Source organism: Sphingomonas sp. Root241 (genome assembly GCF_001428865.1).
In the GTDB taxonomy this organism is placed as follows: domain Bacteria; phylum Pseudomonadota; class Alphaproteobacteria; order Sphingomonadales; family Sphingomonadaceae; genus Sphingomonas.
The window spans coordinates 1-56284 of the sequence record NZ_LMIV01000002.1 but is presented as its reverse complement, the minus strand read 5'-3'; the positions used below and the strand labels follow the sequence as shown (position 1 = coordinate 56284).

Annotated in this window: 55 protein-coding genes, 1 tRNA gene and 1 pseudogene (1 of these 57 cut by a window edge); 32 read left to right on the top strand and 25 right to left on the bottom strand. The window is 66.6% G+C overall.

Translation table 11 applies throughout. The annotated features are described in order from the left end of the window. Positions 1-169, bottom strand: the beginning of a protein-coding gene (locus tag ASE13_RS10795) for an MATE family efflux transporter (RefSeq protein ID WP_056615285.1). The gene continues 1190 nt to the left of window position 1, outside the view; only the first 169 of its 1359 coding nucleotides appear in the window; it begins with the start codon at positions 167-169; its stop codon lies beyond the left edge, outside the window. Positions 170-312: 143 nt separating this feature from the next. On the opposite strand from ASE13_RS10795, the gene ASE13_RS10790 reads away from it, so the two are divergent. From ASE13_RS10790 to ASE13_RS19840, 3 genes are all read left to right on the top strand, one after another. Beyond that, positions 313-399 (top strand) — tRNA-Leu (locus ASE13_RS10790). A gap of 138 nt (positions 400-537) precedes the next feature. Then, the gene (locus ASE13_RS10785; protein WP_156404857.1) at positions 538-3483 is read left to right on the top strand and encodes a TonB-dependent receptor; all 2946 of its coding nucleotides are present in this window, start codon (positions 538-540) and stop codon (positions 3481-3483) included. Positions 3484-3516: 33 nt separating this feature from the next. Beyond that, on the top strand, positions 3517-3954 hold the full coding sequence (locus tag ASE13_RS19840; protein WP_156404856.1) for a hypothetical protein: 438 nt from the start codon (positions 3517-3519) through the stop codon (positions 3952-3954). A 58-nt stretch (positions 3955-4012) separates the two neighbouring features. On the opposite strand, the gene ASE13_RS10780 is transcribed toward ASE13_RS19840, so the two are convergent. From ASE13_RS10780 to flgB, 13 genes are all read right to left on the bottom strand, one after another. Further along, entirely contained in the window at positions 4013-4939 is a 927-nt protein-coding gene (locus tag ASE13_RS10780) for a flagellar motor protein MotB (RefSeq protein ID WP_056615280.1), read from the bottom strand. Continuing rightward, the gene (gene motA, locus ASE13_RS10775) at positions 4940-5803 is read right to left on the bottom strand and encodes a flagellar motor stator protein MotA (protein ID WP_056615277.1); all 864 of its coding nucleotides are present in this window, start codon (positions 5801-5803) and stop codon (positions 4940-4942) included. It abuts the gene before it with no gap. Positions 5804-5924: 121 nt separating this feature from the next. Next, on the bottom strand, positions 5925-6821 hold the full coding sequence (gene flgL, locus ASE13_RS10770) for a flagellar hook-associated protein FlgL (RefSeq protein WP_056617652.1): 897 nt from the start codon (positions 6819-6821) through the stop codon (positions 5925-5927). A gap of 8 nt (positions 6822-6829) precedes the next feature. Further along, positions 6830-8170, bottom strand: coding sequence for a flagellar hook-associated protein FlgK (flgK, locus tag ASE13_RS10765; RefSeq protein WP_056615274.1), 1341 nt, complete (start codon positions 8168-8170; stop codon positions 6830-6832). Continuing rightward, the gene (locus ASE13_RS10760; RefSeq protein WP_056615271.1) at positions 8167-8502 is read right to left on the bottom strand and encodes a rod-binding protein; all 336 of its coding nucleotides are present in this window, start codon (positions 8500-8502) and stop codon (positions 8167-8169) included. Before ASE13_RS10760 ends, flgK begins: the two co-directional genes overlap by 4 nt. Continuing rightward, positions 8499-9704, bottom strand: coding sequence for a flagellar basal body P-ring protein FlgI (locus ASE13_RS10755; protein ID WP_082596690.1), 1206 nt, complete (start codon positions 9702-9704; stop codon positions 8499-8501). Before ASE13_RS10755 ends, ASE13_RS10760 begins: the two co-directional genes overlap by 4 nt. A 13-nt stretch (positions 9705-9717) precedes the next feature. Next, a complete protein-coding gene (locus ASE13_RS10750; RefSeq protein ID WP_156404855.1) occupies positions 9718-10413 on the bottom strand; it encodes a flagellar basal body L-ring protein FlgH in 696 nt (231 codons plus the stop codon). A 10-nt stretch (positions 10414-10423) separates the two neighbouring features. Continuing rightward, positions 10424-11212 (bottom strand): flagellar basal-body rod protein FlgG, encoded by a 789-nt coding sequence (gene flgG / locus ASE13_RS10745; RefSeq protein ID WP_056615268.1) that lies wholly within the window; start codon positions 11210-11212, stop codon positions 10424-10426. Between the two features lie 16 nt (positions 11213-11228). Then, positions 11229-11969, bottom strand: coding sequence for a flagellar basal body rod protein FlgF (locus ASE13_RS10740; RefSeq protein ID WP_056615265.1), 741 nt, complete (start codon positions 11967-11969; stop codon positions 11229-11231). Between the two features lie 23 nt (positions 11970-11992). Continuing rightward, positions 11993-13273 carry a flagellar hook protein FlgE gene (locus ASE13_RS10735; protein ID WP_056615261.1) on the bottom strand — a complete coding sequence of 427 codons (1281 nt, stop codon included), beginning with the start codon at positions 13271-13273 and terminating at the stop codon, positions 11993-11995. A gap of 24 nt (positions 13274-13297) precedes the next feature. Then, positions 13298-13987, bottom strand: coding sequence for a flagellar hook assembly protein FlgD (locus tag ASE13_RS10730; protein WP_056615257.1), 690 nt, complete (start codon positions 13985-13987; stop codon positions 13298-13300). Between the two features lie 2 nt (positions 13988-13989). Then, positions 13990-14400, bottom strand: a complete 411-nt coding sequence (flgC, locus tag ASE13_RS10725; protein WP_056615254.1) for a flagellar basal body rod protein FlgC — start codon at positions 14398-14400, stop codon at positions 13990-13992. 3 nt (positions 14401-14403) lie between these two features. Continuing rightward, positions 14404-14757 (bottom strand): flagellar basal body rod protein FlgB, encoded by a 354-nt coding sequence (flgB, locus tag ASE13_RS10720; protein WP_056615251.1) that lies wholly within the window; start codon positions 14755-14757, stop codon positions 14404-14406. Positions 14758-15176: 419 nt separating this feature from the next. Between flgB and ASE13_RS10715 the strand changes: the two genes are divergently transcribed. The 8 genes from ASE13_RS10715 (at position 15177) to ASE13_RS10680 (ending at position 21342) form a co-directional block, all read left to right on the top strand. After that, positions 15177-15821 (top strand): motility protein A, encoded by a 645-nt coding sequence (locus ASE13_RS10715; protein ID WP_056615249.1) that lies wholly within the window; start codon positions 15177-15179, stop codon positions 15819-15821. After that, entirely contained in the window at positions 15818-16312 is a 495-nt protein-coding gene (locus tag ASE13_RS10710; protein ID WP_200955688.1) for a flagellar motor protein MotB, read from the top strand. The genes ASE13_RS10715 and ASE13_RS10710 overlap by 4 nt, the downstream gene beginning before the upstream one ends. A gap of 47 nt (positions 16313-16359) precedes the next feature. Next, complete coding sequence (locus ASE13_RS10705; RefSeq protein WP_056615244.1) at positions 16360-16881, top strand: flagella basal body P-ring formation protein FlgA; 522 nt, start codon at positions 16360-16362, stop codon at positions 16879-16881. A gap of 70 nt (positions 16882-16951) precedes the next feature. Then, positions 16952-17245 carry a flagellar biosynthesis anti-sigma factor FlgM gene (gene flgM, locus ASE13_RS10700; RefSeq protein ID WP_056615241.1) on the top strand — a complete coding sequence of 98 codons (294 nt, stop codon included), beginning with the start codon at positions 16952-16954 and terminating at the stop codon, positions 17243-17245. Beyond that, positions 17232-17543, top strand: a complete 312-nt coding sequence (locus tag ASE13_RS10695; protein ID WP_056615238.1) for a hypothetical protein — start codon at positions 17232-17234, stop codon at positions 17541-17543. The genes flgM and ASE13_RS10695 overlap by 14 nt, the downstream gene beginning before the upstream one ends. A gap of 63 nt (positions 17544-17606) precedes the next feature. Continuing rightward, positions 17607-18494, top strand: coding sequence for a hypothetical protein (locus tag ASE13_RS10690; RefSeq protein WP_056615235.1), 888 nt, complete (start codon positions 17607-17609; stop codon positions 18492-18494). 35 nt (positions 18495-18529) lie between these two features. Then, positions 18530-20578, top strand: a complete 2049-nt coding sequence (gene flhA, locus ASE13_RS10685) for a flagellar biosynthesis protein FlhA (RefSeq protein WP_056617640.1) — start codon at positions 18530-18532, stop codon at positions 20576-20578. A gap of 29 nt (positions 20579-20607) precedes the next feature. Continuing rightward, on the top strand, positions 20608-21342 hold the full coding sequence (locus ASE13_RS10680) for a sigma-70 family RNA polymerase sigma factor (protein ID WP_156404854.1): 735 nt from the start codon (positions 20608-20610) through the stop codon (positions 21340-21342). Between the two features lie 69 nt (positions 21343-21411). Here ASE13_RS10680 and ASE13_RS10675 read toward each other — a convergent pair whose 3' ends face one another. The 3 genes from ASE13_RS10675 to ASE13_RS10665 all read right to left on the bottom strand — a co-directional run bounded on the left by ASE13_RS10675 (position 21412) and on the right by ASE13_RS10665 (position 28283). Further along, a complete protein-coding gene (locus ASE13_RS10675; protein ID WP_056615228.1) occupies positions 21412-24432 on the bottom strand; it encodes a TonB-dependent receptor in 3021 nt (1006 codons plus the stop codon). 203 nt (positions 24433-24635) lie between these two features. Beyond that, positions 24636-27278, bottom strand: a complete 2643-nt coding sequence (locus ASE13_RS10670) for a glycoside hydrolase family 3 protein (RefSeq protein WP_056615226.1) — start codon at positions 27276-27278, stop codon at positions 24636-24638. A 186-nt stretch (positions 27279-27464) separates the two neighbouring features. Then, the gene (locus ASE13_RS10665; RefSeq protein WP_056615219.1) at positions 27465-28283 is read right to left on the bottom strand and encodes a flagellin; all 819 of its coding nucleotides are present in this window, start codon (positions 28281-28283) and stop codon (positions 27465-27467) included. A gap of 218 nt (positions 28284-28501) precedes the next feature. On the opposite strand from ASE13_RS10665, the gene ASE13_RS10660 reads away from it, so the two are divergent. From ASE13_RS10660 to fliS, 18 genes are all read left to right on the top strand, one after another. After that, positions 28502-29749, top strand: a complete 1248-nt coding sequence (locus ASE13_RS10660) for a sigma-54 interaction domain-containing protein (protein WP_056615216.1) — start codon at positions 28502-28504, stop codon at positions 29747-29749. Continuing rightward, positions 29746-30096, top strand: a complete 351-nt coding sequence (fliE, locus tag ASE13_RS10655; protein ID WP_056615212.1) for a flagellar hook-basal body complex protein FliE — start codon at positions 29746-29748, stop codon at positions 30094-30096. Before ASE13_RS10660 ends, fliE begins: the two co-directional genes overlap by 4 nt. A 4-nt stretch (positions 30097-30100) precedes the next feature. Continuing rightward, positions 30101-31744 carry a flagellar basal-body MS-ring/collar protein FliF gene (gene fliF, locus ASE13_RS10650; RefSeq protein WP_056615207.1) on the top strand — a complete coding sequence of 548 codons (1644 nt, stop codon included), beginning with the start codon at positions 30101-30103 and terminating at the stop codon, positions 31742-31744. Further along, entirely contained in the window at positions 31741-32751 is a 1011-nt protein-coding gene (gene fliG, locus ASE13_RS10645) for a flagellar motor switch protein FliG (RefSeq protein ID WP_056615204.1), read from the top strand. The genes fliF and fliG overlap by 4 nt, the downstream gene beginning before the upstream one ends. Beyond that, the gene (locus tag ASE13_RS10640; protein ID WP_056615201.1) at positions 32744-33472 is read left to right on the top strand and encodes a FliH/SctL family protein; all 729 of its coding nucleotides are present in this window, start codon (positions 32744-32746) and stop codon (positions 33470-33472) included. Before fliG ends, ASE13_RS10640 begins: the two co-directional genes overlap by 8 nt. Next, positions 33466-34794 (top strand): FliI/YscN family ATPase, encoded by a 1329-nt coding sequence (locus ASE13_RS10635; protein WP_056615199.1) that lies wholly within the window; start codon positions 33466-33468, stop codon positions 34792-34794. Before ASE13_RS10640 ends, ASE13_RS10635 begins: the two co-directional genes overlap by 7 nt. Before the next feature lie 182 nt (positions 34795-34976). Beyond that, positions 34977-35411: a hypothetical protein gene (locus ASE13_RS10630; RefSeq protein WP_235536945.1), complete on the top strand. Its 435-nt coding sequence runs from the start codon at positions 34977-34979 to the stop codon at positions 35409-35411. Between the two features lie 36 nt (positions 35412-35447). Further along, entirely contained in the window at positions 35448-36560 is a 1113-nt protein-coding gene (locus tag ASE13_RS10625) for a flagellar hook-length control protein FliK (RefSeq protein ID WP_162254688.1), read from the top strand. Positions 36561-36577: 17 nt separating this feature from the next. Next, on the top strand, positions 36578-37195 hold the full coding sequence (gene fliL, locus ASE13_RS10620; protein ID WP_056615193.1) for a flagellar basal body-associated protein FliL: 618 nt from the start codon (positions 36578-36580) through the stop codon (positions 37193-37195). A 6-nt stretch (positions 37196-37201) separates the two neighbouring features. Then, positions 37202-38149: a FliM/FliN family flagellar motor switch protein gene (locus tag ASE13_RS10615; protein ID WP_056615190.1), complete on the top strand. Its 948-nt coding sequence runs from the start codon at positions 37202-37204 to the stop codon at positions 38147-38149. Beyond that, positions 38146-38445, top strand: coding sequence for a flagellar motor switch protein FliN (gene fliN, locus ASE13_RS10610; protein ID WP_056615188.1), 300 nt, complete (start codon positions 38146-38148; stop codon positions 38443-38445). The genes ASE13_RS10615 and fliN overlap by 4 nt, the downstream gene beginning before the upstream one ends. Further along, positions 38445-38696 carry a flagellar biosynthetic protein FliO gene (locus ASE13_RS10605; protein ID WP_235536944.1) on the top strand — a complete coding sequence of 84 codons (252 nt, stop codon included), beginning with the start codon at positions 38445-38447 and terminating at the stop codon, positions 38694-38696. Before fliN ends, ASE13_RS10605 begins: the two co-directional genes overlap by 1 nt. Continuing rightward, entirely contained in the window at positions 38696-39517 is an 822-nt protein-coding gene (gene fliP, locus ASE13_RS10600; protein WP_056615185.1) for a flagellar type III secretion system pore protein FliP, read from the top strand. Before ASE13_RS10605 ends, fliP begins: the two co-directional genes overlap by 1 nt. Positions 39518-39521: 4 nt before the next feature. Next, complete coding sequence (gene fliQ / locus ASE13_RS10595) at positions 39522-39791, top strand: flagellar biosynthesis protein FliQ (RefSeq protein ID WP_056615182.1); 270 nt, start codon at positions 39522-39524, stop codon at positions 39789-39791. Positions 39792-39794: 3 nt separating this feature from the next. After that, positions 39795-40565 (top strand): flagellar biosynthetic protein FliR, encoded by a 771-nt coding sequence (gene fliR, locus ASE13_RS10590; protein WP_056615177.1) that lies wholly within the window; start codon positions 39795-39797, stop codon positions 40563-40565. After that, positions 40565-41698 (top strand): flagellar type III secretion system protein FlhB, encoded by a 1134-nt coding sequence (flhB, locus tag ASE13_RS10585; RefSeq protein WP_056615173.1) that lies wholly within the window; start codon positions 40565-40567, stop codon positions 41696-41698. The genes fliR and flhB overlap by 1 nt, the downstream gene beginning before the upstream one ends. Before the next feature lie 42 nt (positions 41699-41740). Then, a complete protein-coding gene (gene fliD, locus ASE13_RS10580; protein ID WP_056615171.1) occupies positions 41741-43171 on the top strand; it encodes a flagellar filament capping protein FliD in 1431 nt (476 codons plus the stop codon). Between the two features lie 4 nt (positions 43172-43175). Beyond that, the gene (gene fliS / locus ASE13_RS10575) at positions 43176-43574 is read left to right on the top strand and encodes a flagellar export chaperone FliS (protein WP_056615168.1); all 399 of its coding nucleotides are present in this window, start codon (positions 43176-43178) and stop codon (positions 43572-43574) included. A 40-nt stretch (positions 43575-43614) separates the two neighbouring features. Here the strand turns inward: fliS and ASE13_RS10570 are convergent, their stop codons facing one another. Next, positions 43615-44538: a LysR substrate-binding domain-containing protein gene (locus tag ASE13_RS10570; RefSeq protein ID WP_235536943.1), complete on the bottom strand. Its 924-nt coding sequence runs from the start codon at positions 44536-44538 to the stop codon at positions 43615-43617. A 105-nt stretch (positions 44539-44643) separates the two neighbouring features. Between ASE13_RS10570 and ASE13_RS10565 the strand changes: the two genes are divergently transcribed. Beyond that, positions 44644-44961 carry a UrcA family protein gene (locus tag ASE13_RS10565; protein ID WP_056615164.1) on the top strand — a complete coding sequence of 106 codons (318 nt, stop codon included), beginning with the start codon at positions 44644-44646 and terminating at the stop codon, positions 44959-44961. 82 nt (positions 44962-45043) lie between these two features. On the opposite strand, the gene ASE13_RS10560 is transcribed toward ASE13_RS10565, so the two are convergent. From ASE13_RS10560 to ASE13_RS10530, 7 genes are all read right to left on the bottom strand, one after another. Then, positions 45044-45715: a glutathione S-transferase family protein gene (locus ASE13_RS10560; protein WP_056615160.1), complete on the bottom strand. Its 672-nt coding sequence runs from the start codon at positions 45713-45715 to the stop codon at positions 45044-45046. 45 nt (positions 45716-45760) lie between these two features. Further along, complete coding sequence (locus ASE13_RS10555; RefSeq protein ID WP_156404852.1) at positions 45761-46183, bottom strand: hypothetical protein; 423 nt, start codon at positions 46181-46183, stop codon at positions 45761-45763. 69 nt (positions 46184-46252) lie between these two features. Next, entirely contained in the window at positions 46253-50758 is a 4506-nt protein-coding gene (gene gltB, locus ASE13_RS10550; RefSeq protein ID WP_056615154.1) for a glutamate synthase large subunit, read from the bottom strand. Continuing rightward, the gene (locus ASE13_RS10545; RefSeq protein WP_156404851.1) at positions 50755-51411 is read right to left on the bottom strand and encodes a hypothetical protein; all 657 of its coding nucleotides are present in this window, start codon (positions 51409-51411) and stop codon (positions 50755-50757) included. The genes gltB and ASE13_RS10545 overlap by 4 nt, the downstream gene beginning before the upstream one ends. Then, the gene (locus tag ASE13_RS10540) at positions 51408-52841 is read right to left on the bottom strand and encodes an NAD(P)-dependent oxidoreductase (protein ID WP_056615149.1); all 1434 of its coding nucleotides are present in this window, start codon (positions 52839-52841) and stop codon (positions 51408-51410) included. Before ASE13_RS10540 ends, ASE13_RS10545 begins: the two co-directional genes overlap by 4 nt. A gap of 123 nt (positions 52842-52964) precedes the next feature. Further along, positions 52965-53765 (bottom strand): undecaprenyl-diphosphate phosphatase, encoded by an 801-nt coding sequence (locus tag ASE13_RS10535; RefSeq protein ID WP_056615148.1) that lies wholly within the window; start codon positions 53763-53765, stop codon positions 52965-52967. Between the two features lie 65 nt (positions 53766-53830). After that, complete coding sequence (locus ASE13_RS10530) at positions 53831-54769, bottom strand: complex I NDUFA9 subunit family protein (protein WP_056615146.1); 939 nt, start codon at positions 54767-54769, stop codon at positions 53831-53833. A 545-nt stretch (positions 54770-55314) separates the two neighbouring features. Between ASE13_RS10530 and ASE13_RS20415 the strand changes: the two are divergent. Both ASE13_RS20415 and ASE13_RS10525 read left to right on the top strand, forming a co-directional pair. After that, positions 55315-55416, top strand: a pseudogene (locus ASE13_RS20415) (hypothetical protein); the annotation flags it as partial. Between the two features lie 84 nt (positions 55417-55500). Further along, entirely contained in the window at positions 55501-55779 is a 279-nt protein-coding gene (locus ASE13_RS10525; RefSeq protein WP_321164352.1) for a hypothetical protein, read from the top strand. Positions 55780-56284 lie beyond the last annotated feature (505 nt).

Genomic DNA, 56284 nt, shown 5'->3' with positions numbered 1-56284 from the left:
TGAGCGATCGGCTCGCGCCCAGAGCCGCCGCCTCGCTCGTGCTCACCAGCCCGACCACCGCCACATCGGTGACGTGCAGGATCGTCCAGTTGAGGCTGGTCAGCACCACCGGCCAGGCAAGGGCGAGGATGCGGCGCATCTCGGCGGTGAGGGCGGGGGAGAGCAACATCGCGGGCCGCCGCCTTTACTGTGGTTTCGGCAAAGCGGAAACGGATTACGCGAAAGCGTGCGCGGGTGGCTTGCATGCCCCCGAACGCTTTGCTAGGGGCCGCGCCTTACCAGACGCCGGGGACCTCCCGGCGAGTTTCACGTGCGGTCGTGGCGGAACTGGTAGACGCGCAACGTTGAGGTCGTTGTGGCCGAAAGGCCGTGGAAGTTCGAGTCTTCTCGACCGCACCAGAAACCTGAGAGGCGCCGCTTCGGCGGCGCCGCACTTTTTCCCGATCCCTGGCACAATTCTGCGACAAGTCGCCTGTAGCGGACGATGAGATGCGCGTCCGCAATGCGGGAGCGCGCCGGTCAAGGGAGTGGACGGTAATGTTGAGATGGGGTTGCGCGGTTGCCGCGTTGATGGTCGGCGCGGCGCCGATGGCGCAGGCGCAGGATCAGGCAACGCCTCCGGCCAATCCGGCTGCCGCACCACAGACTCCGCAGCAAGCCCCGCCGGAAGAAGCCGAGGAGGCGGCAGGCGAGGACATCGTCGTGACCGGTCAGCTGCGCGGCGCCGTCCCGGGCGACGTCAAGCCCGAAGTCACGCTCAACCCCGCCGACATCCGCGCTTATGGCGCGTCGAACGTCACCGAACTGATGAACGCGCTTTCGGCGCAACTCGGCAGCGGTTCGGGCCGCGGTGACGAGCAACCTGTGATCCTGCTCAGCGGCCGCCGCTCCAGCCTGGCCGAAATTCGCAACCTGCCGACCGAAGCGATCGAGCGGATGGACATCCTGCCCGAGGAAGCGGCGCTCCAGTTCGGCTATGGCGCGAACCAGAAGGTGGTCAATTTCGTGCTGCGCCGCCGATTCATGGGGCTCACCTCGGTGCTCGAAGGGGCGATGCCCACCGCCGGCGGCAATTCGTGGCAGAGCGGCAACGTCAATCTCAACAAGATCCGGCGCGACGAACGGCTCGAACTCGACATCAAGTACAGCCAGAATTCGGGCATCCTCGAAAGCGAGCGCGGCGTGACGCGCGCTCCCCAGACGCTGTTCGATACCGTCGGCAATATCACAGGCTTCGGCGGCGCCGAGATCGATCCGGCGCTCAGTGCCCTCGCGGGAATCCCGGTCACGCTCGCCGGTGTGCCGGACAGTGCAGTCGGTGGCGCCCCCACGCTCGCCGGTTTCGCGGCCAATGCGAACCAGGCCAATGCGGCCGATCTCACGCCTTATCGCACCTTGTCCGGGGGTGGTGGCGGCAATGTGGGGTTCGGTGCGACCCCGCAGAAGAACCTTGCGATCAGCGGCACCTATACGCCGGCGATCTCGGACAAGGTCAGCGCCACCGCCACGGTCGGGTTCACGGCGAACCACAGCGATTCGCTGTTTGGCCTGCCGAGCGCGACGCTGCGGCTGCCCGCCGGCAATCCGTTTTCGCCGTTCTCGAACGACGTGCAGCTGTTCCGCTACTACGACAATCTCGCGCCGCTCTCGCGCTCGAGCGACAACCGCACGATCAGCGGGGGTCTGAGCTTCAACGGCACTACCACGCCGTGGCTCGCCAGCTGGAGTTGGTCGCTTCAGGCCGGCTACGATTATGGCGAGTCCAAATCGGTCACCCCCACCGGCGTGGATGCCGCGCTGGCGCAAACATTGCTCGATGCGCGCGATCCGGATTTCAATCCGTTCGGGCCGATCTCGCCCTCGCTGGTCAGCCTGCGACCGGATCAGATCGCCAAGTCGAACAGCGGCGACGCAAAAATCGATTTCGCGACCTTCGGGTCGCTGTTCAAAATGCCCGCCGGCGATGTCCGCGCAACTCTGCGTGTGGCCGGGCGGAGCCAGGACCAGCACAGCGCATCCTGGATCGCCAACCGATTTCAGGGAGGAGATGTCTCGCGCGACACCGCCAGCATACGCGGCAACATCTCGCTGCCGCTGACCAGCCGGCGGCTGGGCGTGCTCGACGCGATCGGGGATCTGTCGATCACCGGCAATCTCGAAGTCGAGCAACTCTCGGACTTCGGCCAGCTCACCAGCACCACCTATGGGCTCAACTGGTCGCCGATCCCGCAAATTCGCGCGAACATTAGCATCAACGACGATCGCAACGCGCCAGACCCGGGCAGATTGGGCGATCCGGTGCTGGTGACGCCGAACCGGCGCATATTCGATTTCGTCCGCAACGAGAGCGTCGACATCATCGCGATCACCGGGGGCAATCCGGTGCTGCTGGCGGACAGTCGCCACACATTCAATGCTCGCGTCAACATCAAGCCGTTTACCCAAACTGACCTGAACATCAGAGCGAGCTACAGCAACCAGCATTATCGCAACCCCACCAAGGGCTTTCCCGGCGCTACTGCGGAGATCGAGGCCGCCTTCCCCGATCGCTTCGTTCGGGGCCCGGACGGGCGATTGATCAGCATCGACTACCGGCCGGTCAATTACACGAGCACCGCTCACTCCGAACTCCGCTGGGGCATCGATTTCTCGATCCCGCTCGCGTCGCCGCAGGCGAAGCGCATGCAGGAGCGCCGTACCGCGCTTCAGGCGGCGATGGCCGAATCACGCCGGACTGGCCAACCACTACCCCCGGAGTTCACCGCACAGCTCGAACAGTTCCGGCGCCTCGGCCAACAACAGAGCCTGTTCGGCGGCAACCAGCGCCGCCAGGGTCAGGGTCAGGGTCAGGTGCAAGGCCAAGGTCAAGCGCAGGGACAACCTCAGGATCAGGCGGCACAAGATCGTGGTCGCGAGCGTGAGGGCCAAGGTGGTGGATTCCGCGGTGCGCCGGGCGGCGGCGGGCGCGGCTTCGGCGGTGGTCGCGGCGGCTTCGGTGGCGGTGGCAATCGCATCCGCTTTACACTCGATCATCGTTGGATTCTCAATGACGAAGCCGTGATTCGACCCGGTCTACCGGTCATCGACCAACTCGACGGCTCCTCCGGTCAGAGCATCGCCGCGCACCAGATCGATGCTTTGGCCGCAGTGAAGCGCGACGCGTGGCTGCTCCAAGCCACTGCCAATTGGCAAAGCGGATCGCAGCGGATGACCGGCTCGCTTGGCAGCCAGACGAGGCTCAACTTCGGCAGCTTGGCGAGGATCGGTTTGCTGACGGAATTCAATCCGGGTCAGGATATCGATTTCCTGCTCAAGAACCCGTGGCTGCGCGGATCGCGCATTCAGCTTCGCGTGGACAATCTGTTGGACGCCAGACAGCGCGTGACTGATTCGAATGGTGCGGTCCCTGGGGCTTATGCACCTAATCTGTTGGATCCTCTGGGGCGCGTAATTCGGCTTTCGTTTCGAAAGCAAATTTTCTAGATAAGATCCCATTCGATCGTCAATGTAGTTATAATGAAACTTGGCCAGTACGGCTCGGGTAAGTATTGTAGTTATGTTGTAGAGATAGGGGGTGCTGGCATGATTATGAAAGTCTTTATTTCAGCGATATGCTTATTTGCTTTTTCAAGTCCGGCTTTAGCTCAGGATGAATGTTCTGAACTTAGTGGGTGGGAGTTTTATTACAAAGATGCGTACGACTATGCCCAAGAGCAATACGAATCTTTCGACTATGCAAATAAGTGGGATGAAATTCAAAATTATAGAAATTGGGCTATTGGCCAATGTCAAAATGATGCGATATGTATTGGCGACGTAATTCGTGAGGTCGACACGAGATCGGCGCAACTGAGTCAAGAATTTACTGACTTATCTTGGGCAGTCGGCGAGGCTTATGGGATGTGGTGGTCCGCTAGGAGTGCGCGGATAGAGGCGGGATGCTCCGAACTTTAGCAACATCTCGCGATCAATATTGTCTATCGTCCTACTGAAGTTCGACGGCCCATTCTAGTTATCGACGCCAGCGCTCGTTCTTGTCCTGGTCCATGATCCGGCGGAACAGCAGGGTGATCGAGACGCGGCGGTTGCGCGGGTCGGTGGGGGTGTCGACGATCAAAGGTTCGCGATCGGCGACGCCTTCGATCCGCTCGAAGCGCATCTCGGGCACGCCGCCGCCCGACAGACGCCGGCGCGTCGCCTCGGCGCGCCCGCTCGACAGCATCCAGTTGTTCATGTTGCGCGGATCGCCATAACCGAGGCTGTCGGTATGGCCGCGGATCATGATCGGGTTCTCCATGTCCGCGATCGTCTCGGCGATCGTGCCGATCAGCGCGCCGGCATCGGGCACCAGAGCCGTCGTGCCCAGATCGAACATCGAATAATTGGCGTCGTCGAGCAGGTCGATGCGCATGCCGTCGCGCGTCGCGACGAAGCGGATATGGTTGGCGAGTTTCGCCAGGCCGGGGCGCGAGCGCATCTTGGCCTGTATCTTCTTGGCGGTCTCGCTGAAGTTCTTCTGGTCCTGCTGGGTGAGCGCGCGCTGCTCCTTGAGCGTGCCCTTCTCGCCGGTGCCGACATCGTTGCCGCCGATCGCGCCGGCGGGGATCGTCATCGATCGCGTGCCGGTCTGCGCGGCCTTGCTCGGGTAATTGTCGCGCGAATTGATCGCGTCGCCGCCCAGCAGCCCGTTCGAGCCGGCACTGTTCTGCTTGAAGTCGATCAGCGTCGGCGCGAAATAATCGGCGAGCGCCTTGCGCTGCTTCTCGGTGGTCGCGCCGAGCAGCCAGAGCAACAGGAAGAACGCCATCATCGCCGTCACGAAATCGGCATAGGCCACCTTCCAGGCGCCGCCGTGATGCCCGCCATGGCCTTCGACGAAGATCTTCTTGACGATGATCTTCGGCGGCTGATTGCTCCCATGCGGAGCCCGCGCAGCCATTTACCGTCCCCGCAGCCCGTCGAAGACCTCGCCGAAGCCCGGCTGGTTCGAATGCGCGATGCCCGAGCGCGCGGCTTCGATCACCAAGGGCTGCGGGTGGCCGTGGAGCGAGGCGATGATGATCTGCTTGACCGTGTGGTAGATCGCCGCGTCGGCGTCGATCACCTGCTGGAGCCGGGTCGCGAGCGGACCGACGATGCCGTAAGCGAGCAGCACGCCGAGAAAGGTGCCGACCAGCGCCGATCCGATCATCGCGCCGAGGATCGTCGGCGGCTTGTCGATCGAGCCCATCGTCTTCACCACGCCGAGCACGGCGGCGACGATCCCCAGAGCGGGCAGCGCGTCGGCAAGGCTCTGGAGCGTGGTCTGCGGGCCCTGGACATGGTGGTGGTGCGTCCGAATCGCATTATCCATCACGTCTTCCACTGCGTGCACGTCGAGCGTCCCCGACGAGACGACGACCAGCCGCAAAGTATCGGTGATCAGGTTGATCAGCGTGTGATCGGCCAGCAACCGGGGATATTCGGCGAAGATTGCGGAGGACCGGGGATCCTCGACATGCGGCTCAAGCGCGATCGGGCCTTCGGTCCGCAGTATCTTCATCAGCTTGGAAACGAGGAAGATCGTGTCGAGATAATCCTGCTTCTTGTATTTCGGGCCCTTCACGACCCTCATGAAGCCGCCGCCCAGCGCCTTCAGCTCCTTCGTCGAATTGCCGATGATGAGCGCGCCCAGAGCCGCGCCGCCGATGATCAGCATCTCGTGCGGGAGCGCGTGCATCACGGGGCCCAGCGCGCCGCCGGTGATGGCGAATCCGCCGAACACCATCGCGATGAGGACGACAAAGCCGATCAACACAAACATGCGACTAAACTTCCCCCTGTGACGGTGCGCGTGTCGGTGCGCCGGCACTCGCTGTGGTAAACGACCGCTTCGCCGTAACTTTCAGCGGAAATTCGCGGAAAAATGCGGATGCCGTGCGGGATCAGCGCAGATAATCGAACAGCGACAGGCTGGTGAGCTTGGTGAAGCTCGCCTGCGTCGCCTGCAGGATCGTCAGCGTCTTCTGCAGCTGGGTCACCGCGGTGGTGATGTCGGTGTCTTCCAACGCCGTGCGCGCAGATTCGCGCGCCTCGCCCGCGTCGACCAGCCGCCCGGCATCGAGATCGAGCCGCGCCGCACGTGCACCGGCTGATGCGCGGGCGAGATTGACGCTTTCCAGCGCGCCGTTGAGCCCGGTCATCGCCGCATCGGCTGCCGCCTTGACGTCGCCCCCGGCTTCCAGTGCGGCAGTGAAACTCGCGAGCACCGCGAACATGTCGCTGCTCCCGCTTGCAAAGGCGCGCGTGCCGGTCACCGTTCCCTGGATGCTCGTGCCTTCGCCGATCGGGATCGCGGAGGGTTCGCCGGTTCCCGCGAAGCTGATCGTGCCGTCGGCGGCCTGGACGTAGGCGACGTCGCCGGTCGCGCCGCCGAACAGCGGCTGGCCGCGCACGTCCCGGGTGTTCGAAAGCCCGAACAAGGCGTCGCGGATCGCATTCAGCTCCTCTGCGATGGCGTCGCGATTGGCGTCGGATAGCGTGCCGTTCGCAGCCTGGGTGGCGAGCTCGAGCGCGCGCTGGAGCTGCGATTCGACGCTGTCGAGCGTGGTGTCGGTCTGCGCGAGCAGCCCCTGCGCCGTGCCGATATTCGCGGACCAGGCGCCGTCGTCGGCGGTCTGCTGCTTCATGCCCTGCAGGCGCAGGAACGCGGCCGGATCGTCCGACGCGGTCTGGATCCGCTTGCCGGTCGCGATCTGGGTCTGGATCCGGTCGGCCTCGGCGCTCAGCTGGGTCATCAGCGACGCGGGGCGGTTGTAGAGCTGCGAAGTTGCGATGCGCATGGCCTGGATCACCGGATATCGAGGATGGATTGCAGCGTCTCGCGCGCGACCTGGATCACGCGGGTCGATGCCTGATACGCCTGCTGGAACCGGATCAGGTCGACCGCTTCCTCGTCGATGTTGACGCCCGTCGCGGCGGTGCGTTCGGCGATCGCCGAATCGCGCATTGCGGACTGCGCCTCGGCGACGGTGGTGCGCGCCGAGAGCGCGGCGGCATTGGCGGTGGCGAGGCTCGACACACCGTCCTCGAACCTGCCCGTGCTGCGCAGCGTCTCGAAACCGGTGAGGTTGCTATTGTCGCGCACCCCGGCACCAGTCGCTGCGGCGGCGATGCCGCGCGGATCGTCGAGCACGAGCGTGAGCTGCGATGCCGGGTCGCCGATCGCGAACATTGGCGCGCCATTGTTGCCCTGCAGATCGTCGCCTGCGGCCTGTACGGCGTTGACGCCGTTGGCGAACGCGGTCGCCAGCCGGCCGATCTCGGCATGCGCATCGGCGATCCGCTGTGCGCCTTCGGTAAAGCCCGCCAGCGCGCCCCCGCTCGGGAACACCGCATTGCTCTGGCCCTGGAAATGCACGGCATAAGCGACCAGGCCCGCATCGCTGCGCGCATAGCTGACCGCGCCGGCGTTCTCGCCCTCGACCAGCACCGGTCCGGCCACGCCGCCGACCCGCACCAGCGCCCGGCCGGCCTCGTCGGTGGTCACCGACACATCGGTCAGTGCGCTCATCTCCTCGAGCAGCCGGTCGCGCTGGTCGAGCAGGGCCGCCTGGCCGCTAGTCCCCGGTGCCGAGCGCCCGAGCCCCGAATTGACCTTGCCGAGCGCCTGGGCGAGCCCGTTCAGCTGAGTCGCGGCGGCGCTCGCGCTGGCGTCGAGATCCGCCATCGCGCCGTCGAGTGCCTTGCCGGTGGCGGCGAAGGACGAAGCGACGCTGGAAGCGGCCTCGATCATCGTCGCGCGCGGCGCGAGCGACGCCGGATCGGCGGCGACGGCCCTGGCCGCGTTGAAGAACGCAGTCAGCCGGTCACCCAGCTGATTGCCGCTCAGCGAATCCTCGATCCGCTGGAGCCAGGTCGCCCCGGTCTCGGTCCGCGCCAGCTCGGCGGTCGCGGTGCGGACCTCGGCGGTCTTGTAGATGTCGGCCGCGCGGGCGATCCCGGTGACGACCACGCCCAAGCCCTGCGCCGAGCCGGTGATGATCCCGGCGGGCGCGACGACTTCGCGCACCGGCGCGGTGCGGCGCGAATAGCCCGCATTGCCGGCATTGGCGATGTTCTCGGACGTGGTGGTCAGCGCCGCCTGATAGGCCCGAAGGCTCGACGCGCCGATCGACAGCATGTCGCTCATGGCGTGCTCCCGTCAGTCTCGGGCGCGGCGGCTACCACCGGCGCGGCCTTGGCGAGGAATTCGGTCATCGCCTTGCCGATGCCGATGGGGGCGTGCGCAGCCATGCTCTGGGCGAGCTGCTGGTCCTGCATGTCGCGGAACTGCTGGCTCGCCTTGCTGTCGAACAGCCCTTCGCCGAGATTTGCGGTGCGCATCGACTTGAGCATCATGCCGACGAAGATCGCCTCGAAGCGCTTGCCGGCGGCATCGAGATTCTCCTTCGAAGCCAGCCGCGACGTGTCCATCGACACGCCGCCGCCATTGCTCGTTGCGGGCGCGTTGACCTGGGTCACAGGATGATCAGCTCGGCCTTGAGCGCGCCGGCTTCCTTGAGTGCCTCGAGGATCGCGACGAGGTCGGCTGGCGAGGCGCCGATGGCGTTGACCGCCTTGACCACGTCCGCGAGCTTCGGGCCGGGCTGCATCAGGAACATCGGGTGCTTCTCTTCCTCGACGTTCACGGCGCTGTGCTGCTCCATGACGGTTTCGCCCTTACTAAACGGCAGGGGCTGGCTGACATTTTGGGCCTCATCGATACGAACGGTGAGTTTACCATGCGTCACTGCCGCCGGGCTGACCCGGACCGCCGAGTTGATCACCACGGTTCCGGTGCGCGCGTTGACGATCACCTTGGCCGCGGCCTCGGCCGCTTCGACAGTGAGATTCTCGATCTCGGACATCAATTCGGCGCGGACATCCGCACCGGCCGGCGCTTGCACTGCGATCGACACGCCGTCGATCGCGCGGGCGCGCGCGCCGCCGAAGCGGCTGTTGATCGCTTCCTGTACCCTCTGGGCAGTGGTAAAGTCGGCGCGGGCGAGATTGAAGGTCAGCATCGGCGCCCGATCGAACCCGGTGTCGACGACACGCTCGACGGTCGCGCCCTCGGGGATGCGGCCGCTCGAAGGCGTGTTGACGACGATCTTCGAGCCGTCGGCGCCGTCCGCGCCCAGCCCGCCGACCGCGAGATTGCCCTGCGCCATCGCATAGATCTGGCCGTCGGCGCCCTGCAGCGGCGTGAGGATCAGCGTGCCGCCGCGCAAGGATTTGGCTTTGCCCATCGATGAGACGGTGATGTCGAGTTTCTGTCCGGGCTTGGCGAAGGGCGGCAGTTCGGCGGTGATCATCACCACCGCGGCATTCTTCAGGCTTGGGCTGGCGCCGGGCGGCAGCTGGAACCCGAAGCGCGAGGCGACGCCGCGCATCGACTGCACGGTATATTCCAGATTGTCGTCGCCGGTACCGGGAAGCCCGACGACGACGCCGTATCCGGTCAGCTGGTTGGTGCGGATGCCCTGGAAGCCGCCCAGATCCTTCACGCGCTGCGCCTGTGCGGGGGAGACCGCGGCGAAGAGCGCGAGCAGGGCCAGCACGACCCCACCGTTCGCCTTGTCGAAGGGCGAGAGCCGCAGGCGAGACGACGGTGGAGAGCCGTGCTTCGACAAGCTCAGCACGAACGGGGGGATGCGGAAGCGCTCCAGGAGGTGAAGGATCATGGTGCGGCTCCGCTCAGAAGGGGCTGAGGATCTGGAAGAACCGGCTCAGCCAGCCCTGGCGGCTGGCGCGGGCGACGTCGCCCTTGCCGGTATAAGCGATGCGGGCATCGGCGACGCGCGTGCTGGCGACGCGGTTATACGCGTCGATGTCCGCGGTGCGGACGATCCCCTTGATCTGGACGAACTCGTCGCCGCGGTTGAGCGTGACGCGCTTCTGGCCCTGCACCAGCATCGCACCGTTGCGATAGACTTCGGCCACGGTGACGCTGATCTCGCCCGACAGCGCATTCGCCTGATCGGCGGTGCCGGTGCCGTTGAAGTTGCGGCTGCCGCTCGCACTCGCATCGCTCTTGTTGAACAGGTTGAGCGCGCCGGTGCTCGGCGGCGTCAGCGAGAAGCCGCCGCCGCTGTCGAGCTTCGAGCTCGCCGACTTGGACGCGCTGGTCCGCTCGACCAGGACGATCGTCAACGGATCGCCCACCCGGCGCGCGCGCTGGCCCTCGTAGAGCGCGGCATAGCCGTCGTTCGCCTGGAAGATGCCGCCGTTTGCGGGCGCCGCCACGGGCTCGGCCGCAGGAAGCGTGGCGGAGAAATCCTCCTTCGCCTTCTTCTTGCCCAGCCCAAGGAACTGCGCCTTGGCCGGAGCGCTGGTGAATGCGATCGCGGCGACGACGAGCGCGCTGGTGGCGAGGCCGGTGAGGAATTTCATCGCAGCGGCCTCAGATGTTCTGATTGACATATTTGAGCATCTCGTCGGTCGCCGAGATCATCTTCGAATTGACCTCGTACGCACGCTGCGTCTCGATCATGTCGACCAGCTCCTCGACGACGTTGACGTTCGATGCCTCCAGCGTGCCCTGGCGGATCTTGGCGCGACCCGTATCGCCGGCCGCGCCGAGGCTCGCAGCGCCGCTCGCCGTGGTCTCGATCAGGAAATTGTCGCCGGTCGCCTGCAGCCCGCCCGGATTGGGGAAGGTCGCGACCTGGATCTGGCCGATCTGGCTCGCTTCGGTCTGCCCGGCGATCGTCGCCGAGACGGTGCCGTCGGCGCCGATCGTGATCCCGGTGGTACCCTCGGGAATCGTGATCCCCGGCTGGACCTGATAGCCGTCGCTCGTCACCATCAGCCCCTCGGCCGAGCGCGAGAAATTGCCCGCGCGGGTATAGCCGAGCTGGCCGCCCGGCATCTGCACCTGGAAATAGCCTTCGCCTTCCAGCGCCAGATCGAGCGACCCGCCGGTATTCTGGAAGCTGCCTTGCGTCTCCACCCGCGCGGTGCCCTGGATCCGCACGCCGGTGCCGAGGTTGAGCCCCGTCGCGTATTTCGTCTCCGCGGTGCTCGCCGCGCCCGGCGCCGTAACCACCTGATAGGCCAGCGTCTGGAACGAGGCGCGGTCGCGCTTGAATGCCGTCGTGTTGACGTTGGCGAGGTTGTTCGAGATCACCCGCATGCGCATATCCTGAGCGTCGAGCCCGGTGCGCGCGATGTGCATTGCCGAGGAACCCATCGTCTAAATCCTTTCGTTACGCGGGCATCCGCATCAAGGATGCGGCGCTCTCGTCCATGTTCCGGGCTTCCTTGAGGAGCCCGGCCTGCACTTCGTAGCTGCGCTGGTTCTCGATCATGTCGACCAGCGCCTGGGTGAGATTGACGTTCGATTGCTCGAGCGCGCCCGAAGCGAGCTTGCCGTCGAGATCCTCGGGCAAAACCCCGCCGCCCTTCACGTGGAGGAGGTTGTCGAGACCCTTGGCGGTCTGGCTGCCTTCCGGGCTCGCCAGCTTGATCTTGTCGATCATCTGCGGCTGGGTCGGATCGCCGCCCGCGGGCACGATCGAAACGGTGCCGTCCTCGGCGATGGCGATCGATTGATAGGGCGGCACGGTGATGGGGCCCCCCGACCCCATCACCGGGAAACCGTCTCCGGTTTCCAGCACGCCCGAGGCCGCGACCGAAAGGTCGCCGCGCCTCGTATAGGCTTCGCTGCCATCGGTCGCCTGGACCGCGATCCACGAATCGGAGGTCACCGCCACGTCGAGCGGCCGCGCGGTCTGGACGATCGTGCCGGCGCGGCGATCGAAGTCGTCGACTTCCTCCGCCGCCAGCTGGCGCGTCTCGAGCCCGCCGGTCAGCACCAGCCGATCGAAGCTGACGCGATCGGCGCGATAGCCCGTGGTCGATGCGTTCGCGATGTTGTTCGCGATCGTCGACTGCGCCGCCATCTGGCTGCGCAGCCCGGTGAGTGCGGTATAGACCAGCCGATCCATGCGGTTTCCCCCTCAGCCTTTCGTCAGCTGCGGATGTTGAAGATGGTCTGCGAGATCTGGCTCGCGGTATCGAGCGCCTTGGCGTTCGCCTGGAAGGCGCGCTGCGCGGCGATCAGCCCGACCAGTTCCTCGGTGATGTCGACGTTCGATCGCTCGATCGCGCCGGTCATCAGCCCGCCGAAACCCTGCGTGCCCGGCTCGCCGAGCCGCGGATCGCCCGACAGGCCCGATGCCGACCAGGTGCTGCTGCCGAGCTGGCGCAGGCCGGTGGGGTTCGAGAAGCCCGCGAGCACGACCTTGCCCAGCGCCTGGGTGTCGCCGTTCGAGAAGCTGGCGCGGACCAGCCCGTCCTCGCCGATCGCCACGCCTTCCAGCTGGCCGACGGGGGCGCCGTCCTGCGTGGCGACGTCCATGTTGAACGGCTTGTAGACCTGCGTCGTCGCATTGCCGAAATCCACGGTGAGCACCTGGTCCACGGTCGAGCCGGGGGGAAGGAAGCCCGCGAAGGTCGTGGTGCCGGTCGGCGACGTCATGGCGCCGCTCGCATCGAAGGTCATCGCGATTGGCGTGCCCGCATCGGGATCGGAATCCGCGCTGAGCTGCTTGTCGCCGACGAACGAATAGGCGCTCCAGCTGCTGGTCGGATCGCCGCTGCTCGGCGCGCTGTCGCGGACGAAATAGGTCGTCAGCGTCATCGCATTGCCGCCCGCGTCGAAGATCGTCGTCTGGCTCGAATGGTTGTAGGTTGACGGGTCGAAGCGGTCGAACGCCGCGGTCGGCACGGTCGAATTGGCATTGAGGTTGAGCGACAGGTTCACGTTCGCGGTCGCCACCGGAATACCGCTGGTCTGCGGCAGCTGGAGCGCCACGGTCGAGCCGAGGCCGGTGGCGACCACTGCGCCCGAACCGTCGACCGGATAGACCTGCAGTTTGTTGCCCTGCGCATCGACGACAAAGCGGTCCGAGCTGACGAGGAAGCTGCCGTTGCGCGTGAAGGCGACGCCGTTGCCGCTCGCATCGGGGCTCTTCACGACGAAGAAGCCCTCGCCCGCGACGGCGACGTCGAGCGCCGAGGTCGATTGGGTGAAGCCGCCCTGGCTGAACTGCTGGCGCACCGATTTCACCACCGTGCCCGAGCCGATCACGTTGGTCGGGTTCGAATTGGCGGTGGACGCGATCACGTCGGCGAACTGCGTCGTCGAGCGCTTGAAGCCGTTGGTCGAGACGTTCGCGAGATTGTGCGAGATCGTCGACATTTCGGTCTGGGCAGCCTGGAGCCCGCTGAGCGAAGTAAAGAAGGACATGAGGTTACTCCTTGGAATCCTGGATCAGCCGACTTGCCAGACGTCGGAGAGAGCGATCTGGCCGATGCCGGGAAGCGTGAGGACCGGCTGGCCGTCGCTGCCGAGCGACACGGTCGAGACCGGAGCCCAGACGAGCGGCGTGGCGCTGACCGCGCCATCGGCGTTGCGCGCAGTGACCTTCACCGTGAACGGGCCTTCGCCGGCGGGATCGCCGCTCTCGGTGACGCCGTCCCAGTCGAACGCGACCGCGCCCTTGTCCTGCGCGCCGAGCACTATGGTCTTGAGCGTCTTGCCGCTCGGATCGCTGATCGTGACGCTGACGTCGGTGGCGTTGTCGGCCAGGGCCACGGCGCCGGCGATGCCGCCCGTGGTGCGCGGATAGGCAGTCGAGCCTTCGGTCAGCACGGTCTTGCCGACATAGCCGAGCGCGTCGCCGAGCGAGGTGCCCGCCAATTTGTCCGAGATCGCCTTCAGCGTCGTGTTCATCTCGGTGATGCCCGAGAGCGACGAGAATTGCGCCATCTGCGCGACCATCTGGGTGTTGTCGACCGGTTCGAACGGGTCCTGGTTCTTCAGCTGCGCGGTCATCAGCGTCAGGAAGTCCGACTGGTCCATCTCGGTCTTGCCGAGGTTCGCCGTGTCGGTGTTGCCCGACGGGGACGAAGCGCCGTAGCGCTTGATGCCCAGGGTCTGCAGCGTGCTATCGAAATCCATGATCAGCGGCCCAGCTTGAGGGTGTCGACGATCAGCTGCTTGGCAGTCTGCATGACCTCGACATTGTTCTGGTAGGTGCGCGACGATTCGAGCATGTCGACGAGCTCTCGCGTTTCATCGACTGCGCTCTCCCAGACATTGCCGTCCTTGTCGGCCAACGGATTGCCGGGGTCGTAGCGCTTGGTCGGCTCGGATCCGGCAGTGACGACCTGCTCGACATCGACCGTGGACATGCCGCTCGCCTCGTCGAAGGCGGTGCGGAACACCGGCTTGATCGTGCGATATGCGGCCTCGGCGCTCGACGCGACGGTGCCGGCATTGGCGAGGTTCGATGCGGTCGTGTTCATCCGCACCAGCTGCGCGCTCATCGCGCGGCCGGAGACCTGGAAGATCGAGAGCGGCTGGTTGCCCATGTCTTATTCTCCCCTGAGCGCGCGCGTGATCGTCGAGATGCGGCCGTTCAGGAACGACAGGGTCGTCTGATAGGCGACGGCATTCTCGGCGAAGGCGGTCTGTTCGGTGGCGAGCTCGACGGTGTTGCCGTCCTGGCTCGGCTGGAGCGGCACGCGATAGAGTGTCGCGGCGTCCATCGCGGCATCGCTCGACCCGCCCGGCGCTTCGATCGAGGCGAGCGCGGCCTGGAAGTCGATGTCCTTCGCCTTGTACCCGGGGGTCGAGGCATTGGCGATGTTCGACGCGAGCACGCCCATGCGCTGCGAGCGCACGGTCAGCGCCGCGCCGTGTACGCCGAAAAGGCTGTCATTGGGCATTGCACGTCTCCCGCACAAAAGTTCGGGCGTGTCGCTGCAATGGCCGTGCCAGTTTTTCTCCGGAGCGTGCGATCTCCCCAAATCCACCCGTCACCCCGGGCTTGACCCGGGGTCCCGCTTCTTCTCGACCAAAGGCAGCGGGACCCCGGCGCAAGGCCGGGGTGACGAGGGAAGGATGTGAGTCCTACACCTAACCGGCAAAGTCTTGCCGGTCCGGCGGCAACCGACTGCCGGGACCTTGGTGAAGCGCCCGGATCGCGGTCTTGCATTCGTCGTCACCCCCGGCGAAGGCCGGGGCCCAGGGTCCCAGGCGATCCGCTCGCGGCTCTGGATCCCGGCTTTCGCCGGGATGACGATCAAGGAAACGACCAGCGTCAGCGACCGCGCCGAATTGGCCCGGCCCTTGCAGTCGGGAGCGCATGAACTTCGGCCCCTTCCTCGATCCGCTCGCGCTGGCCATCGTGTTCGGCGGTACGGTTCTCGCTGTCGTACTGCGCACCCCGCTCGGCGATCTGGGCCGCGGCATCGTGGCGCTCCGCACGCTGGCGCGCCGCCGTTTCGATGCCGGGCCGTTGCTCGCGCAGGTTGCCGCCTTCAGGCGTATCGTCCGTCGCCACGGCGTGATCGCGCTGGATCGCAACGTGATCGCCGATCCCGATACCGCCGCCGCGGTCGCCGCGATCGTCGACGGCGCCACGCCCGACCAGGTCGCCGAATTGCTCGAGCAGCGCCGCCTAGCCCGGTTCGAGCGCCACCGCGCCGCCGCCGAGATGTGGAGCGCCGCCGCCGATATCGCGCCGGCGATGGGCATGATCGGCACGCTGATCGGGCTGGTCCAGATGTTCACTGCGATGCGCGATCCCAAGACGATCGGCGCCGCGATGGCCGTCGCCTTGCTCACCACACTATACGGCGCCGTGATCGCCTGCCTGATCGCCACGCCCATTGCCGCGCGGCTCAAGCGTCAGTCGCGGCACGAGGCGCACGAGCGCGCCCGGCTCGCCGCGCCGCTTGCCGAGCTCGCCGCGGTCGAGCCTCGCCACGCGAAAGACATCGCGGCATGACGTTCGAGGACGATCTTCCCGCACGGCCGATCTGGCTGACCACGCTCGCCGATCTCGCGTTGCTGCTGGTCGGCTTCTTCGTGCTGCTCCAGGCCGACCAGGTAGATCCGAACACGCTCGCCGCGGGCTTCCGCGCCGGCTTCGGCATCAAGGAACAGGCGCCGGCGATGCCGGTCGATCTCGCCGCGGTGAACGGCTTTGCGCCCGGCTCGGCACAGCTTCCGGACGGCGCCGCAGCGCTCGCCTGGGCCGGCACTGCCGCCGCCGATCCGCGCACCCGCCTCAGGATCATCGGCGAGGTCGACGGCAGCGCCGCCGACGTCGATCCGGTTACCGGCAGCGGCCCGATCCTCGCCGCCGATCGCGCCCGCGCCGTCGCGGCGATGCTGGTCCGGGCACGCGCGGTCGCGCCCGAACGCATCGCCATCGTCACTGCCCGTGGCAAGCGCCGCGCAGTCCTCTCGCTCGGCTATGACGGAGGCCGGCAATGATCTGCCGCCCGGCAACGCGGTTTTGCCGCCCGCTCAAGGAGACTCTCATGCTGCTGTCCCTCGCTCTCGTCGCCGCCGCGCCGGCTGCCGCGCAGGACTTCCAGTCGACGCCGGTGCTCGACACGATCGTCGCCCAGTTCACCGGCGTGGGCGTGGGCGAGCAGGGCGGCGCCCGTGCGCCGGTCGACAAAAGGCTGAAGCTTCAGGCGTGTCCCGCCCCGCAGCTCGAATGGCGCAGCGAAGCGAAGGACGCGGTGGTCGTGCGCTGCATGGCGCCCGCCTGGCGCATCTATGTCCCGGTCAATGCCGTGCCCCAGCCCAAGGCGGCGCCCGTCGTCACCGCGCAGGCGCCGGCCGCTCCGGCCAGGCTCGCGCCGGTGATCCGCCGCGGCGATCCGATCACCGTCGAGGCCGGTTCGCCCGGCTTCTCGATCACGCGTGACGGCATCGCGATGGGCGATGCCGCGCCGGGCGCACGGCTGATGGTCAAGGTCGACGACAAGAAGCCGCCGATCCAGGCAGTGGCGCTCGAATCCGGCCGTGCCCGCCTGCCCGGATGGACCGAATGATTTTTTCCTAAAGCCGCCCCTGAAGCGGCCGTTCCTATCGCTGCAGGAACAGTTTCCCGAGGAAGCAGCAATGGTGGATCCCATCGGCAACAAGGCAGGCGCGGTCGCTGACCGCCGCATTGCGCCGGTCGCTCCCGCCGCTCCGGTGGAAGTGGCGAAGCCCGTCGCCAACGAAGTGAAAGCGGTCGAATCTACCGCCGCCGAACTGTCGAGCGCGATGGCCGCCAAGCCTCCGGTCGATGCCGAACGCGTCGCGAAGATCCGCAAGGCGATCGAGGACGGCAAATTCCCGATCTACCCCACGACGATCGCCGACCGGTTGCTCGCGCTGAAGCTCGAATGGAGCCCCAATGACGCGGCGTGATGCGCTCATCACCGTGATCGAATCGCTTCACGCCGAGATCGCGGCGCTGAAGGCGAGCGACGCTGCCGCGCTAGACGCGGCGACGCGCGCGAAGCTGTCCGGCATCGATACTGTCGCGCTCTACGATGGCGAGGCACCTTCGCCCGAGGTCAAGGAGCTCGCCGCCGAGGCGCACCGCCTCAACGAGACCTGCCGGATCTACGTCAATCTGATGGCGGCAAATGTTCGCCGCCGCCTGCAACTTCTTTCCGGCGAGACGGCACCAGCCTATCGACCGGGCGGGTACGCCATCGCCTGAGGGCGGACTGGCACGGTCCTTGCTGATCTGCACCCTATCAAGGGTTAATCGGATCACGGATCGATGAGCATCGTATCGGTCAATACCAAGGCAGGCATCCAGACGGCGATCGCCGCCGCCAGCCGCAAGACCGGAATCGACTTCAACTATCTGCTGGGTCAGGCGCAGGTCGAGAGCGGCATGCGCGCCGATGCGCGCGCCGCCACGTCGAGCGCGACCGGCCTCTATCAGTTCATCGAGCAGAGCTGGCTCGGGGTGGTCAAGGATCACGGCGCCGAGCACGGCCTTGGCTGGGCCGCGGACTCGATCCGCCAGACCGCCAGCGGTCGCTATGTGGTGAGCGATCCCGCCACGCGGCGCGCGATTCTCGACATGCGCAGCGATCCCGGCACCGCGGCGCTGATGGCGGCCGAGCATGCCTCGGACAACAAGGCCGTGCTCGAGGACAGGCTCGGCCGGCCTGCCACCGGCACCGATCTCTACATGGCGCATTTCCTGGGGCAGGGCGGCGCCGCGAAGTTCCTCGGGGCGATGGAGAACAGTCCCGATCGTGCCGGCGCGGCGCTGTTTCCAGCCGCCGCGCGCGCTAATCGCAGTGTCTTTTATGCCTCGAATGGCCACCCCCGCACGCTGGGCGAAATCTACACCCGCCTAACCGCCAAGCTCGACCACGGCGCTGCCGCGGTCGGCGCGACCGGTCGCGCGTCGGACGCGTTCGACGATCTCTCCAACGGTCTCGACGCGTTCGGCGCCGGTATTGGGGATGCCGAAGTGGTGCTCGGCAACGACGCGATCGGCGGCGACCGGCATTGGGTCGAGACCACGCTCGCCCAGCTCCAGTCTGCGCGCTCCGGCACCGACGTTGCCGGCGGCGAGCGGCTCAATCCGTTCCGGCCGACGCCGGAGACGGCGAAGCTCGCTTATCTCATGCTCGCGAAACTGGGGGCCTGATCCTCGTGAACGGACTTGCCCTGCCCGCCGGTTTGCTGCCGGCACTCCGGAGCTTCTCGCTTCCCGGCGCCATCCTGCTGCTCGTCGCCTTGCTGGTCGTGCCGATCCCGGCCGTCCTGCTCGATGCCTTCTTCATCATGAACATCATGATCAGCCTCGCGGTGCTGATGGTCGCGCTCAATGCGCAGAAGCCGCTCGATTTCTCCGCTTTCCCCACCGTTCTGCTGTTCGCGACCCTGTTCCGCCTCGGCCTCAACGTCGCCTCGACGCGTGTCGTTCTGGTCAACGGGCATGAGGGCGGCGCCGCGGCGGGCCATGTCATCGAAGCGTTCGGGACCTTCCTCATCGGCGGCGACTATGTCGTCGGTATCGTCGTGTTCGCGGTGTTGCTGATCATCAACATGATCGTCGTCACCAAGGGTGCGGGCCGCGTCTCCGAAGTCAGCGCGCGCTTCACCCTCGATGCCCTGCCCGGCAAGCAGATGGCGATCGACGCCGATCTCAACGCCGGGCTGATCACGCCCGACGAGGCGCGCGCGCGCCGGGTCGAGGTCTCGACCGAGGCCGATTTCTACGGCGCGATGGACGGTTCGTCCAAGTTCGTGAAGGGCGACGCGATCGCCGGGCTGCTGATCCTCGCGATCAACATCGTCGGCGGCCTGATCCTCGGCGTCGTCAGCCACCAGATGACGGTCGGCGATGCGGCGCAGAGCTATATCATGCTCGCGATCGGCGACGCATTGGTGGCGCAGCTGCCCGCGCTGATGCTCTCGATCGCCGCCGCCGCGATCGTCACCCGAGTCAATTCCACGCACGATCTCGCCGGCCAGATCGGCAGCCAGTTCGGCAGCCACAAGACCTGGACTCCGGTCGCAGTGATCCTCGGCCTGCTCGGGGTGATGCCCGGCATGCCGCATTTCGTGATCCTGCCGGCCGCCGCCGTTGCGGGTTTCGCGGCGTGGAAGCTACGGAAAATCGCCAATCGCCCACCGCCGCCCGCACCCGCCGCCGAGCCGGTCGATCTGTCGAAGATCGGCTGGGAGGAAGTCACCGACAATATGCAGGTGATGCTCGACATCGGCTACGGCCTCGTGCCCTTGGTCGACGAGCGCCGCGGCGGGCCGTTGATGGGCCGGATCACCGGGGTGCGCCGCCAGCTCTCCAAGGATCTCGGCTTCGTCGTCCCGCAGGTCCGCGTGCGCGACGATATCAACCTCGCGCCTTTCACCTATCGGATCATCCTGGGCGGCGTCGTCATCGGCGAAGACACTGTGTCGCCCGACGAGATGCTCGCGCTCGATACGGGACAAGCCGTCGGCAAGCTCCAGGGCAAGCCCGTTCGCGACCCCACTTTCGGGCTCGATGCAGTGTGGGTGGCAAACGGCGATGCCGATGCCGCCACCGGCGCAGGCTATCTCGTCGTCGATCCCGGCACCGTGATCGCGACGCACCTCAACCACGTCCTGATCCAGAACGCCGCCGACCTGCTCGGCCCCGACGAGGTCCAGGCGCTGCTCGACGGACTCAAGGAGCGCGCCGCCTCGCTGGTCGCCTCGCTCTCCCCGCAGCCGGTGCCGCTCACCACGCTCACCACGGTGCTGCGCGGGTTGCTCCAGGAGAATGTGCCGCTCAAGGAATTCCGCCGGATCGCCGCGGCGATCGCCGTCGCCGCGCAGAAGACGCTCGATGCCGAGGAGATCCTCGAGCTGATCCGCCCCGATCTCGGCCCGCTGATCATCCAGCGGCTGTGCGGGGTGCGCGAGCCCCTCAGGGTGATGACGCTCGAAGGCCAGCTCGAGGCGCTGCTGGGGCAGGCGGTCCGTTCGGACCCGTCGCGCCGCCACACGATCGAGCCGGATCTCGGCCGCCGCATCGCCGAGGCGCTCCAGCGCGCCGCGGGGCCGCTGATCGCCGAGGCCAAGCCCTTCGCATTGGTCGTCCAGCCGGCGATCCGCGTGGCGATCCGCAAACTGGTCAAGACCATCCTTCCCGACACGCCGGTGATGAGTTTCTTCGAAGTGCCCGAGGACAAGGCCGTCGAAGTCGTCGCCGTGATCGGTGCGCCGGAGGCGCTTGCAGCATGAACGCTTTCACACCGGGGAACCTGAAAGACATGGCTTCTCTCGCATCCGCGCCGCTCACCTATGAACGCGCGCCCTCGCCGCAACGCGATGCCGAGGCGATGGTGCGGAAACATCTGCCGCTGGTCCGGAAGATCGCGTGGCACGTGCACGGCTCGATGAGCTCGATCGTCGAGGTCGAGGACCTCATCCAGATCGGCATGGTCGCATTGATCGAGGCGGTGAGCGGCTTCGAGGATCGCGGGCAGGTTACCTTCGAGCAATATCTGATGACGCGGCTGCGCGGCGCGATGATCGACGAATTGCGCCGCCAGGCGACGCTCACGCGCGGCGCGATGCGCCGGCGCAAAGCCTATCAGGAGACGGTGTCCATGCTCGCCACCGCATTGGGCCACGCGCCGAACGACGCGCAGGTCGCGGAAAAGCTCGGCGTGAGCCCGGAGAAGCTGCGCATCGAATATGCCGGGGCGGAGGCGGTGCGCTTCGATTCGATCGACGACCTCTATTCGGACGAATCGCCATGGTTCATGTCCGACGAGCCGAACGCGTTCGACCAGCTTGCCGAAGGCGACCAGCGCGAGGCGCTGATCGCGGCGATCGGCGAATTGCCCGAGCGCGAGGCGCAGGTGGTCCAGCTTTATTATGTCGAGGAACTCAACCTCGAGGAGATCGGCCTGGTGCTCGGCGTGGGCGCCGCGCGGATCTGCCAGATCAAGGCCTCGGCGCACGCCCGGCTAAAACGCGCACTCCAGCGCCGGCTGGGCTGATTACATAGCAAGACGGCGGCCTCCCGAGGGAGACCGCCGTCCTGAGGCGCGAGGGAGCGCTCAGCTTTTTTAGAACTTGAACGAAGCGCCGGCCTTGAACGTCCGTCCGATGAGCCCGGCATAGTGCCAGGTCGTCAGGAAGTTCGGCGAGCTGGCATAGGATGCCGGCGCGATCGGTGCGCGCGCGTTCAGCACGTTGCCCACGTTCGCGAAGAACGTGAAGCTGTCGTTGACCTTGATCGAGCCGTTCAGGTCGACCGTGATGAAGCTCTTCACGTAGCAGAACTTGTTGAACCCCGGACCATCGTTCGGTGCCTTGTAGAGCGATGCCGAGCAATCGGTCGAGATATTGCCCTGGTCGGTAGCAACGGCCTTGATCTTGCCGACGTAATAGGCGGTCGCGCTCAGCGAGAAGTCATCCGTTTCGAGCGTGGTCTGCCAGTTACCGCGCCAGCTGGGCGTGCCGTTGCCGGACGACAGATCATACGGCCCAAGCGTACCCGCAAAACGCTGAACACCGTTCGCAGTATGGCGGTTGTACAGCATGACATGGGTCGCTTCGACACGGCTGGTTAGGCGCAGACCGTCGCTCAGCGGCGCACGAACCGTGGCCGAGAAGTCGAGACCGGTCGTCAGATCATTGTTCACGTTCACGAACGGAGCATTGATGATCAGCAGACGCGGCAGCGCATTCGGGAACAGCGGATCGACGGCGTCGATGGTGTTGACCGAGTAGCCCGGGCCAACCGCAGCAACCGCGGCAGTCGCGGCAGCCAGCGTGGTCTGGCCATAATAAGCGGCGATCGCGTCACCCGCACGCGGACCATTTGCAATCAGGTTCGACTTCTTCACGTTGTAATAGTCGACCGTCATGCTCAGCCACTTGAAAGGCTCGAAGATCGCGCCGGCGGTGAAGCTGCGCGACGTTTCCGGCTTCAGGTCCGGGTTGCCGACGAAGCCGCGGCCGACCGAATATTGGGCATTATACGGGTTGCCGGCCGCACAAGTGCCCGGCGGGTTAGGCGAATGCTGTGCACAGAAGAGGGTCGAAGGGGTGGTGGTCACGAAGCCGGCATATTGCGAGCGCGGACCCGATTCGGCGAAGGTCGGTGCACGAAAGCCCTGCGAATAGGTGCCGCGGACCGCGAATTGCTGGATCGGCGTGAACTTCGCGCCGATCTTCGGCGAGAAGCGGCCGAAGCCTTCCGAATAATGGTCGTAACGGCCCGATGCGTTGACTTCGAGCACGTCGAGGATCGGCGCCTGGATTTCGAAATATCCGGCCGAGACGGTGTGCTTGCCGAACGCCGACGAGGTGGTCAGGCTGTAGGTGTCGAGTGCGGCGTTCTGGTTGTTGTTCTCCAGTTCCTCGTGACGCACCTGGCCGCCGACCGCGACCATGAGCGGGCCGCCGGGCAGGTCGAACAGCTGCTTGGTGACCGATGCATCGAGCGAATACATTTCGGAGAAGGACGGCGTGATCTTGTCCGGCGCAATGAAGTTGCGCACCGCCGCGCTGTTGAGCGACGGGTTGACGAAGTTGTACGCGCCTGTGTTGATCGCGTTCAGCGTGTTGGCGATGTTCAGATAGCCGTGCTGGACGATCTCGAGGTTGTCGCGGGCATAGACGGCGTCGACCTTCCAGTTCCAGTCGCCTCCGAACGAGCCGTGCAGGCCGCCGGCGACGCGGTACACTTCGTTGGTACGATCGCTGCCGGCCTTGATGTCGCCGAACAGATAATAGATGCGCGCCGCGCCGATATTCGGAGTCAGGGCGTTGGCGGCCGCATAGGGATTGTTCGGGTTGAGCGTACGCCCGGCCGTGCCGACGGTCGCGCAATTGACGCCCGACGGGCAGATCCACACCGGAAGCACGATGCCCGGATTGCTGGAGGCGAGAGCCGGCGCGCCGCCATAAGGCTGCGTGTTACGCAGCGCGCGCGGGGCGTTCAGGATGCTGACATAGCTGTTCGAGTAGCTGCCGGTGATATAGGCTTCGATATCGTCCGACAGGCGGACGCTCACGCGGCCGTTGATGGACCATTTGCGCTGCAGCGGCGCTAGCTGGAAATATTCGTCTTCCAGATTGTGCCGGCAGCCGGTGCCGTTCACGGCCGAGCTGGTCTGCGTGTAGGTGCCGAAGCTGCAGTTCAGGTTGAGCGACTGGAATTGCGTGCTCAACGCCGTGGCCGAACCGGCCAGCGGGTTGTTGAGATTTGTCTGGTTGACGCGCACCACGACAGCATTCGGCGTCGCGGTGGTCAACGAGTTGTCCGTCAGGTTGTTGTCGTTGCCGCCGATCGAAGTGAGATCGCGGTTGTTGTACGGGAAACCGCGGCTGTGGTTGCTGACGCGACCGTCCTGCTGATATTCGCCGTTGAGATAGACGTTCCAGCCCTGCGTATCATAGTCGCCGAAGCCGGCGGTCAGGTTGGCGCGCTGGCGGCCGGCGTCGCCCTTTTCCGATACGCCGCCTTCGACCGTGCCGGCGATGCCGTTGAACTGCTTCTTGAGGATCAGATTGACCACGCCGCCGATCGCGTCTGCGCCATAAGTGGACGAGGCACCGTCCTTCAGGACTTCGACGCGATCGATCAGGCTGAACGGGATCGAGTTCAGGTCGACATAGGCGTTGTGGCCGTCGTCGCTGATCGGGAAGTTGGTCGAGCGCAAGCCGTCGACCAGCACCAGCGTCGACGAAACGCCGAGGCCGCGCAACGACACTGCCGAACCGCCGGCCGAGAAGCCGCTCTGGAAGCCGACGCCGATCGAGCCGGCGCCGTCCGCCGAGATCGAACGCACCGCTTCCGCCACGGTGGTGATACCGGCCTTCGCCAACGAATCGGACGTCAGCACCGTGACGGGCGAGGGAGTCTCGGTATCGGTGCGGCGGAACAGCGAGCCGGTGACGACGATGCTGTCCTCCTGACCTTCTGCTTCCGGAGCCGCAGCCTGCGAATCTGCGGCCTGCGGCGCGGCGGTCTGCGCGTCCTGCGCGAAGGCAGGGCTGGCGAGCAGCCCGAGCGCCAGCGCGAACGGCGCGGCACCACGCCGCAGCGATGCTGCGGTCGATCGATTGTGGAACAACATTGAAAAAATCTCCCTGAACGCCCGTCTCTCGGAAGGGTCGACTGGGCACATACGGTAAGCCCCCGCCCGCGTGCCAATGTTTCCGCAACTGCCCCGTCGGAAACAAATTGTAAATGTGGGTGCAACAAAAAGTCGCGTGTGTTGTATCTGTACAACACACGCCGCACTGCAGCATTTCTCGCAATTGTGGCGTCGAGCGGTCGCTATTTGGGGAGCACGGCGCTCCCCGCAACCTCCAGCTGCGCCGCAACGCCCGGGGCCGCCGGCAGGCCCGGCCGCGCCTCCGGCTGGCCGCCGCCGATCCACAATTGCACGCGCCCCGGGAACACCCGACGCACGCCGTCCTCGCCCACCACGCTCAGCGCCCGCGCATCTAGCGTGAAGGCCGTCTTGCGCGTTTCTCCGCGCTTGAGGTGCACGCGCTCGAACCGCTGCAGCGCGCGAACCGGTGCACCCGGCACGCCTGGATGCGAGACATAGAGCTGGACGACCTCGTCGCCGTCGCGAGGCCCCTGATTGGTGACGTCGACCGAGATGTCGACGGTGCCGTCCGCCTTCACGGTGGGCGTGCTCAGCCGCGCCGGCGCATAATGGAAGCGCGTGTAGCTCAGCCCATGGCCGAAGGGGTAAAGCGGATCGCCGGTGAAGTAGCGATAGGTCCGCCCTGCCATGTGATAGTCGGGAAAGGGCGGAAGCTGGTCGGTCGATTTGTAGAAGGTGACTGGCAGGCGCCCGGCGGGGCTGAAATCGCCTGCGATCAGCCCCGCCACCGCGTGCCCGCCTTCGCCGCCCGGATACCAGGCCTCGACGATCGCTGGGACATGCGCATCCGCCCAGTTCACGCTGAGCGCACTGCCGTTCATCAGCACCAGCACCACCGGCTTGCCGGTCGCGTGGACGCGCTCGAGCAATTTCTGCTGTGGGGCGGGCAGGTCGAGGCTGGTGCGGTCGCCGCCGGCGAAACCCGGGGCCGTCACCTTCATCTCCTCGCCTTCGATCCGCGCCGAAAGGCCGCCGACGAACAGCACCAGATCGGCCCGTTTCGCCGCTGCCACGGCATGGTCGCCGTCGCCGCTCGGCACGCTCCAGACGAGCTGCTGGCTGCTGCGCTGCCCGCGCTGGAAGCCTTCGACCCGCAGCGGGTATTTGCGCCCCTTCTCGAGCGTGATCGTGCCCGACAGGATCGAAGGCGCGTCGCCGACGCCCCATTCGTCGACGACGAGCTTGTCGCCGACCCAGACGCGATAGCCGTTCTCGCTCGCGAAGCGGAAGCCGAATTCGCCGCTCTCGGGTGCGACGAGCGTGCCGGTCCAGCGGGCGGATGTCGCACGATCACCGCGCCATTCGAAGCGGGCATTGGGGTCCACGCGCGTCTCGATCGCCGCACCCGCGAGCTCGACGCCCTTGAAGAACTCGGCCTTGAGCCCCGGCGTCCGGCAAGCGGCATCGACGCACAGCACATTGTCGGGCACCGGCAGCTCCGCCGGGCCGATCAGCCCCGTGCCTTGGACGTGGAGGATCTTCGCCTTGGGATAGCGGGCCCGGATGCCGTCGAGCACCGTCACCGGCTTCGAGGGGGTGCCGTAATAATTGCCGACCAGCGCATCGAAGCTGTCGGCGTTGGGCCCGATCACTGCGATCGTCCCCGGCTCGCCTCTGATCGGCAGCAGATCGCCTTGGTTCTTGAGCAATACCATCGACGCTTCGGCCATCTTGCGCGAAAGCGCGTGATGCTCGGGGGTATCGTAGTCCTTGGCGGTGACGTCCGCGAAGGGAAGCTGCGGATCGAACAGCCCCAGCCGGATCCGCGCCTCGAACAGCCGCTGGAGCGACCGGTCGACCACTGTCTCGGGCAATTGCCCCGATTTCACCGCCGCGACGATGTTCTCGGGCTCTGTGGTCATGTGGTTGCGATAGTCGCCGCAGATCAGGTCCATCCCCGCCTTGAACCCGACCGCGACACCCTCGGCGGCGGTTCTGGTGTAGTGGAGCGAATCGGGCCGGTAGATATTCGCCGCCGCGCCGCAATCGGACACGACATAGCCCTTGAAGCCCCAGCTCTTGCGGAGAATGTCCTCCATCAGGCGGCTGTTGGCACAGCCCGGCACGCCGTCGATGGCGTTGTACACGCACATGATCGATTCGACCTTGCCCTCAGTCACCGTCGCGCGGAACGCGGGGAGATAGGTGTCCTCCAGATCGTGCGGAGTCGGATGGACGTCCTCGCGGTGCCGGTTGCTCTCGGGACCGCTGTGGACGGCGAAATGCTTCGACGTCGCCACCGTCTTCAGGAACCTCGGATCGTTCCCCTGCAATCCGGCGATATAGGCGATGCCCAGCCGGCCGGAGAGAATGGGATCCTCGCCATAGGTCTCCTGCCCGCGGCCCCAGCGCGGATCGCGGAAGATGTTGATGTTAGGGGACCAGACGGTGAGCCCGCGATAGAAATCGCTGCCGCCGTCGGGATGCCGCCGCTCGATGAACTTGGCGCGGAACTCGGTCGACACCGCGTCGCCGACCTGCCGGAGCAAAGGTGCGTCCCACGATGCCGCCATGCCGATCGCTTGCGGAAACACCGTGGCGATGCCTGCGCGCGCAACGCCGTGCAGCCCTTCGTTCCACCAATTATATTGCGGAACGCCGAGACGCGGGATCGCTGGCGCGGTGTGGCCGAGCTGGTGCGCCTTTTCCTCCAGCGTCATCCGCGCGATCGTGTCGCGCGCGCGTTGTTCGGGGGTAGCGGAAGTATCGTTTAGAAGCCTTGGGGCGGCGGTCTGCGCGCTCGCCAGCGGCGCCCATGCGGCCGATCCCAGCAGGGCAAGCGCGGTCGTCAGCTTACGGATCACAGGCCTCTCCAATTCTGTTTGCGAAGAGGCTATCGCATTTCTGGTAGCGCTACCAGTCTCGACGAAGGGCAAAGGAAAACCCCGATGGTCACGCGGACCACCGGGGTTCCCCTTGCGCCCTCCCCCGAAGAAGAGGTGACCGGCCGCGGTGCCTGTCAGGGGGGTGACACCCCGACCGGCACGCGGTTAACGGAGCAGCGAAAGAACCGTCTGCTGGCTCTGGTTGGCCTGGGCGAGCATCGCGGTCGATGCCTGGCTCAGGATCTGCGCCTTGGCGAGCGCAGTGGTCTCGGCCGAGAAGTCGGCGTCCTGGATGCGGCTGCGCGCATCGCTCAGGTTGGCGACGTTCGAGGTCAGGTTGTTGACGACCGACTCGAGCTGGCTCTGGCCAGCGCCGAGACCGGCACGTGCGGTGTTGACCGTGCTCAGCGCGGTGTCGAGCGTCGCCAGCGCTGCCGAAGCGGCGGTGTCGGTCGAGATGTCGAGCGCGACGGCGGCGTCGAGATCGATGTCGCTGAAGGTCAAGTCCACCGTGTCGGCCGCGGTCGAACCGGTCTGGATGGTGACGACGCCCGACGTGCCGGCGCTGCCGTCGAACAGTTTGACGCCGTTGAACTCGGTATTGGTCAGGATGCTCGTGATCTGGGTGGCGAGCGCCGCGACTTCGGTCTGCAGGTTGGTGCGGTCGGTGTCCGAATAGGTACCCGAAGCCGACTGGACCGACAGTTCGCGGATACGCTGCAGCATGTTGGTGACTTCTTCGAGCGCGCCTTCTGCGGTCTGCGCCATCGAGATGCCGTCATTGGCGTTACGGATCGCCTGGTTCATGCCGCGGATCGACGCGGTCATGGTCGAGGCGATGGCGAGGCCGGCGGCGTCGTCCTTCGCGCTGTTGATGCGCTTGCCGGTCGACAGACGCTCCATTGCGGTGCCGAGCAGCTTGTTGGCGCTGTTCGACGCGTTCGAGGCGCGAAGCGCCGCGGTGTTGGTTCCGATAACAGTCATGATCAATCTCCATGCTTGTCGGCTTCCCGCGTCCCCCCTGAACGGGAGCCCGGAGCCGCCAAGCCAAGGAACGACAGCGCAATTCCGGGCTTAAGCGAAAAAATCGTCCATCACGCGCGCGCGTAGACGCGCCGGGACCGCAGAAGTGCGCCGTTACGTAGTTTTACGACACGTTAACCACCTTGCCGGCACATAGGTCGCAATCAGGGGGGTTATACATGCGCTCGATCGTTCCTTCGGCAGCAGTTCTCCGACAGAAATACGCTTTGGTCTCGGCGCTTCGTGCGCAGGGTTTCGCGATCGGAACTTGCGAGGACGGCAAGCCCGGCGCGCAGGATCTGTTTCTGATCGCCGACGGCGAAGTGCCGCCCGCACCGGCTCGTACGCTGATCCTCGGCGAGGGCGATCGCATCGCGGTGCCCTTCCTTAACGGCAACCCCGCCCGCCTTTCTTATGGCAGCGACGACGCCGCGATCGGGGCCGGTTTCGCCAGCGCCATGGCCCGTGGCCCGTGGGAGCCCGTCGCCGCCGATCCCGAGAGCCTCGCCTTGCTCGCGCTCGCCGAGCGTGTCGCGGCCTCCGACATCACCGTGCTGATCAACGGTCCCACCGGCACCGGCAAGGAAGTCCTCGCCAAGGCGATCCACATGGGCTCCAGCCGCCGCGACGGCGCGTTCGTCGCGATCAATTGCGCCGCGCTTCCCGAGACGATGCTCGAGGCGATGCTGTTCGGCCACCACAAGGGTTCGTTCACCGGCGCCTCGTCGGGCGGGCAGGGCTTCTTCCGCGCCGCCAATGGCGGGACCTTGCTGCTCGACGAGATCGCCGAAATGCCGCTCGGGCTCCAGGCCAAATTGCTCCGCGCGTTGCAGGAGCGCGAAGTCGTTCCGATCGGCGGCACGAGCCCGGAGAAGATCGACGTCCGCGTCATCGCCTGCGCCAATCGCGATCTGCAGGGCGAAGTCACTGCCGGCCGTTTCCGCGCCGACCTCTATTATCGTCTCGCTGTCTTCCCGCTCGCCACCAAGGCGCTTACCGAGCGCCCGGGCGACATCGCCGCGCTCACTGCGGCGATGGTGCTGCGGCATGCGGGTACGCGCTCGACGCTGCCCTGGGTCACTTGCGAAGCGCTCGAGATCCTCACCGATCACGACTGGCCGGGCAATGTCCGCGAACTCGAGAACGTCATCCAGCGTGCCTTGCTGCTCGCGCCCGGCGACGTCATCGACGCCGGGCATCTGATCTTCGATCGCCGGCCGGAGATGCGGCAGCAGGAGCGTCCCGAGACGCTCAGCAACATCGTCCAGATGCACGAGTTCCAGGCGATCCGCGAGACGCTCGCCGAGTGCAACGGCAGCCGGATCGAGACCGCGAAGCGCCTCGGCATCTCCGAGCGGACGCTGCGCTATCGCCTCGCCAAGGCACGCGAACAGGGTGAAGACATCGCCCAGGCTATCTCGGCATGAGCGGCGTGACCGGCCCGATGAGCGTCGATCGCGTCCTCGCGCTCCGCTCGCAGATCCTCGAGCGCAACGCCGCGCTCACCCGCGCCCAGCAGGCACCCACGCCCACCGCGCCCGCCGAGAGCAAGCCCGCGAGCTTCGTCGACACGTTCCAGGACGCGTTCAAGTCGGTCAATCAGGCCCAGGCCCAGGCCGGCGCACTCTCCGAAAGCTACGAACGCGGCGAGACGATCGACATCGCCAAGGTGATGCTCGCTCGCCAGCAGGCCTCGGTCGGCTTCGAGGCGACCCTGCAAGTCCGCAACAAACTCCTGTCCGCATACAAGGACATCATGAGCATGCCGGTCTGATCCGATGAGCAACGCACTCACACCCACCGACGCCGCCGGCACCCCGGCGCGCGCCCCGCTCCAGCAGCTCACCGGCCTGCTCGGCCAGCCTGCGGTCAGGCGCAGCCTGCCGTTCGTTTTCCTCGTCGGGCTCGTCCTCGCCGGCTTCCTCGCCTGGTCGATGGTCGCGACCTCGCCGCAGCGCATCCTGTTCGCCAATGTCAGCGATGCCGACAAGGCGGCGATCTCGTCTGCGCTCGAAGGCGCCAGCATCGCGAACAACATCGATGGGTCGGGATCGATCACCGTCGCAGAGGACGATTACCACAAGGCGCGGATGCTGCTCGCCAGCCAGGGCCTGCCCAAGGCGGCGCCCGGCGGCTACGCCATCCTCGACAACCTGCCGATGGGCGTCAGCCGCGCGGTGGAAGGCGAGCGCATGCGCCAAGCGCGCGAGACCGAGCTCGCCCGCTCGATCCAGGAGATCGACGCGATCGCCGAGGCGCGCGTCCATCTCGCCACGCCCGAGGCCTCCGCCTTCGTCCGCGATCGGGCCGCGCCCTCGGCCAGCGTCATCGTCAAGCTCCAGCCCGGCCGCGCGCTCGGCGAGCCGCAGATCCGCGCGATCGTCAACCTGGTCGCCTCGTCGGTGCCGGGCATGCAGCCCGATGCGGTGACGATCGTCGACCAGATGGGCGCATTGCTCTCCAAATCCGGGGGCAAGGACGGCACCGCCGGCGACACCCGCATCGATTTCCAGCGCCGCGTCGAAGACAAATATCGCGAGCAGCTGGCGCAATTGCTGACTCCGATGGTCGGCGCCGGCAACTTCACTGCCGAGGTCCAGGCCGATGTCGATCTCGACGAAAGCCAGGCCACGCGCGAAAGCTATGACAAGCAGGGCCAGGTGATGCGCGCCGAGCAGGGCGCATGGACCGGCACGTCGAAGGACGGCCAGACCCCCGGCGGCATCCCCGGCGCGCTCTCGAACACGCCGCCGCCGGTCAGCACTTTGGTCGCGCCCAATGCAGGCGGTGCCGCCGCCGCAACGGCAACCGCTACGCCTGCCACGCCGCCCCAGGGCAAGCAGAGCGACAGCTTCACCCGCACCTACGAGACCGGCAAGGAAATCTCGGTCACCCGCGCGGTGCCCGGCAATGTCCGCCGCCTCTCGGTCGCGGTGCTGCTCCGCGAGGAGCCGGGCAAGCCGCGCGGCATCGCCGAGATCAACCAGATCAACGAGCTGGTCCGCGCCACCGTCGGCTACAATGCCCAGCGCCAGGACCAGGTCACCGTGGTCAGCCGCAAGTTCAGCATCGCGGCCGATGCCGGCAAGACCGGTCCGGCCTGGTACGAGGCCGAATGGGTGCCGATGGCCGCGCGCAACGCGACCGCCCTGGTGATCGCCCTGCTGGTCCTCTTGCTCGGCGTGCGCCCGCTCGCCAAGGCCCTGCTCAAGAAGCGCGACGACGCCACGCAGCGCCCCGCGCTGCCGATCGGCAGCCCCGACAGCCAGGGCCCACCCGTCCCGAGCGTGTCGATCGACATGCTCGAGGATCGCGGCAACAGCTATGACGATCGCGTCGGGCTGGTCCGCGGCTTCACGCGGGAAAATCCGGCGCGTGCCGCGCTCGCCGTCCGCGACATGATCAAGGCGGACGCCCGATGAACGCGCTGCGCAGCTTCAACGGCGTCGAGCGCGCCGCGGTCCTGATGATGCTGGTCGGCGAAGAGGAGGCCGCGGCCATCCTCCAGAAGCTCGATCCCGACGAGGTCCGCGATCTCGGCCGGGCGATGTTCACCGTCGCCGATGTCAGCGAGGCCGAGGTCGAGCAGGTGCTCGACGATTTCGTGTTCAAGGCGCGCGGCCGTTCCTCGATCGTCTTCGATCCCCGGCCGCAGGTCGAGGGGATGATGACGCGTGCGCTCGGCGCCGATCGCGCCGAAGGCGTGCTCGCCCGGATCGTGCCCGTCGAGGCGACGGCCCGGCTCGAACAGCTCCAATGGTTCGAGCCCGAGGAGATCGCGTCGATGATCGCCGAGGAGCATCCGCAGATCGCCGCGGTATTGCTCGCGCAGCTCGATCCCGAAGTCGCAGCCCAGGTCTTCGAGCATCTGCCGCCGGACGCGCAGCCGCAGATACTGCGCCGCGTCGCCAAATTGGGGCCCGTACCCCCCGAGGCGATCGAGACCTTGAAGGCGATGCTCGCCAATCGTGCGAGCGGCGCGCGCAAATCGATCGGGCTCCAGCTCGGCGGCACGCGCGAGGCGGCGAAGATCCTGTCGGGCGCCCGGAAGATCACCGAGCAGCGCGTCATGCCCAAGCTCGCCAAGATCGACCGCGAAGTCGCCAAGGCGATCGAGGAGGCGATGTTCGTCTTCGACAATCTGCTCGAGCTCGACGACAAGAATCTCTCGACCCTCATCCGCAGCATCGATGCCGACGTGCTGGTCAAATCGCTCAAGGGCGTCGAGGAGGATGTCCGCAATCGCTTCCTCGGCTGCATGTCGAGCCGCGCCGCCGACGGTATTCGCGACGAGATGGAAGCGCGCGGGCCGATGAAGCTCGCCGACGTGCTCGACGCGCAGAAGGTGATGATCGCCATCGCGCGCGGCCTCGTGAAGGACGGCACGCTGCAGATGCCGGGCAAGGGCGGCGACGACGATTATGTCTGATTTCGCCCCGGGCTTTTCCGGCCGCATCCAGGCCGCCGCGAATGTGCTCCAGCGCGCGTTCGGCGAAGGCGCGGCGTTCGCCGCCGCCGATGTCGGCAGCATCGGCCGCCGCGGGTTCGAGGAACCGGCGCCGGTCTCGCCGCGCCATTTCTCGCCCGCCGATCCGGGGGTGAACCCCACCGAAGGCTGGGATCCGTTCACTGCCGAAGTGCCGCCCGCGCCCACCGCCTTCATCGATCCGATCGCCGCCGCGCACGAGGCGGGCTTCGCCGAGGGCCGCGCCGCCGCGCTCGCCGAAATCGAGGAGGCGCACGCCCGCGAGGCCGCCTTGCTCGACCAGGTCTCGACCGCGCTCGCCGCCGGAGCGCATTTCGATCGCGAGCGCATGGCGGGGCATCTCCGCCAGACCGTGCTCCATCTCGTCCAGCGGATGATCGGCGATGCCGGCATCGCGCCCGACATCCTCGCCGCGCGGATCACCGCTGCGGTCGACTTACTCGCCGACGGTGCCGAATCGGCGCTGCTGCGGCTGCATCCCGACGATGTGCCGCTCGTCCAGGGCAAGCTTCCGGCGACGATCTTCCCGGTCGGCGATCCGCACGTGACGCGCGGCAGCTTCGTGATCGAGAGCGCCTCGACGATCGTCGAGGATGGTCCCGACATCTGGATCGAGCAGCTCGCGCAGGCGATCGACCGCGTTCCGATCCCGCCCGCATGCTGAACAAGTTCACCGACGATTATCTGGACGGGCTGGGCTGCCGCGACTTCGCGCCGCGGCCCAAGGTCTCGGGACGGCTCTCCTCCTATGACGGGCTGCTGATGGAGGCGGTCGGCCTCTCGCTGCCCGTCGGCACCGTCTGCGCGGTCGGCGACGGGGCCAGCCGGATCGAAGCCGAAGTGATCGGCTTCCGGGCCGGCCGGACCTTGATGATGAATTTGGGCGGCCCCGCCGCCCTGCTTCCCAACGCACCCGTGCGTCCGATCGGCCCTCCGGGCGAGGCCGAAGTCGGCGCCGCCCTGCTCGGCCGCGTCGTCGACGGCGCCGGCAAGCCGATCGACGGGCTCGGACCCGTTCGGGGGCCAGGCAAATGGCCGCTTGCCGGCAAGCTCCAGTCGCCGCTCGATCGCGGCAGGGTTCTCGAACCGATGGACGTCGGCGTCCGCGCGATCAACGGGCTGCTCACCATCGGCCAGGGCCAGCGCGTCGGCATCATGGCGGGATCCGGCGTCGGCAAATCGGTGCTGCTCGGCATGATCGTCCGTGCGGCGCAGGCCGATGTCGTCGTGGTCGGACTGATCGGCGAGCGTTCGCGCGAAGTCGCCGATTTCCTCGAGACCAAGGTGTTCGGCACCGCCCGCGCGCGTTCGGTGGTGGTGGCGGTCCCCGCCAATCACTCGCCGGTGCTGCGCATCCGCGGCGCGCTGCGCGCCACTGCGATTGCCGAGAGCTTCCGCGCCGAGGGCAAGAAGGTCCTGTTGATCATGGATTCGCTCACGCGCGTGGCGCATGCCGGCCGCGAGATCGGTCTCGCGCTCGGCGAGCCGGCCAGCGCGCGCGGATACCCGCCGAGCGCCATCGCGATGCTGCCCAGCCTGATCGAACGCGCGGGCACCTGCGTCTCGTCGGGCGGATCGATCACGGCGATCTACACCGTGCTCGCCGACGGCGACGACGGCAACGACCCGGTGGTCGACAGCGCGCGCTCGATCCTCGACGGCCATATCGTGCTCAGCCGCGCATTGGCGGAACGCGGCGTCTATCCGGCGATCGATCTCGGTCCCTCGGTGAGCCGCGTGATGACCGACATCGCGGACAAGGATCACATCCACGCCGCGCGCGTACTGCGCCGGCATCTCGCCACCTATGAGGAGAACCGCGATCTCGTGCTGATGGGCGCCTATCGCCCCGGCGCGGATCCCGAGATCGACGCGGCGATCGCCTGCCATCCGGCGGTGATGGAATATATCCGCCAGGGCGCGGACGAAGTCGTGACCCTGCCCGACGCGATCGCCGAGCTGACCGGCGTGTTCGGCGATGCGTAGGCCGTATCGATATTCAACTCTTCCCCCTCCCTGCAAGGGAGGGGTCAGGGGTGGGTGGCACCGGCTGGGGCTCGATGCCCCGGCCGGTGTCCTTTGCTGTCACGCCAGAGATTCTTTGGGCGCGCAGACGCGCGCACCCACCCCCTGCCCCTCCCTAGGAGGGAGGGGAGCCAGTTTGCTGAATGTCGATGCCTAGGACGGCGAAGAAGCTCGAACGGCTTCTGCGTGTCCGCACGCTCCAGCTCGATCAGGTCCGCGCCGCCGAAGTGCATGCGCGCAGCAAGGTCGATCAGGAAGAGACGCTCCGCGAGCGCATCGCGGCGCTCGCCGCCAATGTCGCGCCCGTCGCGACGCCGGCTCCGACTTTCGCCACCTCGCTGATCGCCGCCGCGCATTATCGCGACCGGCTCCACCAATCGGCGCACGCCGCCGAGCGGCGCATCGTCGTCGCCCAGCAGGGGCTCGAAAATGCCCGTGCCGCTACCCGCGAGGCGCATCGCGATCAGAGCGCGATCGAGAAATTGATCGAGCGCGAAGACGTCAAGGCCGCGCTCAAGGCGCTGCGCGACCTCGAGGCGCTGCCGGCCAACTCCAGAAAACGGCACGATATTTGCTGAAGTGCCCGGTGAACGTTTCACCGGGGGTCTTTGCAGTTGATCCAGCTTTCGTCACTTCCCGCCGCGATCCCGCACGGGCCCGTGCGCGCGGCCGCGCCTGCACAAGGCGCAGCCGGCAGCTTCGCGCTGCCCGGTGGGGATGCGGCTGCCGCCGAAGCCGGCGAGATCCTCGTGCCCGGCCGGCAAATCCTTGCCGCCCCCGGCAAGACCCGGCCGGAACGCGATCCCGATCCCGGGGCCGAAGGCGAGGAAGCGGCACCCGACGCCGAGGATATCGCATTCGCGTGGTTCGCGCTTCCCATCGCGCCGCCGGCGGCGCCGGCCACGCCGCTCGGCATCGCTCCACCTCCTGTCGCTATCGGCCTGGACGGAGCGGCTGAGCAGGGCGAAGCGCTTCCGGCGCCATCGCTGCTCATCCCCGGAAACGGCACCGGCACCGAAACCGCCCAGCTCGAACTCGACGCAGCCCGGGCCCCCGAGCTTCGGCCCGAGCTCGCCCAGCCCGACACTGCCGAGCCCGTCAAGCTCCGGGTCGCCGTGCCGGTCGCGCAGCCGGCGCAGGTGGAAGCACCGGCCCTCACTTCGGCACCCCAGCTCGCGGCCGCGCTCTTCGCCGCCGCTGCTACCGGCGCCGCGCCGACCGAGACGCACCGGACGCTGATCCAGGATCTGCTGCCTGCCGGCGCACCGGTCGCGCTAGGCGATATCGTCCGGCCGCACGCGATCGCCGCTGCCGCCGATGTCCAGCAAAGCGCGCTCGACATGCGCCGCCAGGAATGGATGGGGCAGATGGTCGACCGGCTCGAGGCGATGCGCGATGCCTCGCCGTCGCGCGAAACGCGCCTCAGCCTGTCGCCCGAGGCGCTCGGCAAGGTCGACGTATCGATCCGCCAGGACGGCGATCGCATCCATGTCCATTTCGCCACCGAGACGCCGGCCGCGCGCCAGCTCCTCACCGAGGCGCAGCCGCGCCTCTCCGAACTGGCCGAGGCTCGCGGCGTCAAGCTCGGCCAGACCAGCGTCGACGGCGGCGGGGCGGGACAGGGCTCGGCCCGCCACGCCCAGCAAGTCCCGATGCCGCAATCGCCCGCGCCGCGCGCGGCGGAGGCGGCGGAAGCCACCGATCCCACCAATAAACGCATCGCCTGAGATCAACGGAGACCATCATGGCCGATACACCTGACGCAATTCCTGCGCCCAAGAAGAAGAGGGGCGGCAAGCTTCTCCTCCTCGTCGGCATCCCCATCGCGCTGCTCGGCACCGGCGGCGGTGCCGCTGTCTATGGCATGCAGGCCGGCTGGTTCAGCGTGAAGCCCGCCGACGCGCATGACGACGCGCCAAGGCTCGTTCCCAAGAGCGAGGAGAAGCGTGCGGGTGCCGGCGGCGAGGGCGGCCATGGCGAGAGCAATGAAGGCGGCTCCGCCGGCCACGGCAAGCCGACGCCCAAGGGCGAAGGCGGCGACAAATATGCCTCGACCTATTATCCGCTCGAAAAGGAGTTCACCTCGAACCTCCAGGACAGCGTCCATTTCGTCCAGGTCGGCATCGCCGTCTCGACGCCCTATGACGAGCGCGTCGTCGAGAACATCAAGACGCACGAGATCGCGATCCGCTCGCAGGTGCTGATGGCGCTGGGCGAGACCACCGAGGAAGAAGTCTTCACCGCGCAGGGCAAGCGCCAGATCCAGGACCGGCTGGCGAAGGCGATCAACGGCGTGCTGAAGGAAAAGGAAGGTTTCGGCGGCGTAAGTAACGTCTACTTTACCAATTTCATCGTTCAGTGAACGGGCATGGTTAACGCCCCTTCAGACATCGGCACGGCCGAACGGCGGGAACGCCCCCGGGCCAGCGCGGAGCACGCGCCGGTGCTGGGATCGTCGAACCTCAACCCGTTCGGCGATCTGGTCACGCTGCAGCATCTGTGCGCGCGGCTCGCCAAGTCGCTGAAGCCGGTGTTCGACGGGATGTGCCGTGCCGAGATGCGCGTCTGGGCCGAACCGCTCGCGGTGCAGCGCTGGGCGGACTATCGCACCGAGCGCGGCCATGGCCTCACTGCGTGGCAGCCGCTGGCGATGGGCAGTTCGCGCGCGCACGTGCATCTGGCGATCGACGCGAAGCAGTTGCTCGAGATGCTCGACGCGTTCTTCGGCGGGGACGGCGAAGCGCCCAATCCCTTGCCAGTCGAATTCACGCCGGCCGCCGAGACGCTGGCGGTGCGCCTCGCCGCTGCGGTCGCCGCGCCGCTCGAGGCCGCCTGGGAGCCGCTGACTCGCGTGGCCTTCCGCGCGGTCGAGGGCGGTAGCCTTGCCGCGCTCCCCGAATTCGCCGGCGACGATCCCGTCATCGTCACGCGCTTCGGCATGGCGCTGGGCGAGCGCAAGCCCGCCTTCGTCGATATCCTCTACCCCGTCGCGGCATTGAAGCCGCACGGCGCCGCGCTCGCGGTGAAGGTTCACGGCATCCCAGCCGAGGTCGAGCCCGAGTGGCGCAGCGGCCTCACCCGGGCGGTCATGGGCGTCAAATTCCCGATCCGCTCGGTGCTCGCCGAGCCGGTGGTCTCCTTGGGCCGCCTGCTCGAGCTGCAGGCCGGCGACGTGATCCCGATCGATTTCGGCGCCGAGGTCCCGGTGATGGTGGCGTCGCGCCGCCTCGGCACTGGTCTCGTCGGCACCGCCAACGGCCGCGCCGCGGTCCGGCTCACCCAATTCGAACCGCTCACCGAAGAGGACTTCCGATGAACGACATGACCGGCGGATTCGCAGTCGAAACCGCGCTCGCGACCAATTTCCGGCTGCTCCAGGACGTCGACGTCAAGCTGACCGTGGAGATCGGTTCGACTTCCCTGTCCCTGCGCGAACTGCTCGCGCTCGGCGAGGAGAGCGTGATCGAGCTCGACCGCGACGCCAACGAATTGCTCGACATCTTCGTCAACGGCACGCTGATCGGCCGCGGCGAAGTCGTCACCGTCGGCGAGAAGTTCGGCGTGCGGATGACCGAATTGGTCAGCCCCGAGAAGCGGACCGCCCGCGCATGATGTGGTCGTACATCCTCAAGCTGGTGATCCTGCTGCCGCTGGTCTGCGGTCTGCTGATCGGCTGCCTCTATGCGTGGCGCAAGCTCGAGGCGCGGCTGCCCAAGAACCAGGGCACGCGGATGGTGCAGGTCAAGGAGACGATGATGCTCGCGCCGGGCCTGCGCCTCGCGGTGGTGGAGTTCGAGGGGCAGAAGCTGCTCGTCTCGGTCAGCCGCAGCGGCGTCACGCTCGTGGACAAGGCGGCAAGCTGATGCTCGCACGGCTTTCGGCTCCCCGCTCGGTAGGCGGGCGCGCGGCGCTGTTCGTCGGGCTGCTCGCTTTCTTCATCCTCTTCACCGCGCCGGCGTTCGCCCAGGGCGTGCCGGCGCCGGCACCCGTCGCCACGCCCGGCGTGGGGGACGCAGTCGATCGCGCATTGGGCGATCTCGGCGGCGGCGGCGCGCCGCTCAGCCTGTCGCTGCAGGTCCTCATCATCATGGGCCTGCTCACGGTGCTGCCGGGCATCCTGCTGATGATGACCAGCTTCACCCGGATCATCATCGTGCTGTCGGTGCTGCGCCAGGCGCTCGGCCTCCAGCAGACGCCGCCCAACCAGGTGCTGATCGGCCTGTCGCTGTTCCTGAGCTTCTTCATCATGTCGCCGGTGATCAACCAGGCGAACACGACTGCGATCCAGCCTTATGCGCGCGGCGAGATCAGTGCGACGCAGATGATCGCCGGCACCGGCGACGCGCTCCACGGCTTCATGATCAAGCAGACCCGCAACCGCGACGTGAAGATGTTCGCCGACATGGCGAAGAGCGGCCCCTATGCCAAGCCGTCCGACGTGCCCTTCTCGGTGCTGCTCCCGGCGTTCGTCACCAGCGAGCTCAAGACGGCATTCCAGATCGGCTTCCTCATTTTCCTGCCCTTCATCGTCATCGACCTCGTCGTCGCCACGGTGCTGATGAGCCTCGGCATGATGATGATGTCGCCGACGATCATCTCCTTGCCGTTCAAGCTGCTGCTGTTCGTGCTGGTAGACGGCTGGGCGCTGACGATGGGCAGCCTCGCCGCCAGCTTCGGGACCTAGCCGCATGGACGCGGACTACTTCCTCACCGTCGCGCGCGAGGCGATGTGGGTCCTCGCGCTCGCCTCGGCGCCGATCCTGCTGCCGGCTTTGCTCTCGGGCCTGATCCTCGGCATGGTGCAGGCGGCGACCTCGATCCAGGAACAGACGCTCACCTTCGTCCCCAAGCTGATCGTCGTGGCGGTGAGCCTGGTGATCTTCGGCGGCATGATCCTCGGCCTGCTCGGTGACTTCACCACGAGCATCTTCGAGCGCATTCCCGATCTGGTGAAATAGGCAATGATGGGCTTCGGCCTCTCGATCGAGCCGCAGCTCTGGACCTTGCTGTTCGCGATGGTGCGGATCGGCGCGGCGTTCGTCGCCGCCCCCGTGTTCAGCGCGATCGCGATTCCGCTGCCGGCGCGCATCGCGCTGACCGGCGCGATCGGCATATTGGTGATCAACACCACCCACATCACGCCACCCGCCGAGATCTTCTCGCTCACCACGATGCTCGCGGTCGCCGCGGAGGCGCTGATCGGCCTCGCGATCGGCTTCGTGCTCCAGATCGCCTTCTCGGCGCCGCTGATCGCCAGCGAAGTGATCGGCATGTCGATGGGGCTCGGCTTCGCCAATGCCGTCGACCCGACCAGCGGCCATTCGACTCCGGCGCTCGGCCAGTTCCTCTCGCTGCTGCTGACCTTGCTCTTCCTCGCGGTCGACGGGCATCTAGTCCTGGTCGACCTCGTCGTGCGCAGCTATGAAGCGATGCCTCCCGGCGCATGGATCGCGCCCGAGCGGCTGCTGAGCATCGCCCTGTTCGGCGGCTACGCCTTTCTCGCCGGGCTGCTGCTCGCACTTCCCGTCGGCTTTCTTTTGCTGTGCCTCAACGTCGTCGTCGGGATGCTCAGCCGCGCCGCGCCCGCGCTCAACCTGTTCGCGGTCGGCCTGCCTGCCAGCCTTGCGATGGGCGTGGTAGCGATCCTTCTCGCCCTCCCTGCGATGGGCGATTACCTCCTCGTCATCGTCCGCGAGGCGCTCGACGCCGCGCCCCGGCTGGTGCTCGGCTGATGGAGAGCTTCGGCGAAAAGACGGAAGCCCCGACACCGAAGCGCAAGCGCAAGGCGGCAGAGGAAGGCCAGCTTCTCAAATCCAGGGATTTCGGCACTGCGATCGTGATCCTGGCCGGCTGCGCATGGATGGCGTTGCTCGGCCCCTCGCTGATCGGCGCATGCAAGGAAGTGATGACCGCGAGTTTCTCGTTCGGGCGCGGCGATGTCGAGAATTTCGAGCCGTGGCGGCCGCTGGCATCGGCGGGATGGAAGCTCGCCCCGTCGCTCGCGGGGCTGTTCGCGCTCACCGTGATCGCCGCGATCCTCAGCCAGGCCGGGCTCGGCTCGATCGGCTGGAACAACAAATTGTTCGCGCCCAAGGGTTCGCGGATCAATCCGGCCTCGGGGCTCAAGCGGATGTTCGGCCCGACCGGCTGGATCGAGATGGGCAAGTCCTTGCTCAAGGTCGGCCTGCTCGGCGCGATGGGCTATTGGATGCTGCGTTCGATCACGCATCGCTCGCTCGGGCTGGTCTCGTCGGACCTGCACGGTGCCGTCGGATCGCTGAGCGGCCAGTTCCTCACCTTGATGTTCGTCATGGCCGGTGGACTGCTGATCATCGCCGGCGTCGACCTGCCGATCCAGATGGTCCGCCACTTCCGCCAGCTCCGCATGACCAAGCAGGAGGTCAGGGAAGAGCATAAGGAAACCGAGGGCTCGCCCGAATTGAAGGCCCAGCAGCGCGCACGCCAGCGCGAGATCCTCAAGGGTGGCTACCGGAAAGCGGTCGCCACCGCGCATGTGGTGCTCACCAACCCGACGCACTTCTCGGTCGCCTTGCGCTATGATTCGGGCAAGGACCAGGTGCCGGTGGTCGTCGCCAAGGGCCGCGGCCAGACCGCGCTCGCGATCCGCGAACTCGCCGGCGAATTCGAAGTGCCGGTGCTCGAATATCCGCAGCTTGCCCGCGCCGTTTATTACACCAGCCGCGAAGGGCAGGAGGTTCGTGACGACCTCTATCTCGCCATCGCGACGGTTCTCGCCTTCGTGTTCGGGGTCAACCAGCGGGCGGGCGGCGGCCAGCCGCCGGTCACCGTGCCCGCCGGCGCCCTGTTCGACGAGAATGGCGAGAAAATGGAGCGTCCGGCCTAAAGCGCGCGCCTGCGCGGCCGCTTATTGGGACAGGGGGAAACGATGGCCATCGAATCGATTGCGAAGACTCTGGGCACCGGATCGGGCATCGACATCACGTCGCTGGTCGGCCAACTCGTCGATGCCTCCTTCGCCAACAAGAACGCTTCGCTGACCGCGAAAAGCGAGAAGCTGACCGCGCAGATATCGAAGGTCAGCGAAGTGCGGAGCGGGATCAGCGATTTCGCGAATGCGCTCTCGCAGCTTACCACGAGCGGCACGCTTGCCACCCAACCCAGCAGCGCGAACACCGGCATCGTCAGGGTGACCCGGCTTCCCGGCGCGACGCTCGCCGGGTTGAACGCCAGCATCGAAGTCCGCCAGCTCGCCCAGGGCCAGGTCGCCAGCACCGCCGCCTTCGCCGACGGTGCCGCTAGCGTGATCGGCACCGGCACGCTGACCCTCACCTTAGGCACCGCCACGGTCGCCGACGGCGCGATGACCGACTTCACCGCGGGGACCGGCGCTCCGATCACGATCACGATCGATGCCGCGCACGACACGCTTCAGGGCGTCGCCGACGCCATCAATGCCGCGAAGCCCGGCATCACCGCATCGGTGATCACCGACGGCAACGGCGCGCGGCTGGTGGTCAAGAGCGCCACCGGTGCCTCGCAGGCGTTCGAGCTTTCGGGCAGCGGCGCTCTGGCGAGCCTGGATATCGGCCGCGACGCGAGCGGTTCGACGATCAACGCGGCAGCCCAGAATGCGCTCGTCTCGCTCGACGGCGTCGACGTCACCTATCCGACCAACAACATCTCGAACCTGATCCCGGGCGTGCGGCTCGATCTCGTCGCCGCTTCGGTGGGCACCAAGGTGGCCATCGGCTCGACGCGGCCCACCACCGAGCTGGGCGAGGCGGTCGCCAATTTCGTCGAGACCTACAACCAGATATACAAGATGGTGAAGGCTGCTGTGGACCCGATTTCGGGCGAGCTGCGGGGCGATCCGGCGGCGAAGGAGCTGCTGCGCCAGCTCAAGGGACTGTCGCTCACCATCCTGCTGCCCGGCGCCACCGACGATGTCCCGGGCAAGCTCGCGGACATCGGTGTCGCCACGCAGCGCGACGGCACACTGCGAGTCGATTCGGCGCGGCTCTCGAAGGTGTTGAACACCTATCCCGATCAGCTCGAGGCGATGTTCGCCGGCGGCGCCGGCCTCACCACGGCGCTCTCCAAAATCGCCGAAACTGCCATCGGCAAGGCTTCGGACTCGCGTTTCGGCCGGCCCACCGGCCTCGCCGCAAGCCTGGCGCTCTATGACGACGCGCAAGAAGACGTCGCCGACGACAAAGCGGACGCACTCGCCGCGGCGGAGACCATGCGCGCGCGGATGACCCAGCAATTTGCGGCGATGGATTCGAAGGTGGCGGCGTACAAATCGACGCAGAGCTTCCTCACCCAGCAGATCGCGGCGTGGAATTCGGACGATTGATGCGATGACCCGCTACGCGACCGCGCTTGCCAATCCTGCCGCCACCTATCGCCAGATCGACCTGACCGGCCGCACGACGGGCGCGGACCCGCACCGTCTCGTCGGCCTGCTCTACGAGGAAGGCGTCGCCGCGCTGCGCGCCGCCGCCTGCGCTGCCGAGGGGCGGCAGGTCCAGATCAAGAGCGAGCGCGTCTCGCGCGCCACGGCCATCCTGTTCGCGCTGGAGGCGGGACTCGATTTCGACAAGGGCGGCGAAGTCTCGCGGACCCTGGCGACCTTCTATCACGGCATTCGCCAGCAGGTCATCCATGCCAGCCTCGGCAGCGATCCCGCTCCCTTCCGCGAAGCCGCGGCCAGCCTCGAGGAAATCGGCACCGCCTGGGCGAGCGTCCGCGCTTCCTAATGTAGGCGCATGAATCCCAAGCGTTCGAAAGGTTGGCAGCCTAAAGCGACGGTAACGGCGTCAATAGGGTCATATCGTCTCCAGCCGCCTCTCTGACAGCCGCGAGCAGCCAATCGCGCAGCGCCCGGATCTTCGCCAGCGACCGCTTATGCTCGGGATAAACCAGCCAATAGGCGTTCCTGTAGGTGGCGACATGCGGGAACGGCTGGACCAGCAGTCCTGCGTCGATCGCCGACCTGAACATGGGCGGGGAGAGGATCCCGACGCCGTGGCCGGCAATGGCGGCATGCCCGTCGAGCACTTGCGATTCGAACCGGATTGCCGGGCCGGATCGCTGCTGCGCTTCCGGCCCGGGAAGTGACTCAAACCACAGATCCCACCAATCGTCTTCCGGCGAGAGGCGCGGGACCGAGAACAGATCCTCCGGCGTCGACAGCTTGTGGGACGCGAGGAAGGATGGGCTGACCAGCGGCGTCACGGGCATCCGCATCAGAAAATGCGATACCAGACCCGGCGTGGGGCAGGGCATGCCCCGGATCGCCGCGTCGAACTCGCTCGAGGCGAGATCGATCAGCTGGTCGGATACATCCAGCCTGACGGTCAGGTCGGGCCGGGCGGCGTGAAAGGTGCCGAGCCGGCCGGCAAGCCAGTTGGTGGCGAACGTGCGCGGCGCGGTGATCGAGAGGATCGTGTCGCTCTCGGTGCGCGCGATCGCGAAAGCTTCCTGCAGCGTATGGAAGGCGGCGGTGACCTGCGGGGCGATCCTGCGGCCCAGCTCGGTGAGCGTCATCCCGCGGCCATGGCGAACGAACAACGTGGCGCCCAGCCGCTCCTCGAGCACCTTCATCTGATAGCTTACCGCCGCTTGCGTCATCGCGAGCTCGTCCGCCGCCCGGCTGAAATTCTCGTGACGTGCGGCGGCCTCGAAGACGCGAACGGCAGCGAGCGGAGGCAAGGTAGGCATGCGCATGATATAAGCACAATTTATATCTGTAGCCCAGCGATTTGCTGGTCCCGCTTACCGGAGCGGCGCATCTGGAAGCCCTCGGAACGAAGAGGAGCAATCGAGATGAAGATTTTCAAAATGGCCCTGACCGTGTTGGCGCTGTTGCCGGTCGCGGCGCATGCGCAGGAGGCGAAGCCGGTGGTTCGCGTCGTTCATGCCGACCTGAACCTGCAGACGAAGGCGGGCATCAAGACGCTCGATCGCCGTCTTGCAGGGGCGATCCGGTCGGTCTGTCTTGCGTCCGAGGCCACGGTCGACACGGGGCGTCAGTTCGCCGCGCGGCGCTGCGTCATCAAAAAGACCGCTGAAGTCGCGGCGCTGCGCAACCAGGCCGTCGCCGCGCAGGCCAGCCGCGCGCAAATGGCCGGAGGCGGCCGCTGACAGGTACGAGGCGCGTCGAGGGTGATGGGGATCTGCAAATGCAGTTTATATCGCAGATCGCCTCCTCTCGACGCGTTCGGGCCTACACGTCCAGCTTCTCGTAATCCGCGGGCGGCGGAATCCCCTCCATCCGTTCGGACAGCAGCGGCCGGAAGCTCGGGCGGCTCTTCATGCCGACATACCAGCGCTTGGCCTGATCGTGGCTCTTCCAGTCGATCCCGCCGAGATAGTCGGCGATCGAGATCTGCGCCGCGGCGGCGAGATCGGCGAGGCTCATCGTCGGGCCCGCGAGCCAGGTGCGATGGTCGAGCAGGTAATCGATATAATCGAGGTGCGCGACCGCCGCCTTCATCGCCTCGCGCAGCGCCTTGGCATCGGGGGCGGTTTTGTGGACCACGCGCTTGATCATCCGTTCGTGGAGCAAGGGCGCGGTGATGTCGCCGTAGAAATGGTCGTCGAACCAGATCACCAGCCGGCGGATCTCGGCACGATCGGTAGCGGTGCCGTTGATCATCGCGTTCTTGCTGACCGTCTCCTCGAAGAACTCGCAGATCACGGTCGAATCGATCAAGGTCACGCCGCGCTCGGTATCGACCATCACCGGCACCTGGCCGGTGGGATTCAGGTCGAGGAACTCGTCGCGCCGCAGCCAGGGCGATTCGCGCACCGGCTCATAGCCGATGCCCTTCTCGCCGAGCAGCAGCCGGACCTTGCGGGAAAACGGACAGAGCGGGAATTGCAGGAGTTGCCACATGCAACTCGTATCTAGCGTGGACGCGCGGCGCGTCCAGCGGATGCGTCAATTATCGTCGCTATAGGCCTCGGCCATGCTCGCGAGCGGCGCCAGCGCCGCGCGCAGCCGGTTGGCGGTGCGTGCCAGTTCGCCGCTCATCGCCAGCGCATCGCTGGACACCGCGCCCACGGTGCCGACCGCGCGGCGCGTCCGGTCGTGGAGCTTGGTTTCGAAATGCGGGTCCCTGCGGCGTTCGACGTCGCGCAGCGTATCCGAGGGCCGGATATCCTCGTCCGGATCGGCATAGCGCGCCAGCGGCCCGACCCTGGTGTCGAGCACGATGCCCGCCAGCGCGCTCATCGCCATCGCGACGCCTTCCTGCACCATCGGATCGTTCAGCCGGCGCACGGCATCGGTCTCGGCGCGCGATTGCGCGGCGGCGGGGACGGCAAGGGCGCACAGAATAGCGGCAACGGGGACGAGACGCATGACATTCTCCCGAGTCGTCAGGATGACCATCATATATGCGTTCCGATGCCTTAGCCTAGGCTGAACCGATCACTCGGCCGCCACGGCCTCCACTGCATCGTCGAGCGGGTGCGAAAGCCGGGTGAGCATTTCCTTCGGCACGACTTGCCAGAAAAGCCCGATCACGCGGTCCCAGTCCTCGAGGATACCCTGCGACCATTTGCTGTCGGTCGAGTCGGCATGTGCCTCCACGAGCCCGCGCAGCTTCGCTTCCCAATGCGCCGAGGCGAGGCGCTGCCAGACGATGCTTTCGGGATTGGCGCGGGCGGCGAAGCTGCCATCTGCGTCATAGACGAAGGCCATGCCGCCGGTCATGCCGGCGCCGAAGTTCATGCCGACCTTGCCGAGCACCACCGCGGTGCCGCCGGTCATGTATTCGCAGCCATTGGCGCCGCAGCCCTCGACCACCACTTCGGCGCCCGAATTGCGCACCGCGAAGCGCTCGCCGGCCTGTCCGGCGGCGAACAGACGGCCTGAAGTCGCGCCGTAGAGCACGGTGTTGCCGATGATCGTGTTGTCCTGGCTGGCGAGCGGCGAGCTCACCATCGGGCGCACCACGATGACGCCGCCCGACAGGCCCTTGCCGACATAGTCGTTGGCATCGCCGAACACTTCGAGCGTGATGCCCTTGCACAGGAACGCGCCGAGCGATTGGCCCGCCGAGCCGCGCAGCCGCACCTGGACGTGGTTGTCGGCGAGCGTCGACATGCCGAATTTGCGCGTGACCTCGGAGGAGAGCCGCGTGCCCACCGCGCGGTGCGTGTTGCGCACCGAATAGGTCAGCTGCATCTTCTCGCCGCGCGAGAACACTGCCGCTGCGTCGCGGATCATCTGCGCGTCGAGGCTGTCGGGAACCTCGTTGCGGAAGGTGGCGAGGCTGAAGCGCCGGTTGGAATCGTCGGCATCGACCTTGGCGAGGATCGGGTTGAGGTCGAGATCGTCGAGATGCTCGGCGCCGCGGCTGACCTGGCGGAGCAATTCGGTGCGCCCGATGATCTCGTCGAGGCTCTTGAAGCCCAATTTGGCGAGGATCTCACGCACTTCCTCGGCGATGAAGGTCATCAGATTGATGACCTTTTCGGGCGTGCCGACGAATTTCGCGCGCAGCCGTTCGTCCTGCGTGCAGACGCCGACCGGGCAGGTGTTCGAATGGCACTGGCGCACCATGATGCAGCCCATCGCCACGAGGCTCAGCGTGCCGATGCCGAATTCCTCGGCGCCGAGGATTGCGGCGATGACGATGTCGCGCCCCGTCTTGAGCCCGCCATCGGTGCGCAGCGTCACCCGGCCACGCAGGCCGTTGAGGGTGAGCGTCTGGTTGACTTCGGTCAGGCCCATTTCCCACGGCGTGCCGGCATACTTCACCGAAGTCTGCGGGCTGGCGCCGGTGCCGCCGACATGGCCGGCGACGAGGATCACGTCGGCATGCGCTTTGGCGACGCCCGCCGCGACGGTGCCGATGCCTGCCGAGCTGACCAGTTTGACGCAGACCCGCGCGCGCGGGTTGATCATCTTGAGGTCGTAGATGAGCTGCGCGAGGTCCTCGATCGAATAGATGTCGTGGTGCGGGGGCGGACTGATCAGCGTCACCCCCGGCGTCGCATGGCGCAGCTTGGCGATGAACTCGGTCACCTTGAAGCCGGGCAACTGGCCGCCCTCGCCGGGCTTGGCGCCCTGGGCCACCTTGATCTCGATCTCGTCGCAGGCGTTGAGATATTCGGCGGTGACCCCGAAGCGGCCCGAGGCGATCTGCTTGATCACCGAATTGGCGTTGTCGCCATTCTCATAGGGCTTGTAGCGCAGCCTGTCCTCGCCGCCCTCGCCCGACACCGCCTTGGCGCCGATCCGGTTCATCGCGATCGCCAGCGTCTCATGCGCCTCGGGGCTGAGTGCGCCGAGCGACATGCCCGGCGTCACGAAGCGCTTGCGGATTTCGGTGATCGCCTCGACCTGGTCGATCGCCACGCCTTCGTTCGGGAAATTGAACTCGAGCAGATCGCGCAGATAGACCGGCGGCATGTCGCGCACCCCGCGCGCGAATTGCAGATAGCTCGAATAGCTGTCGGTCGACACCGCGGTCTGCAGCAGGTGCATCAGCTGCGCCGAATAGGCATGCGTCTCGCCGCCGTGGCGCTGGCGATAGAAGCCGCCGATCGGCAATGCCGCAACCGCGCGGTCGAACGCCGCCTCGTGGCGCATGATCGCGCTGAGATGGAGCGAGGCATAGCCTTCGCCCGAGATCTTGGCCGGCATGCCGGGGAACAGATCGTTGACCAGCGCACGGCTGAGACCGACCGCTTCGAAATTATAGCCGCCGCGGTAGGACGAGATCACTGCGATGCCCATCTTCGACAGGATCTTGAGCAGCCCCTCGTCGATCGCCTTGCGGTGGCGCTCGAGGCATTCGGCGAGGCTGAGGTCGCCGAACAGACCGCGTGCCTGCCGATCGGCGATCGATGCCTCGGCCAGATAGGCGTTCACCGTCGTCGCGCCGACGCCGATCAGCACCGCATAATAATGCGTGTCGAGGCATTCGGCGGAGCGCACGTTGACCGACGCATAAGAGCGCAGTCCGCGACGCACGAGATGGGTGTGGACAGCGGCCGCAGCGAGCACGCCCGCGATCGCGACCTTGTCGACGCCGAGATGCTCGTCGGTCAGGAACAATTCGGTGCAGCCAGCGCGGACAGCCTGCTCGGCCTCGTAGCGGATGCGCTTGATCGCCTCGCGCAATGCCTCGGGACCGCCCTTGGCGTCGAAGGTGCAGTCGATCTCGGCGGACTGCGCCCCGAAATGCGCGCGCAGGCGATGCCAGTCGGCATTGGTCAGCACCGGGCTCTCGAGCACCAGCACGCGTCCGGGCGCGCCTTCGGGATCGAGGATGTTCGCCAGGTTCCCGAAGCGCGTGCGCAGCGTCATCACCTGGCGCTCGCGCAGCGAATCGATCGGCGGGTTGGTGACCTGGCTGAAATTCTGCCGGAAGAACTGGCTGATCAGCCGCGGCTTGTCCGAGATCACCGCGAGCGGCGTGTCGTCGCCCATCGACCCGATGGCTTCCTTGGCGGTTTCGACCATCGGGGCGAGGATCAGCTCCATGTCCTCGAGCGTCTGTCCTGCCGCGACCTGGCGGCGCGTCAGTTCGGCGCGATCGTAATGGCCGGGCTGGTCGGCGGGCGCGGGCAGGTCGTCGATGGTGATGAACTCGCCGATCATCGCGGCATAATTGGCTTCGCCGGCGATGCGGTCCTTGATCGCGGCGTCATCGAACAGCACGCCCTTGTCCAGATCGACCGCGATCATCTGCCCCGGACCCATCCGTCCCTTGGCGACGACGCTCGATTCGGAGATTTGGACCATGCCCGTCTCCGAGCCGACAATAAGGAGGCCGTCCGAAGTCTGGGTGTAGCGCAAGGGACGCAGCGCATTCCGGTCCACGCCCGCCACGGCCCAACGGCCGTCGGTCATCGCCAGCGCGGCAGGGCCATCCCACGGCTCCATCACGCTCGCCAGATATTTGTACATCGCCAGATGGCTCTCCGGCGTGTCGTCGTCCCACGCCTCGGGCACCAGCATCAGCTTGGCGGTGGGGGCGTCGCGGCCCGAACGGCAGATCGCCTCGAACACCGCGTCCAGCGCGGCGGTGTCCGATGCGCCCGCCGGGATCACCGGCTTGATGTCCTCGCTCTGCTCGCCGAACGCGATGCTCGCCATCTTGATCTCGTGGCTGAGCATCCAGTTCTTGTTGCCGCGGATCGTGTTGATCTCGCCATTGTGCGCGAGACAACGGAACGGCTGGGCCAGCCACCATTGCGGGAAGGTGTTGGTCGAATAACGCTGGTGGAAGATCGCAACCCGGCTGGTGAAGCGCTCGTCCTTGAGGTCGGGATAGAATTCGCTGAGGCTCTCGGCGAGGAACAGCCCCTTGTAGATGATCGAGCGCGTCGACAGCGAGCAGATGTAGAATCCGCTGATCTGCGCGGCGATCACGCGCTTCTCGATCCGGCGGCGGACCAGATAGAGGTTCTTCTCGAATTCGGCGGCGTCGACCGCATCGGGCATCGGACCCGCGATCATGATCTGCTCGATCTCGGGGCGCGTCGCCTGCGCCTTCATCCCGATGACCGAAACGTCGACCGGCACCTGGCGCCAGCCATAGATGGTGTAGCCGGCCTCGATGACTTCCGATTCGACGATCGTGCGGCAGCTTTCCTGCGCGCCCAGATCGGTGCGCGGCAGGAAGATCATGCCGACGGCGAGCCGGTTCGGCATCACCCGATGCCCGCCCGCTGCGATCGCGTCGTCGAAGAAGCGCACCGGCAGGTCGACATGGATACCGGCGCCATCACCGGTCTTGCCGTCGGCATCCACGGCGCCGCGGTGCCACACCGCCTTCAGCGCATCGATCGCCGACTGGACGACGCGGCGCGACGGCTGACCGTCGGTCGCGGCGACCATGCCCACGCCGCAGGCATCGCCTTCGAACTCGGGACGGTACATGCCCTCGCGGGCGAGGCGGGTGCGTTCGCTATCGGTCATTGGCTGGTCTCGGGCTTGGTCGGCGGCGGCAGGTGCGCGGTCTCTTTCTCGATGCGCTTCATGACGGCGGGCATCACGCGCATCATCTCGGGCGCGGCAGCGGACATTTCCTGCACCATCTCGGGATCCATGAAGGTCAGCAGATAGTCTTGCGCGAAGGCGGCGCCCGTCGGCGTCGCGAAGAACGCGTCCATTTCGCCGAGCTGCTGAAGCGTGAAGCGGCGCGCGAAGGATTTGCCCAGCGCGACGCGGACGCGCGGTTCGAGCTTGTCCATTACCTTGCCCATTTCGTCGCTGATCACGCGCGTCATGATCGTCATGCGCTCGCGAAAGGCGGGGTCGCGCTCGGCGGCGATCTGCTCGAGCGTCTTGCCCCTGGTGTCCTCCTCGCCGAGCTCGGTGGGGGTCAGCCCGCTCATCTGGCCGATCATCGCATCCATCATCTGCGGAAAGGCGTCGCGCATCATGCGCAAATAGACGCCCTGCGGCACCAGCTTCGCGACGACTTTCCCCGCTACTGCGAGCCGCGCCGGATCGGCCGGCGCCGTTTGCAGAGCAGCCGGCGGGACAGTCTGCCCCGCCGCAGCGCCGGGCAGCGCCAGCGCAAGCGCCAGAGCGATCGTCGATCCTTGTGCCCTCACGATGCCCGTCATGCGGCAACCCTCGCCTTCGCCCGCATCCACGCATGCATGTGCGCCGCCACGTCGCGGCCGTCGCGGATCGCCCAGACGACGAGGCTCGCGCCGCGCACGATGTCGCCCGCCGCGAACACGCCGTCGAGGCTGGTCATCATGGTCCTGCCGTCGGTGCGCAGCGTGCCCCAGCGCGTTACGCCCAGCCCTTCCGAACCGAACAGCCTGGGCAGATCCTCGGCTTCGAAGCCAAGTGCCTTGATCACGAGGTCTGCGTTGAGCTGGAACGCGCCGCCGGGATCGACTTCGGGCGCGCGCCGGCCGGACGCGTCGGGTGCACCCAGCCGCATCTTCGACGCGCGCACGCCGGTCACCTTGTCGGTGCCATCGAACGCCTCGGGCCCGGAGAGCCAGACGAACTCGACGCCTTCCTCCTCGGCATTGGCGACTTCGCGCTGCGAGCCGGGCATGTTGGCGCGATCGCGGCGATACAGGCACTTCACCGATGCCGCGCCCTGGCGGATCGCGGTGCGGACGCAGTCCATCGCGGTGTCGCCGCCGCCGATCACGACGACGTTCTTGCCCACGGCATTCAGGCTGCCATCGTCGAATGCGGGCACGACGTCGCCGAAGCCCTTGCGGTTCGAGGCAGTCAGATAATCGAGTGCCTCGACCACGCCCGCAGCGCCGACTCCGGGCGCCTTGATCGCGCGGGCCTTGTAGACGCCGGTGGCGATCAGCAGCGTGTCGTGGCGCGCCCGCAGTTCTTCGAGCGTGGCTTCGCGGCCGACCTCGAAGCCGGTGTGGAACGTGATTCCCGCCTCTTCGAGTCGGGCGACGCGGCGCATGACGATGTGCTTCTCGAGCTTGAAGCCGGGAATGCCATAGGTCAGCAGCCCGCCGGCGCGGTCGTGCCGGTCATAGACGTGCACGTCATAGCCCATCTCGCGCAGATATTCGGCGGCGCTGAGACCCGCCGGCCCTGCGCCGATGACTCCCACGGATTGGCCGCGTGCCGGGCCGACGCGGACGGGCTCGACCCATCCTTCGTCCCATGCCTTGTCGGTGATGAACTTCTCGACAGATCCGATCGTCACTGCGCCGTGGCCGGAGAATTCAATCACGCAATTGCCTTCGCACAACCGGTCCTGCGGACAGATGCGACCGCAGATCTCTGGCATGGTCGAAGTCGAATTGGAGAGCTCGTACGCCTCGCGCAGCCGCCCTTCCGCCGTCAGCCGCAGCCAATCGGGGATGTGATTGTGCAGGGGGCAATGCACCGAGCAATAAGGGACGCCGCATTGCGAGCAGCGCCCGGCCTGCGCCTTTGCGTCGGGCACGGCATAGCGATCCGCGATCTCCCGGAAATCCTCCGCGCGGAGTTCAGCCTCGCGCTTGGCCGGATACTCCTGCCCTCGCGCCACGAATTTGAGCATCGCATCGTCTGCCATGCGAGCCCCTTATTCCAAGGGCGCGTGACATAAAAGGCAGTAACACTGCCCTATTTATCGATTCATCTGGTGGAAAGCTCAATTTGCAACATTATTGCGCAGAAATAAAGGGCCGATGCGGTCCTACCGCATTCCCAGCCACACCAATGCTGCTGCCCCGGCGACGATTCGGTACCAGGCAAAAGGCGCAAAACCGTGCTTGGTGACGATCGCGAGGAACGCCTTCACCACCGCAAGCGCCACCACGAAGGAAACGACAAAGCCCACTGCGATCAGCCCCAGGCTGTCGGCGGTGATCGCATCCCGGTGCTTGTAGAGCTGCAATACCGTCGCTCCGGTCAAGGTCGGCAAGGCGAGGAAGAAACTGAAGTCGGCGGCGGTGCGGCGGTCGATGCCGAGTGCCATCGCCCCCATGATGGTCGCACCCGAACGGCTGACGCCGGGGATCATGGCGAGGCATTGCACGAGGCCGATCTTGATCGACTGCATGGTGGAGACTCCCGAGATGCCGAACACGTTCTCGGTCCGGGCGAGCTTTTCGATCACGAGAATTGCCACGCCTCCGGCAATCAGCGCCCAGGCGACGACCACGGCATTCTCGAGCAGCGCATCGATCTGATCGCCGAAAGCCAGGCCGAGGACCACCGCGGGAACGAAGGCGATGAGCAGGTTACGCACGAAGGCGACCGAGGCCGCCTCCCAGCGCAGCAGGCCCTTGAACACCGCAAGGAAGGTCCGCCAATAGAGCACTACGATCGCCAGGATCGCGCCGGGCTGGATGGCGATGTTGAACACCGCCCATTGCGCGGCATCATAGCCCATCAGCTCGCTCGCGAGGATCAGATGGCCGGTCGACGATACCGGCAGGAATTCGGTGACGCCCTCGACGATGCCGAGCAGGATCGCGACGAGAAGTTCGGTCATAAGGGAGAGGCCTCTCGTTCACGCGGCAGCCGGCCCCGTGCCGGCGGCCTTTATCGGGCAGGATTTCAGGCGGCTTCGCCCAACTGGCCGAATCGGCCATGGCGGCGGAAACGAACCAGCCAGTTCGGCGCGACGGCGGCCAAAGGCGTCGGCGTCAGGCCGAACTTCCCGAACCCGCCGGCGCCGGCCGAAACGACATTGTCACGCTGGAGCATGCGCCACTGATCCAGCGTGATCGGCGCGCCCGGCAGCGCACCGAACAAAGCGACGAGGCCACCCAATGCATCGGGCAACTCCATGAAATGCGCGTCGCGTCCGATCGCACCGGCGATCCAGCGATGGAGCTCGGCCATGGTCACTATGTCGGGACCGCCCAGTTCGTAGATATGACCGCCATGCGCGGCGGGATGTGCCAAAGCCTTCACCACCGCCTGCGCGACATCGGCGACATAGGCCGGCTGGAACTTCACCGTGGGTCGCAGCACCGGCACGACCGGCGCGTTCGCGATCAGCCCGGCAAAGCGGTTCACGAATGCGTCCTCGCGGCCGAACAGGAGCGACGGCCGCAGGATCGTCGCGGACGGAAACGCATCGCGCACCGCACGCTCGCCCTCGGCCTTGGTGCGGCCATAAGCGGAAGGCGATTCGGTGTCGGCACCCAGCGCGGAGAGTTGGACCAGCGCCTCGACCCCGCCGCGCCGCGCCGCTTCGGCGACATTACGGGCGCCGTCGACATGCACCGCGCGCATCTTCGCGCCGAATGTGCCCGCCAGATTGACGACGAAATCGGACCCCTCGATCGCGCGGGCGACCGAACCGGGCGCCGTAACGTCCGCCGCGGCGAACTGGGTCTGGCCGAGCCCGCCGAGCGGCTTCAGGAACCAGGCATCGCGCGGCCGCTTCTGCGCGACACGAACCCGCGCGCCGGCGCGATAAAGTTCCTGCGCGACATAGCGGCCCAGAAATCCGCCGCCGCCGATCAGCGTTACCAGCCTGTCCTTCATGCCTGCCTCTCGAGCCTCGTAGCGAGCTGCCCCCATGCCGCGTGACTACGAAAACGGCAACCCGCCTCAATTCAGGGCTCGTGCATCCGAAGTCGGTGCTCCGCCTGCGAAGGCAGAAGCGTGCCGCGGACGATTGCTGTCATTGCAAACGCGTATCGAGATCCCGTCGGCATTTTCTTGGACGAACGTTCGACGCTCGCGCATTCGATCCCGATTAGCGTCCGCCCGACTCATGCCGGGATTTCCCGCGGCAAGTCGGAAACAGCGCCCCGCGGGGTGCCGTTCGTGATGGAGACCAAGCTGCCATGTTCGCATTTCCCTCGCCGGCACGCGCCGATCCGACGTCGGAGTGCAACGACGGGCCCGCGCCCATGTGGGACGAATTCCTCTGCCACGGGGGACAGGAGCACTGCGACGGACAGGACAGCACGGCCAGCGGGGACAATAGCATCGCGATCGGGTAAAGCAGCGCCGCCGCCGTTTTCAGCCCCGCATTGGGAGCGCAATAGCACCGCGACGGGCCGGCGACCGAAGCGAGCGGTGAGAGCAGCACCGCAATCGGCCAGCAGGCGCGCGCCCTGCATGCAGGCAGCATCGCGCTGGGCCAAGGGTCGGTGACCAACCGCGACAACGGCGTTTCCCTTGGTAGCGGCGGCGCCGAGCGTCAGCTGATCAATGTTGCCGCCGGCACGGCGGCGGCCGATGCGGTCATTTTGAATCAGCTCGACGCGGTGTCGACCGCTGCCGGGGCGACCGCCAACACCGCACTGGCGAATGGGGCCTATTTCCGCGCCAACAACAGCGCGCCAGGCTCGCGGGCGACCGGCACCGATGCCGTTGCCATCGGCCCGTCCAATGTTGCCGGACGCAACCGTTCGGTCGCATTGGGTGCGGGTGCCCGGGCGATCAATGGCCAGGCCGTGTCGATCGGCGCGGGCAATGTCGCCTCCGGCAACGGCGCGGTTGCGATCGGCGATCCGAACATCCCATATGATTCTCAACCGCCGTAAAGCCCGCGATGCTCAGGGCGGAACCCCGGAGGCGCGGAGGGCGCGCGCGGCCGGCGACGCCGGACCGCGTGCGGTATTGTACCACAATCGGTGTCCGCTGGAATTCAGGAGTCGTGCCTTGCCGGGAATGGGCCTGATCAACCGAAGGGCTGGCGCGTACGCGAGAGAGCGGCTGCGGCGTCCTGAATCGACGGATCGAGTGATTTTACGTCCTTTTTTTGATTCGATGGGTTGACGGGTGGGGACGCCCCCCATAGATGAGCGCTCCCGGCACGATGCGAAAGCGTCGCCGGCTTTCACGGTGGTCTTCGGCCGACGCGAAAAAATCATACTCACTGGTTTCCTGGCGGACTGTTCTGCAGTCTGCCATGCGCCTTTGAGTAGCGCCTCACTTTCGGGTGCGGCGTCGCTCTTTGACATAGTGATTGAGATGAAGGGACATGTGGGCGGCGGCTCCGGTTTCTGGCGGCTTCAAGGCGTCGGAGGATCGGTTAAAGCTAAGCTG

Bases quoted from the DNA above. Each gene is read 5' to 3' on its own strand.
- ASE13_RS10785 (WP_156404857.1), top strand. From the start codon at position 538: ATGTTGAGATGGGGTTGCGCGGTTGCCGCGTTGATGGTCGGCGCGGCG.
- ASE13_RS19840 (WP_156404856.1), top strand. From the start codon at position 3,517: ATGAAACTTGGCCAGTACGGCTCGGGTAAGTATTGTAGTTATGTTGTA.
- ASE13_RS10780 (WP_056615280.1), bottom strand. From the start codon at position 4,939: ATGGCTGCGCGGGCTCCGCATGGGAGCAATCAGCCGCCGAAGATCATC.
- motA (WP_056615277.1), bottom strand. From the start codon at position 5,803: ATGTTTGTGTTGATCGGCTTTGTCGTCCTCATCGCGATGGTGTTCGGC.
- flgL (WP_056617652.1), bottom strand. From the start codon at position 6,821: ATGCGCATCGCAACTTCGCAGCTCTACAACCGCCCCGCGTCGCTGATG.
- flgK (WP_056615274.1), bottom strand. From the start codon at position 8,170: ATGAGCGACATGCTGTCGATCGGCGCGTCGAGCCTTCGGGCCTATCAG.
- ASE13_RS10755 (WP_082596690.1), bottom strand. From the start codon at position 9,704: ATGATCCTTCACCTCCTGGAGCGCTTCCGCATCCCCCCGTTCGTGCTG.
- ASE13_RS10750 (WP_156404855.1), bottom strand. From the start codon at position 10,413: ATGAAATTCCTCACCGGCCTCGCCACCAGCGCGCTCGTCGTCGCCGCG.
- flgG (WP_056615268.1), bottom strand. From the start codon at position 11,212: ATGGGTTCCTCGGCAATGCACATCGCGCGCACCGGGCTCGACGCTCAG.
- ASE13_RS10740 (WP_056615265.1), bottom strand. From the start codon at position 11,969: ATGGATCGGCTGGTCTATACCGCACTCACCGGGCTGCGCAGCCAGATG.
- ASE13_RS10735 (WP_056615261.1), bottom strand. From the start codon at position 13,273: ATGTCCTTCTTTACTTCGCTCAGCGGGCTCCAGGCTGCCCAGACCGAA.
- ASE13_RS10730 (WP_056615257.1), bottom strand. From the start codon at position 13,987: ATGGATTTCGATAGCACGCTGCAGACCCTGGGCATCAAGCGCTACGGC.
- flgC (WP_056615254.1), bottom strand. From the start codon at position 14,400: ATGGGCAACCAGCCGCTCTCGATCTTCCAGGTCTCCGGCCGCGCGATG.
- flgB (WP_056615251.1), bottom strand. From the start codon at position 14,757: ATGCCCAATGACAGCCTTTTCGGCGTACACGGCGCGGCGCTGACCGTG.
- ASE13_RS10715 (WP_056615249.1), top strand. From the start codon at position 15,177: ATGAACTTCGGCCCCTTCCTCGATCCGCTCGCGCTGGCCATCGTGTTC.
- ASE13_RS10710 (WP_200955688.1), top strand. From the start codon at position 15,818: ATGACGTTCGAGGACGATCTTCCCGCACGGCCGATCTGGCTGACCACG.
- ASE13_RS10705 (WP_056615244.1), top strand. From the start codon at position 16,360: ATGCTGCTGTCCCTCGCTCTCGTCGCCGCCGCGCCGGCTGCCGCGCAG.
- flgM (WP_056615241.1), top strand. From the start codon at position 16,952: ATGGTGGATCCCATCGGCAACAAGGCAGGCGCGGTCGCTGACCGCCGC.
- ASE13_RS10695 (WP_056615238.1), top strand. From the start codon at position 17,232: ATGACGCGGCGTGATGCGCTCATCACCGTGATCGAATCGCTTCACGCC.
- ASE13_RS10690 (WP_056615235.1), top strand. From the start codon at position 17,607: ATGAGCATCGTATCGGTCAATACCAAGGCAGGCATCCAGACGGCGATC.
- ASE13_RS10680 (WP_156404854.1), top strand. From the start codon at position 20,608: ATGGCTTCTCTCGCATCCGCGCCGCTCACCTATGAACGCGCGCCCTCG.
- ASE13_RS10675 (WP_056615228.1), bottom strand. From the start codon at position 24,432: ATGTTGTTCCACAATCGATCGACCGCAGCATCGCTGCGGCGTGGTGCC.
- ASE13_RS10665 (WP_056615219.1), bottom strand. From the start codon at position 28,283: ATGACTGTTATCGGAACCAACACCGCGGCGCTTCGCGCCTCGAACGCG.
- ASE13_RS10660 (WP_056615216.1), top strand. From the start codon at position 28,502: ATGCGCTCGATCGTTCCTTCGGCAGCAGTTCTCCGACAGAAATACGCT.
- fliE (WP_056615212.1), top strand. From the start codon at position 29,746: ATGAGCGGCGTGACCGGCCCGATGAGCGTCGATCGCGTCCTCGCGCTC.
- fliF (WP_056615207.1), top strand. From the start codon at position 30,101: ATGAGCAACGCACTCACACCCACCGACGCCGCCGGCACCCCGGCGCGC.
- fliG (WP_056615204.1), top strand. From the start codon at position 31,741: ATGAACGCGCTGCGCAGCTTCAACGGCGTCGAGCGCGCCGCGGTCCTG.
- ASE13_RS10640 (WP_056615201.1), top strand. From the start codon at position 32,744: ATGTCTGATTTCGCCCCGGGCTTTTCCGGCCGCATCCAGGCCGCCGCG.
- ASE13_RS10635 (WP_056615199.1), top strand. From the start codon at position 33,466: ATGCTGAACAAGTTCACCGACGATTATCTGGACGGGCTGGGCTGCCGC.
- ASE13_RS10630 (WP_235536945.1), top strand. From the start codon at position 34,977: ATGTCGATGCCTAGGACGGCGAAGAAGCTCGAACGGCTTCTGCGTGTC.
- fliL (WP_056615193.1), top strand. From the start codon at position 36,578: ATGGCCGATACACCTGACGCAATTCCTGCGCCCAAGAAGAAGAGGGGC.
- ASE13_RS10615 (WP_056615190.1), top strand. From the start codon at position 37,202: ATGGTTAACGCCCCTTCAGACATCGGCACGGCCGAACGGCGGGAACGC.
- fliN (WP_056615188.1), top strand. From the start codon at position 38,146: ATGAACGACATGACCGGCGGATTCGCAGTCGAAACCGCGCTCGCGACC.
- ASE13_RS10605 (WP_235536944.1), top strand. From the start codon at position 38,445: ATGTGGTCGTACATCCTCAAGCTGGTGATCCTGCTGCCGCTGGTCTGC.
- fliP (WP_056615185.1), top strand. From the start codon at position 38,696: ATGCTCGCACGGCTTTCGGCTCCCCGCTCGGTAGGCGGGCGCGCGGCG.
- fliQ (WP_056615182.1), top strand. From the start codon at position 39,522: ATGGACGCGGACTACTTCCTCACCGTCGCGCGCGAGGCGATGTGGGTC.
- fliR (WP_056615177.1), top strand. From the start codon at position 39,795: ATGATGGGCTTCGGCCTCTCGATCGAGCCGCAGCTCTGGACCTTGCTG.
- flhB (WP_056615173.1), top strand. From the start codon at position 40,565: ATGGAGAGCTTCGGCGAAAAGACGGAAGCCCCGACACCGAAGCGCAAG.
- fliD (WP_056615171.1), top strand. From the start codon at position 41,741: ATGGCCATCGAATCGATTGCGAAGACTCTGGGCACCGGATCGGGCATC.
- fliS (WP_056615168.1), top strand. From the start codon at position 43,176: ATGACCCGCTACGCGACCGCGCTTGCCAATCCTGCCGCCACCTATCGC.
- ASE13_RS10570 (WP_235536943.1), bottom strand. From the start codon at position 44,538: ATGCCTACCTTGCCTCCGCTCGCTGCCGTTCGCGTCTTCGAGGCCGCC.
- ASE13_RS10565 (WP_056615164.1), top strand. From the start codon at position 44,644: ATGAAGATTTTCAAAATGGCCCTGACCGTGTTGGCGCTGTTGCCGGTC.
- ASE13_RS10560 (WP_056615160.1), bottom strand. From the start codon at position 45,715: ATGTGGCAACTCCTGCAATTCCCGCTCTGTCCGTTTTCCCGCAAGGTC.
- ASE13_RS10555 (WP_156404852.1), bottom strand. From the start codon at position 46,183: ATGCGTCTCGTCCCCGTTGCCGCTATTCTGTGCGCCCTTGCCGTCCCC.
- gltB (WP_056615154.1), bottom strand. From the start codon at position 50,758: ATGACCGATAGCGAACGCACCCGCCTCGCCCGCGAGGGCATGTACCGT.
- ASE13_RS10545 (WP_156404851.1), bottom strand. From the start codon at position 51,411: ATGACGGGCATCGTGAGGGCACAAGGATCGACGATCGCTCTGGCGCTT.
- ASE13_RS10540 (WP_056615149.1), bottom strand. From the start codon at position 52,841: ATGGCAGACGATGCGATGCTCAAATTCGTGGCGCGAGGGCAGGAGTAT.
- ASE13_RS10535 (WP_056615148.1), bottom strand. From the start codon at position 53,765: ATGACCGAACTTCTCGTCGCGATCCTGCTCGGCATCGTCGAGGGCGTC.
- ASE13_RS10530 (WP_056615146.1), bottom strand. From the start codon at position 54,769: ATGAAGGACAGGCTGGTAACGCTGATCGGCGGCGGCGGATTTCTGGGC.